Origin of the sequence: Streptomyces sp. NPDC048521 (assembly GCF_043199855.1) — a bacterium.
Taxonomy (GTDB): domain Bacteria; phylum Actinomycetota; class Actinomycetes; order Streptomycetales; family Streptomycetaceae; genus Streptomyces.
Map to the genome: position 1 here is coordinate 411834 of NZ_JBICWR010000004.1, position 57671 is coordinate 469504.

Annotated in this window: 51 protein-coding genes, 2 tRNA genes and 1 riboswitch (2 of these 54 cut by a window edge); of the genes, 42 read left to right on the forward strand and 11 right to left on the reverse strand. The window is 72.0% G+C overall.

The annotated features are described in order from the left end of the window. The 5 genes from ACGFRF_RS12840 to ACGFRF_RS12860 form a co-directional block, all read left to right on the forward strand. On the forward strand, positions 1-449 hold the 3' portion of the coding sequence (locus ACGFRF_RS12840) for an ABC transporter ATP-binding protein (protein WP_393739047.1). Its footprint begins 340 nt before the window's first position; only the last 449 of its 789 coding nucleotides appear in the window; its start codon lies beyond the left edge, outside the window; it ends in the stop codon at positions 447-449. Beyond that, positions 446-3028, forward strand: a complete 2583-nt coding sequence (locus tag ACGFRF_RS12845; RefSeq protein WP_393739049.1) for an ABC transporter permease — start codon at positions 446-448, stop codon at positions 3026-3028. The genes ACGFRF_RS12840 and ACGFRF_RS12845 overlap by 4 nt, the downstream gene beginning before the upstream one ends. 290 nt (positions 3029-3318) lie before the next feature. Further along, on the forward strand, positions 3319-6852 hold the full coding sequence (gene mfd / locus ACGFRF_RS12850; protein ID WP_393739051.1) for a transcription-repair coupling factor: 3534 nt from the start codon (positions 3319-3321) through the stop codon (positions 6850-6852). A 487-nt stretch (positions 6853-7339) separates the two neighbouring features. Beyond that, positions 7340-8056 (forward strand): HNH endonuclease family protein, encoded by a 717-nt coding sequence (locus ACGFRF_RS12855; RefSeq protein ID WP_393739053.1) that lies wholly within the window; start codon positions 7340-7342, stop codon positions 8054-8056. 56 nt (positions 8057-8112) lie between these two features. Next, entirely contained in the window at positions 8113-8856 is a 744-nt protein-coding gene (locus ACGFRF_RS12860; RefSeq protein WP_393739055.1) for an N-acetyltransferase, read from the forward strand. 63 nt (positions 8857-8919) lie between these two features. On the opposite strand, the gene ACGFRF_RS12865 is transcribed toward ACGFRF_RS12860, so the two are convergent. Together ACGFRF_RS12865 and ACGFRF_RS12870 are read right to left on the reverse strand one after the other, a co-directional pair. Then, positions 8920-9645, reverse strand: coding sequence for a hypothetical protein (locus tag ACGFRF_RS12865; RefSeq protein WP_393739057.1), 726 nt, complete (start codon positions 9643-9645; stop codon positions 8920-8922). 70 nt (positions 9646-9715) lie between these two features. Next, positions 9716-10402: a hypothetical protein gene (locus ACGFRF_RS12870; RefSeq protein ID WP_393739059.1), complete on the reverse strand. Its 687-nt coding sequence runs from the start codon at positions 10400-10402 to the stop codon at positions 9716-9718. A gap of 188 nt (positions 10403-10590) precedes the next feature. On the opposite strand from ACGFRF_RS12870, the gene ACGFRF_RS12875 reads away from it, so the two are divergent. The 15 genes from ACGFRF_RS12875 to ACGFRF_RS12945 all read left to right on the forward strand — a co-directional run bounded on the left by ACGFRF_RS12875 (position 10591) and on the right by ACGFRF_RS12945 (position 29202). Further along, positions 10591-13029: an N-6 DNA methylase gene (locus ACGFRF_RS12875; RefSeq protein WP_393739061.1), complete on the forward strand. Its 2439-nt coding sequence runs from the start codon at positions 10591-10593 to the stop codon at positions 13027-13029. Between the two features lie 237 nt (positions 13030-13266). Continuing rightward, entirely contained in the window at positions 13267-13917 is a 651-nt protein-coding gene (locus ACGFRF_RS12880; RefSeq protein ID WP_393739063.1) for a hypothetical protein, read from the forward strand. Positions 13918-13955: 38 nt separating this feature from the next. Then, positions 13956-15449: a protein kinase gene (locus tag ACGFRF_RS12885; protein ID WP_393739367.1), complete on the forward strand. Its 1494-nt coding sequence runs from the start codon at positions 13956-13958 to the stop codon at positions 15447-15449. A 69-nt stretch (positions 15450-15518) separates the two neighbouring features. Then, positions 15519-16346: a glycoside hydrolase domain-containing protein gene (locus ACGFRF_RS12890; protein WP_393739065.1), complete on the forward strand. Its 828-nt coding sequence runs from the start codon at positions 15519-15521 to the stop codon at positions 16344-16346. Between the two features lie 145 nt (positions 16347-16491). Then, positions 16492-17142: a SurA N-terminal domain-containing protein gene (locus ACGFRF_RS12895; RefSeq protein ID WP_393739066.1), complete on the forward strand. Its 651-nt coding sequence runs from the start codon at positions 16492-16494 to the stop codon at positions 17140-17142. Positions 17143-17366: 224 nt separating this feature from the next. Beyond that, positions 17367-18362: a nucleoside triphosphate pyrophosphohydrolase gene (locus ACGFRF_RS12900; protein ID WP_393739068.1), complete on the forward strand. Its 996-nt coding sequence runs from the start codon at positions 17367-17369 to the stop codon at positions 18360-18362. Positions 18363-18452: 90 nt separating this feature from the next. Next, positions 18453-19757 (forward strand): cytochrome P450, encoded by a 1305-nt coding sequence (locus ACGFRF_RS12905; protein WP_393739070.1) that lies wholly within the window; start codon positions 18453-18455, stop codon positions 19755-19757. A 143-nt stretch (positions 19758-19900) separates the two neighbouring features. After that, entirely contained in the window at positions 19901-20959 is a 1059-nt protein-coding gene (locus ACGFRF_RS12910; protein WP_393739072.1) for a transglycosylase family protein, read from the forward strand. Positions 20960-21141: 182 nt separating this feature from the next. Next, positions 21142-21314: riboswitch (cyclic di-AMP (ydaO/yuaA leader) on the forward strand. A 4-nt stretch (positions 21315-21318) separates the two neighbouring features. Then, a complete protein-coding gene (locus tag ACGFRF_RS12915; protein WP_393739074.1) occupies positions 21319-22029 on the forward strand; it encodes a transglycosylase family protein in 711 nt (236 codons plus the stop codon). A gap of 338 nt (positions 22030-22367) precedes the next feature. Next, entirely contained in the window at positions 22368-23654 is a 1287-nt protein-coding gene (eno, locus tag ACGFRF_RS12920) for a phosphopyruvate hydratase (protein ID WP_356337560.1), read from the forward strand. A gap of 186 nt (positions 23655-23840) precedes the next feature. Beyond that, complete coding sequence (locus ACGFRF_RS12925; RefSeq protein WP_393739076.1) at positions 23841-24311, forward strand: septum formation initiator family protein; 471 nt, start codon at positions 23841-23843, stop codon at positions 24309-24311. 48 nt (positions 24312-24359) lie between these two features. Then, positions 24360-24902 carry a DUF501 domain-containing protein gene (locus ACGFRF_RS12930; RefSeq protein WP_393739078.1) on the forward strand — a complete coding sequence of 181 codons (543 nt, stop codon included), beginning with the start codon at positions 24360-24362 and terminating at the stop codon, positions 24900-24902. Further along, the gene (locus tag ACGFRF_RS12935) at positions 24899-25840 is read left to right on the forward strand and encodes an exopolyphosphatase (protein ID WP_393739080.1); all 942 of its coding nucleotides are present in this window, start codon (positions 24899-24901) and stop codon (positions 25838-25840) included. The genes ACGFRF_RS12930 and ACGFRF_RS12935 overlap by 4 nt, the downstream gene beginning before the upstream one ends. A gap of 469 nt (positions 25841-26309) precedes the next feature. Beyond that, positions 26310-27689: an NAD(P)/FAD-dependent oxidoreductase gene (locus ACGFRF_RS12940; RefSeq protein WP_393739082.1), complete on the forward strand. Its 1380-nt coding sequence runs from the start codon at positions 26310-26312 to the stop codon at positions 27687-27689. Positions 27690-27909: 220 nt separating this feature from the next. Further along, positions 27910-29202 (forward strand): class I SAM-dependent methyltransferase, encoded by a 1293-nt coding sequence (locus tag ACGFRF_RS12945; protein WP_393739084.1) that lies wholly within the window; start codon positions 27910-27912, stop codon positions 29200-29202. Positions 29203-29255: 53 nt separating this feature from the next. On the opposite strand, the gene ACGFRF_RS12950 is transcribed toward ACGFRF_RS12945, so the two are convergent. Continuing rightward, a complete protein-coding gene (locus ACGFRF_RS12950; RefSeq protein ID WP_393739086.1) occupies positions 29256-31781 on the reverse strand; it encodes an ABC transporter permease in 2526 nt (841 codons plus the stop codon). Beyond that, positions 31781-32551, reverse strand: a complete 771-nt coding sequence (locus ACGFRF_RS12955) for an ABC transporter ATP-binding protein (protein WP_393739088.1) — start codon at positions 32549-32551, stop codon at positions 31781-31783. Before ACGFRF_RS12955 ends, ACGFRF_RS12950 begins: the two co-directional genes overlap by 1 nt. Positions 32552-32942: 391 nt before the next feature. Here ACGFRF_RS12955 and ACGFRF_RS12960 point away from each other — a divergent pair. From ACGFRF_RS12960 to ACGFRF_RS12970, 3 genes are all read left to right on the forward strand, one after another. Then, positions 32943-33029 (forward strand) — tRNA-Leu (locus tag ACGFRF_RS12960). Positions 33030-33280: 251 nt separating this feature from the next. Continuing rightward, positions 33281-34456 (forward strand): 4-hydroxybenzoate 3-monooxygenase, encoded by a 1176-nt coding sequence (locus tag ACGFRF_RS12965; protein ID WP_393739090.1) that lies wholly within the window; start codon positions 33281-33283, stop codon positions 34454-34456. A gap of 168 nt (positions 34457-34624) precedes the next feature. Beyond that, positions 34625-35485, forward strand: coding sequence for a Bax inhibitor-1/YccA family protein (locus ACGFRF_RS12970; protein WP_393739092.1), 861 nt, complete (start codon positions 34625-34627; stop codon positions 35483-35485). Between the two features lie 56 nt (positions 35486-35541). Here ACGFRF_RS12970 and ACGFRF_RS12975 read toward each other — a convergent pair whose 3' ends face one another. Beyond that, positions 35542-35772 carry a DUF4287 domain-containing protein gene (locus ACGFRF_RS12975; RefSeq protein ID WP_393739093.1) on the reverse strand — a complete coding sequence of 77 codons (231 nt, stop codon included), beginning with the start codon at positions 35770-35772 and terminating at the stop codon, positions 35542-35544. 129 nt (positions 35773-35901) lie between these two features. Here ACGFRF_RS12975 and ACGFRF_RS12980 point away from each other — a divergent pair, with 129 nt between their 5' ends. Further along, positions 35902-36183, forward strand: coding sequence for a hypothetical protein (locus ACGFRF_RS12980; protein WP_393739369.1), 282 nt, complete (start codon positions 35902-35904; stop codon positions 36181-36183). 1 nt (position 36184) lies between these two features. Here the strand turns inward: ACGFRF_RS12980 and ACGFRF_RS12985 are convergent, their stop codons facing one another. From ACGFRF_RS12985 to ACGFRF_RS12995, 3 genes are all read right to left on the reverse strand, one after another. After that, entirely contained in the window at positions 36185-36955 is a 771-nt protein-coding gene (locus tag ACGFRF_RS12985) for a hypothetical protein (protein WP_393739095.1), read from the reverse strand. Between the two features lie 273 nt (positions 36956-37228). Further along, entirely contained in the window at positions 37229-38446 is a 1218-nt protein-coding gene (locus tag ACGFRF_RS12990; protein ID WP_393739096.1) for an acetyl-CoA C-acetyltransferase, read from the reverse strand. A 302-nt stretch (positions 38447-38748) separates the two neighbouring features. Then, on the reverse strand, positions 38749-39768 hold the full coding sequence (locus ACGFRF_RS12995; RefSeq protein ID WP_393739098.1) for an SGNH/GDSL hydrolase family protein: 1020 nt from the start codon (positions 39766-39768) through the stop codon (positions 38749-38751). Between the two features lie 158 nt (positions 39769-39926). On the opposite strand from ACGFRF_RS12995, the gene ACGFRF_RS13000 reads away from it, so the two are divergent. Then, positions 39927-41318 carry a cystathionine beta-synthase gene (locus tag ACGFRF_RS13000; protein WP_393739100.1) on the forward strand — a complete coding sequence of 464 codons (1392 nt, stop codon included), beginning with the start codon at positions 39927-39929 and terminating at the stop codon, positions 41316-41318. A gap of 378 nt (positions 41319-41696) precedes the next feature. Here ACGFRF_RS13000 and ACGFRF_RS13005 read toward each other — a convergent pair whose 3' ends face one another. Continuing rightward, positions 41697-42476 (reverse strand): SDR family NAD(P)-dependent oxidoreductase, encoded by a 780-nt coding sequence (locus ACGFRF_RS13005; protein ID WP_393739102.1) that lies wholly within the window; start codon positions 42474-42476, stop codon positions 41697-41699. A gap of 61 nt (positions 42477-42537) precedes the next feature. On the opposite strand from ACGFRF_RS13005, the gene ACGFRF_RS13010 reads away from it, so the two are divergent. The 6 genes from ACGFRF_RS13010 (at position 42538) to ACGFRF_RS13035 (ending at position 48017) form a co-directional block, all read left to right on the forward strand. Beyond that, the gene (locus ACGFRF_RS13010; RefSeq protein WP_393739104.1) at positions 42538-42909 is read left to right on the forward strand and encodes a holo-ACP synthase; all 372 of its coding nucleotides are present in this window, start codon (positions 42538-42540) and stop codon (positions 42907-42909) included. Positions 42910-42954: 45 nt separating this feature from the next. After that, a complete protein-coding gene (locus tag ACGFRF_RS13015) occupies positions 42955-44385 on the forward strand; it encodes an NAD(P)H-hydrate dehydratase (RefSeq protein WP_393739106.1) in 1431 nt (476 codons plus the stop codon). A gap of 302 nt (positions 44386-44687) precedes the next feature. Further along, a complete protein-coding gene (alr, locus tag ACGFRF_RS13020; protein WP_393739108.1) occupies positions 44688-45854 on the forward strand; it encodes an alanine racemase in 1167 nt (388 codons plus the stop codon). Between the two features lie 123 nt (positions 45855-45977). Continuing rightward, positions 45978-47237: an alpha/beta fold hydrolase gene (locus ACGFRF_RS13025; RefSeq protein WP_393739110.1), complete on the forward strand. Its 1260-nt coding sequence runs from the start codon at positions 45978-45980 to the stop codon at positions 47235-47237. Continuing rightward, positions 47203-47715, forward strand: a complete 513-nt coding sequence (tsaE, locus tag ACGFRF_RS13030) for a tRNA (adenosine(37)-N6)-threonylcarbamoyltransferase complex ATPase subunit type 1 TsaE (protein ID WP_393739112.1) — start codon at positions 47203-47205, stop codon at positions 47713-47715. The genes ACGFRF_RS13025 and tsaE overlap by 35 nt, the downstream gene beginning before the upstream one ends. 128 nt (positions 47716-47843) lie before the next feature. Then, a complete protein-coding gene (locus ACGFRF_RS13035; protein ID WP_393739114.1) occupies positions 47844-48017 on the forward strand; it encodes a hypothetical protein in 174 nt (57 codons plus the stop codon). Here the strand turns inward: ACGFRF_RS13035 and ACGFRF_RS13040 are convergent. Continuing rightward, positions 48014-48574 carry a hypothetical protein gene (locus ACGFRF_RS13040; protein WP_393739116.1) on the reverse strand — a complete coding sequence of 187 codons (561 nt, stop codon included), beginning with the start codon at positions 48572-48574 and terminating at the stop codon, positions 48014-48016. The two genes, ACGFRF_RS13035 and ACGFRF_RS13040, sit on opposite strands and share 4 nt — an antisense overlap. A 113-nt stretch (positions 48575-48687) precedes the next feature. Between ACGFRF_RS13040 and tsaB the strand changes: the two genes are divergently transcribed. The 8 genes from tsaB (at position 48688) to ACGFRF_RS13080 (ending at position 54184) form a co-directional block, all read left to right on the forward strand. Continuing rightward, complete coding sequence (gene tsaB, locus ACGFRF_RS13045) at positions 48688-49344, forward strand: tRNA (adenosine(37)-N6)-threonylcarbamoyltransferase complex dimerization subunit type 1 TsaB (RefSeq protein WP_393739118.1); 657 nt, start codon at positions 48688-48690, stop codon at positions 49342-49344. A gap of 29 nt (positions 49345-49373) precedes the next feature. After that, positions 49374-49844, forward strand: coding sequence for a ribosomal protein S18-alanine N-acetyltransferase (gene rimI, locus ACGFRF_RS13050; protein WP_393739371.1), 471 nt, complete (start codon positions 49374-49376; stop codon positions 49842-49844). Next, positions 49837-50922 (forward strand): tRNA (adenosine(37)-N6)-threonylcarbamoyltransferase complex transferase subunit TsaD, encoded by a 1086-nt coding sequence (gene tsaD, locus ACGFRF_RS13055; protein ID WP_393739120.1) that lies wholly within the window; start codon positions 49837-49839, stop codon positions 50920-50922. The genes rimI and tsaD overlap by 8 nt, the downstream gene beginning before the upstream one ends. Beyond that, positions 50919-51176 (forward strand): hypothetical protein, encoded by a 258-nt coding sequence (locus ACGFRF_RS13060; RefSeq protein WP_393739122.1) that lies wholly within the window; start codon positions 50919-50921, stop codon positions 51174-51176. Before tsaD ends, ACGFRF_RS13060 begins: the two co-directional genes overlap by 4 nt. A 133-nt stretch (positions 51177-51309) precedes the next feature. Further along, positions 51310-51382: transfer RNA gene (locus tag ACGFRF_RS13065), tRNA-Gly, on the forward strand. A 149-nt stretch (positions 51383-51531) separates the two neighbouring features. Beyond that, complete coding sequence (locus ACGFRF_RS13070) at positions 51532-52563, forward strand: LacI family DNA-binding transcriptional regulator (RefSeq protein ID WP_393739124.1); 1032 nt, start codon at positions 51532-51534, stop codon at positions 52561-52563. 117 nt (positions 52564-52680) lie between these two features. Further along, a complete protein-coding gene (locus ACGFRF_RS13075) occupies positions 52681-53736 on the forward strand; it encodes an LCP family protein (protein ID WP_393739126.1) in 1056 nt (351 codons plus the stop codon). Positions 53737-53866: 130 nt separating this feature from the next. Beyond that, the gene (locus ACGFRF_RS13080) at positions 53867-54184 is read left to right on the forward strand and encodes a YciI family protein (RefSeq protein WP_393739128.1); all 318 of its coding nucleotides are present in this window, start codon (positions 53867-53869) and stop codon (positions 54182-54184) included. Between the two features lie 73 nt (positions 54185-54257). Here ACGFRF_RS13080 and ACGFRF_RS13085 read toward each other — a convergent pair whose 3' ends face one another. Next, the gene (locus tag ACGFRF_RS13085) at positions 54258-55424 is read right to left on the reverse strand and encodes a methyltransferase domain-containing protein (protein WP_393739130.1); all 1167 of its coding nucleotides are present in this window, start codon (positions 55422-55424) and stop codon (positions 54258-54260) included. Between the two features lie 90 nt (positions 55425-55514). Between ACGFRF_RS13085 and ACGFRF_RS13090 the strand changes: the two genes are divergently transcribed. The 3 genes from ACGFRF_RS13090 to groES form a co-directional block, all read left to right on the forward strand. Beyond that, complete coding sequence (locus ACGFRF_RS13090; RefSeq protein WP_393739132.1) at positions 55515-56444, forward strand: polysaccharide deacetylase family protein; 930 nt, start codon at positions 55515-55517, stop codon at positions 56442-56444. Continuing rightward, the gene (locus tag ACGFRF_RS13095) at positions 56441-57259 is read left to right on the forward strand and encodes a polysaccharide deacetylase family protein (protein ID WP_393739134.1); all 819 of its coding nucleotides are present in this window, start codon (positions 56441-56443) and stop codon (positions 57257-57259) included. The genes ACGFRF_RS13090 and ACGFRF_RS13095 overlap by 4 nt, the downstream gene beginning before the upstream one ends. Before the next feature lie 320 nt (positions 57260-57579). Beyond that, on the forward strand, positions 57580-57671 hold the beginning of the coding sequence (gene groES, locus ACGFRF_RS13100) for a co-chaperone GroES (RefSeq protein WP_039652762.1). It continues 217 nt past the right edge of the window; the window shows 92 of its 309 coding nt (coding positions 1-92); the start codon lies at positions 57580-57582; its stop codon lies off the right edge, out of view.

The following is a 57671-nucleotide window of genomic DNA, read 5'->3' on the forward strand; positions in this document are numbered from 1 at the left end:
TGCCGACGCTGAACGCGATCGAGAACATCACGCTGCCCATGGACATCGCCGGCCGCAAGCCGGACCGGGCCTGGCTGGACCGGGTCGTGGAGACCGTCGGGCTCGCCGGACGGCTCAAGCACCGGCCGACCCAGCTCTCCGGCGGCCAGCAGCAGCGCGTCGCCGTGGCCCGCGCACTCGCCGCCCGCCCGGAGATCATCTTCGGGGACGAGCCGACCGGAAACCTCGACTCGCGCGCCGGAGCCGAGGTGCTGGGCTTCCTGCGCCGCTCGGTGGACGAACTCGGCCAGACCATCGTGATGGTCACCCACGACCCCGTGGCCGCCTCCTACGCCGACCGTGTGCTCTACCTCGCCGACGGCCGGATCGTCGACGAGATGCACCAGCCGACGGCCGAGCAGGTCCTGGACCGCATGAAGGACTTCGACGCCCGGGGGCGCACGTCATGACCGTCCTGAAGACCTCGATGCGCAACTTCTTCGCGCACAAGGGCCGCATGGCGCTTTCGGCGGTCGCGGTGCTGCTGTCGGTGGCGTTCGTGTGCGGCACCCTGGTGTTCACCGACACGATGAACACCACCTTCGACAAGCTGTTCCAGGCGACCGCCTCGGACGTGACGGTCAGCGCCGAGGGCTCCTCCGACACCGGCCAGACCACCTCCCGCACCGGCAAGCCACCGGTCGTGCCGGCCTCCGTCCTCGGTGAGGTCCGCGCGGCCCGGGGCGTGAAGTCGGCCGAGGGCACGGTGTTCTCCACCTCGGTGACCGTCGTCGACGCCGACCGGGACAAGCTGTCGCCGAGCAGTGGTGCGCCCACCATCGTCGGCAGCTGGAACGGCAACGACGCCCGCACCATGGAGATCACCTCCGGTACCGCGCCCAAGGGCCCGGACCAGGTGATGGTCGACGCCGACACCGCCGACAAGCACGGCCTGAAGCTGGGCGACGAGATCGGCATGATCTCCGTCGTGGGTACGCACCACGCGCGCGTGTCCGGCGTCGCCGCCTTCAAGGTCACCAACCCCGGCGCGGCGATCTTCTACCTGGACACGAAGACCGCCCAGCGGACCCTGGTCGGGCGCACCGGCGTCTACACCAACGTCAACGTCACCGCCGCCCAGGGCGTGACCGACGCGCAGCTGAAGAAGAACGTCACCACCGCCCTCGGGCACGACTACAAGGTGCAGACCGCCAAAGAGGTCGCCGACGCCAACCAGAAGGAAGTCCAGAGCTTCCTGAACGTCATGAAGTACGCGATGCTCGGCTTCGCCGGGATCGCCTTCCTGGTCGGCATCTTCCTGATCATCAACACCTTCTCCATGCTGGTCGCCCAGCGCACCCGCGAGATCGGCCTGCTGCGCGCCATCGGCTCGTCCCGCAAGCAGGTCAACCGGTCCGTGCTGGTCGAGGCGCTGCTGCTCGGCGTGCTCGGCTCCGTGCTCGGCGTGGGCGCAGGCGTCGGCATCGCGATCGGTCTGATGAAGCTCATGGGCCAGATGGGCATGCACCTGTCCACCGACGACCTGACCGTCTCCTGGACCACCCCCGCGCTCGGTCTGCTGCTCGGCGTGGTCGTCACCGTCCTCGCCGCCTACCTGCCCGCCCGGCGCGCAGGCAAGGTCTCCCCGATGGCCGCTCTGCGCGACGCGGGCGCCCCGGCCGACGCCAAGGCCGGTGCCGTCCGGGCCGTCCTCGGCCTGCTCCTCACCGCCGGCGGCGGCTGGAGCCTGTACGTCGCCGCCACCGCCGACAAGGCCAAGACCGGCTCGGGCTGGCTGGGCGTGGGCGTGGTGCTCACCCTGATCGGCTTCGTGGTCATCGGCCCGCTGCTCGCCGGCGGACTGGTCCGCGTCCTCGGCGCGGTCATCCTGCGGATCTTCGGACCCGTGGGCCGGATGGCCGAGCGCAACGCGCTGCGCAACCCGCGCCGCACCGGCGCCACCGGCGCCGCCCTGATGATCGGCCTGGCCCTGGTGGCCTGCCTGTCGGTGGTCGGCTCCTCCATGGTGGCCTCCGCCACCGACCAGCTCGACAAGACGGTGGGCACGGACTTCATCATCCAGGGCGACCAGGAGTACGACCTGATCAAGCCGCAGATGGTGGAGAAGATCAAGGACACGCCGGGCCTGGAGCGGGTCACCGAGTACAAGCTCCTGGACGCGTCCCTGACCACGCCGGACGGCCGCGTCTCCAAGAAGGAGACCATCAACGCGGCCGACCCGACCTACGCGCAGGACCTGCACACCAAGACCGTCGCCGGCAACCTCGCCGACGCCTACAGGCCCGACTCGATGTCGGTGTTCGAGGGCTTCGCCAAGAAGCACGGCATCAGGCTCGGCTCCACGGTCGCGGTCGACTTCGAGGACGGCAGGACGGCGAAGCTGACGGTCCGCGCGATCACCAGCGACGACGTCGTGGTCGACAAGGGCGCGATGTACGCCTCCATCGCCACGGCCGCGAAGTACGTGCCGGCCGGGCGGATGCCCCTCGACCAGCTGGTGTTCGCCGCCGCCGAGGACGGGCAGGAGGCCGCCGCCTACAAGGCGCTGAAGTCGGCGCTGCGCGACGACCCGTCCCTGACCGTGCGCGACCAGACCGACTACAAGCAGGCGCTGAAGGACCAGATCGGCCAGCTGCTGAACATGATCTACGGCCTGCTCGCCCTCGCGATCATCGTCGCGGTCCTCGGTGTGGTGAACACCCTGGCGCTGTCGGTGGTCGAGCGGACCCGGGAGATCGGTCTCATGCGGGCCATCGGCCTCTCCCGCCGCCAGCTGCGCCGCATGATCCGCCTGGAGTCCGTGGTGATCGCCGTCTTCGGCGCCCTGCTGGGCCTCGGCCTCGGCATGGGCTGGGGCGCGACCGCCCAGAAGCTCCTCGCGCTGGAAGGCCTGAACGTCCTGGACATCCCCTGGCCGACGATCATCGCGGTCTTCATCGGCTCGGCCTTCGTGGGCCTGTTCGCCGCGCTGATCCCCGCGTTCCGGGCAGGCCGGATGAACGTACTGAACGCCATCGCGACGGACTAGCCAGCCGCACATTCCGGCCACCGCATACGGGGGTTGCGGGGGAGAGCCCGGTGCCGGGGAGTCCAGAGGGACTCTCCGGCACCGGGCTCTCTGCGCTCGCCCCGTCGACGACCCGAGCCGGCCGGCGCAGGCAGCGGCCGGGGTGCGGGTGCGGGGGAGCCCCGTGGGCGGCCGACCGGAGTTGTCCACAGCCCCCGACGCCCACGGCGGCAGCGTCGTAGGCTGGACACCCCCGGCTGCCCCCCGCACCGGGCTGCTTGCGTTGCCCACCCCTGGACGGAAAAGCCCACATGAGCCTGCACGGTCTGCTCGACGCCGTCGTCAAGGACCCCGCCCTCGCGGAAGCGATCACGGCGGCCGCGGACGGCAACCGCATGCACGTCGACCTCGTCGGCCCCCCGGCGGCCCGCCCCTTCGCGGTCGCCGCCCTGGCCCGCGAGGCCGGCCGCCCGGTGCTCGCGGTGACGGCGACCGGCCGCGAGGCCGAGGACCTCGCGGCGGCCCTGCGCTCCCTGCTGCCCGCGCACGGCGTCGTGGAGTACCCCTCCTGGGAGACCCTCCCGCACGAGCGGCTCAGCCCCCGCAGCGACACCGTCGGCCGCCGCCTCGCCGTCCTGCGGCGCCTCGCCCACCCCCGCCCCGACGACCCCGAGACCGGCCCGGTCTCCGTCGTCGTCGCGCCCGTGCGCTCCGTGCTCCAGCCCCAGGTCAAGGGACTGGGCGACCTGGAGCCTGTGTCCCTGCGGACGGGTCAGAGCGCCGATCTGAACGAGGTCGTGGAAGCCCTCGCGGCCGCCGCCTACGCGCGCGTGGAACTGGTCGAGAAGCGCGGCGAGTTCGCCGTGCGCGGCGGCATCCTGGACGTGTTCCCGCCCACCGAGGAACACCCGCTGCGCATCGAGTTCTGGGGCGACGACGTCGAGGAGATCCGCTACTTCAAGGTCGCCGACCAGCGCTCCCTCGAAGTCGCCGAACACGGTCTGTGGGCGCCGCCGTGCCGCGAGCTGCTGCTCACCGACGACGTGCGCGCACGCGCGCGTGCCCTCGCCGAGGACCACCCCGAGCTGGGCGAACTCCTCGGCAAGATCGCCGAGGGCATCGCCGTGGAGGGCATGGAGTCCCTGGCGCCGGTCCTCGTGGACGACATGGAGCTGCTGCTCGACGTGCTGCCCAAGGGCGCCATGACCGTCGTCTGCGACCCGGAGCGGGTCCGCACCCGCGCCGCCGACCTCGTCACCACGAGCCAGGAGTTCCTCCAGGCATCCTGGGCGGCCACGGCGGGCGGCGGCGAGGCCCCCATCGACGTGGGCGCGGCCTCGCTGTGGTCCATCGCCGACGTCCGCGACCACGCGCGCGAGCTGGACATGATGTGGTGGTCGGTGTCCCCGTTCGCCGCCGACGAGACCCTGGACGCCGACACCCTCAAGCTCGGCATGCACGCGCCCGAGACCTACCGCGGCGACACCGCCCGGGCCCTCGCCGACACCAAGGGCTGGCTGGCCGACGGCTGGCGCGCGGTGTTCGTCACCGAGGGCCACGGCCCGGCCGCCCGCACGGTGGAGGTGCTCGGCGGCGAGGGCATCGCGGCCCGCCTGGACGGCGACCTCGGCGAACTGAGCCCCTCCGTGGTGCACGTCTCCTGCGGCTCGATCGAGTACGGCTTCGTGGACCCGGCGCTCAAGCTCGCCGTCCTCACCGAGACCGACCTGTCCGGCCAGCGCACCGCCGGCCGCGACGGCGCCCGTATGCCGGCCCGCCGCCGCAAGACCATCGACCCCCTCAGCCTGGAGGCGGGCGACTACATCGTCCACGAGCAGCACGGCGTCGGCCGCTACATCGAGATGGTGCAGCGCACCGTGCAGGGCGCCACGCGCGAGTACCTGGTCGTGGAGTACGCGCCCGCCAAACGCGGCCAGCCCGGCGACCGGCTCTATATCCCGACCGACCAGCTGGAGCAGATCACCAAGTACGTCGGAGGCGAGGCACCCACCCTGCACCGGCTCGGCGGCGCCGACTGGACCAAGACCAAGGCCCGCGCGAAGAAGGCCGTCAAGGAGATCGCCGCCGACCTGATCAAGCTCTACAGCGCGCGCATGGCCGCCCCCGGCCACGCCTTCGGCTCCGACACGCCCTGGCAGCGCGAGCTGGAGGACGCCTTCCCGTACGCCGAGACCCCCGACCAGCTCACCACCATCGCCGAGGTCAAGGAGGACATGGAGAAGTCCGTCCCCATGGACCGCCTGATCTGCGGCGACGTCGGCTACGGCAAGACCGAGATCGCCGTACGGGCCGCCTTCAAGGCCGTACAGGACGGCAAGCAGGTCGCCGTCCTCGTCCCGACGACCCTGCTGGTGCAGCAGCACTTCGGGACGTTCTCCGAGCGGTACGGGCAGTTCCCGGTGAACGTGAAGGCGCTCTCCCGGTTCCAGACGGACACCGAGGCCAAATCCGTCCTGGAGGGCCTGAAGGACGGCGCGGTGGACGTCGTCATCGGCACCCACCGCCTGTTCTCCTCCGAGACCAAGTTCAAGGACCTGGGCCTGGTCATCGTCGACGAGGAGCAGCGCTTCGGCGTCGAGCACAAGGAGCAGCTGAAGAAGCTCCGCGCCAACGTCGACGTGCTCACCATGTCCGCGACCCCGATCCCGCGCACCCTGGAGATGGCGGTCACCGGCATCCGCGAGATGTCCACGATCACCACGCCCCCGGAGGAGCGGCACCCGGTGCTCACCTTCGTCGGGCCGTACGAGGAGAGGCAGATCGGCGCCGCCATCCGCCGCGAACTGCTGCGCGAGGGCCAGGTCTTCTACATCCACAACCGCGTCGAGTCCATCGACCGCGCGGCGGCCCGGCTGCGCGAGATCGTCCCCGAGGCGCGCATCGCCACCGCCCACGGCCAGATGTCCGAGGCGGCCCTGGAACAGGTCGTGGTCGACTTCTGGGAGAAGAGGTTCGACGTGCTGGTGTCGACCACGATCGTGGAGTCCGGCATCGACATCTCCAACGCGAACACGCTGATCGTGGAGCGCGGCGACACCTTCGGCCTGTCCCAGCTGCACCAGCTGCGCGGCCGCGTCGGCCGAGGCAGGGAGCGCGGCTACGCCTACTTCCTCTACCCCCCGGAGAAGCCGCTCACCGAGACCGCGCACGAGCGCCTGGCGACCATCGCCCAGCACACGGAGATGGGCGCCGGCATGTACGTGGCGATGAAGGACCTGGAGATCCGCGGCGCCGGAAACCTGCTCGGCGGCGAGCAGTCCGGCCACATCGCGGGCGTCGGCTTCGACCTGTACGTCCGCATGGTCGGCGAGGCGGTCGCGGACTACCGGCGCCAGCTGGAGACCGGCGAGATCGAGGAGGAGCCGCCGCTCGAGGTCAAGATCGAACTGCCCGTCGACGCGCACGTCCCGCACGACTACGCGCCCGGCGAGCGGCTGCGCCTGCAGGCCTACCGGGCCATCGCCTCCGCCAACACCGAGGAGGACATCAAGGCCGTCCGCGAGGAACTCACCGACCGCTACGGCAAGCTGCCCGAACCGGTGGAGAACCTGCTGCTGGTGGCCGGGCTCCGGATGCTGGCGCGCGCGTGCGGCGTCGGCGAGATCGTGCTGCAGGGCACCAACATCCGCTTCGCACCGGTGGAGCTGCGCGAGTCGCAGGAACTGCGGCTCAAGCGGCTGTACCCGGGCACGGTCATCAAGCCGGCCGCGCACCAGGTGCTGGTCCCGCGCCCGAAGACCGCGAAGGTCGGCGGCAAGCCGCTGGTCGGCCGCGAACTGCTGGGCTGGGTGGGAGAGTTCCTCGCCTCGATCCTGGGGTCGTAGGAAGTCCGGTACGGGACGGGGCGCGCGTTCGGATCGGTGAACCGGCTCGGACAGCCGGGGCGCCACCGCGCCCGCCCCGCGCCCTGCGCCACCGCGAGCAGGTGGGCCCTACGAGCAGGTTGCCCTAGAGCAGGCGGGCTACAGAGCAGGCGGCGCTGCGGGCAGGCGGGGCTGATCATCTTCGAACGCGGCTGCCGGCGGCTGCCGCGGCACGGTCGCCCAGCGCATCGTTCCACCAGGACCGTCGCCGGCCCCCCGCGGACTGCTGCCCCCGTACCCCACCCTCGGCACAGGCGAGGTGTGAGCGGGCGCACGAACCCGCCGACCGTGCTCCCCCCGTACAGCACCGAGTGACTCAAGTCGGCCCGTCTTGCCCCTTTATCACCCCTTCGGGTCCCATCTGGTGGGAACGGAAGGGCGGTTACCGTGGGACGGAACGATCCGCCCGCACCCGAGGGCGGACCTGGGCGAGCAAGGGGGACGCATCGTGACGCGTCTGAGGGGCGGGGCGGTCGCCGCCGTGGCCGTGCTGGTCGCCGTGGCCGGCTGCCGGTCCGAGCAGGCCGGCGGAGCCGCCGGACCGGAGGACACCGGGAACGGGGGCGCGGCCCTCGCCGCCGCCGACTCACTGACCGTCAAGGGACGTGCGCCCAAGACCGGTTACTCCCGCGCCCGGTTCGGTACGGCCTGGGCGGACACCGACTCCAACTCCTGCGACACCCGCGACGACATACTCAAACGCGATCTGCGGCAGGTGAAGTTCACCGGCGGCACCTGCAAGGTCTCCTCCGGCCGCCTCGACCCGGACCCGTACTCCGGCAAGGACATCACCTACCGGCGCGGGCGCAGCCAGGTCGACATCGACCATGTCGTCGCCCTCTCGGACGCCTGGCAGAAGGGCGCCAAGTACTGGGACCCCGGCAAACGCATAGCCCTGGCCAACGACCCCCTCAACCTCATCGCCGTCGACGCGCGCACCAACCGCGGCAAGGGAGACGGCGACGCGGCCACCTGGCTCCCGCCCCGTACGTCCTACCGCTGCACCTATGTCGCCGCGCAGGTGGCGGTGAAGAAGAAGTACGGCCTGTGGGTCACCGCCGCCGAGAAGGCCGCCATGAAGAAGGTCCTCGCCACCTGCCCGGACCAGAAACTCCCCTCGGGCGGCAACCCGACCAAGGCACCGGAGCGCTTCCGGGCCCACTGACCCGACACGCGCAATCCACTACCCGAGCGCGGTGCCCGCCGCCTACCGTGACCCGCATGGACGTCAAGGTGAGCAGCGTCGCCGAACGGCCCGACCGGCTGCCGGCGGTACTGCAGATGGCCGACACCTGGCCCGAGTTCGTGACCAACGACCCCGTGGGCACCGCCCACTACGGCCGCATCCCCACCGAACTGCCGCACTACGCGCTGTTCGCCGAGGACGGCAACGGCGAGATCGTCGCCCACGCCTTCAGCGTGCCCTTCGCCCTCGACGTCGACGGCCGGCGCACCCTGCCCACGCGCGGCTGGGACCAGGTCCTGCTCTGGGCCTTCGCCGATCTGCGCCGCGGCACCCGCCCGGACACAGTCAGCGCGATCTCCGTCACCATTGCCCCGCACGCCCAGGGCAACGGCCTGTCCGCCGTCCTGCTCACGGCGATGCGGGACAACGCCCGCGCCCGCGGCTTCCGGGAGGTCGTCGCCCCCGTCCGCCCCAACGCCAAGCACCGCGAACCGCACACCCCGATCACCGAGTACGCCCACCGGGTGCGCCCCGACGGACTGCCCGAGGACCCGTGGCTGCGCGTCCACGCCCGGGCCGGCGCCACCATCGACTCGATCGCCCCGGCCTCCATGACCGTGGGTGCCTCGCTGGAGGAGTGGCGCCGCTGGACCGGGCTGCCCTTCGACACCGCCGGCGACATAGAGGTGCCCGGCGCGCTGGTCCCGGTCCACTGCGAACCGGAGCGCGGGTACGCCGTCTACGTCGAGCCCAACGTATGGATGCGCCACCCGCTGTGACCTGACGCGGGCCGGGCCCGGCGTCAGGTCACAGCGATCAGGCGGAGCCGGCCGCCTCGCGTCTCACGCGGCCGACTTGCCCTTCAGGGACTTCAGGACCCGCGTCGTCACCTTCTTCGCGGTCGCGGCACCGTCGTCACTGCCGGCCGTGGAGAGCACGGTGACCACGGTGTTGCCGGAACGGGCCGCGATCAGCGTGGTGCCGTTCTCCCAGGCGCCGCTCGTCAGCGTCATCGTGAACGCCTCGTCGCCGAGCCCGGCCGTGGACCGGCCCGTGACCTTCACCCTGGCGTGCGCGTCCGTGTCCGTGAAGGTGGCGCACTCGGTGGCGACGGACTGCAGCTGCTTCATCACCGTCTTCGCAGTGGTCCCCCGGAACGCGTCGATCTCCTGGGCCACTTCCTCGGTGTTGTCCTGGTTCGCGTAGTCGTCCTGCGCGAAGGACACGCCCCCCTCGAAACCGGTCACCTGGATCCAGGCCGTGCCCTCCAGCCTGGTGCAGTCCGGCTTCGCGGTCTTCCTGCCGGACGGGGAGAGGAACTTGTCCCCGCTGTCCGAGGAGCCGTCGGCCTGGTGGGTGAACCCGGCCGGGAAGGCCGACGCGGGTGCCAGCACCTGCTTGAGCTGCGTACCGGTGAGCAGGCCGGCGTCGGGGTTCTTCGCCTTGGCCGGCTTGGCGCTCGCGCCGCTGTGGGAGGAGCCATCGGAGGACCCGGTGGAGCAGGCGGACAGGGCCAGGGGAAGTGCCGCCACGGCGAGCAGGGTGGCGACACGGGACGAGAGACGCATGACAGTCCTTCAGACAGTTCGTTGAAACAGGGAAGTATGTACGGCGAGCCGTACGGCGCCCGGCACCGGGTCAGGCCTTCTTCCAGTCACCGCAGCCGGTCGTCTTGAAGTAGGCGTCCGTCGGGCTGATGGTGACGACCGCGCTGCCGGTCACGTTGTTGTTGGCGATGATCGAGTTCAGGCCGTGCGCGGCGTCCTTGGTGCGCTCCCAGTAGCAGGAGTCGTCGGCGTTCCCGGTGGACCTGTAGGTGCCCGGCGCGATGTCCGTGCCGACCTTGAACATGCCCCCGTCGCCGTCCATGGAGGAGGCGGGCGTGCCCTTCGCCTTCGGGTCGACGGCCTCCCAGTCCTCGCAGCCGCTGGACTTGAACAGTTTGTCGGTGGCCTTGATGGTCACGTAACTGGTGCCGCTGACGTTGTCATTGGCCAGCAGCGAGTCCATCTCGCCCTTGGCGTCCTTGGCGCGCTCCCAGTAGCACATGTCGTCGGTGTTGCCGGTCGTGCGGTACGTACCCGGCTTCACGTCGGAGCCGACCTGGTACTCGCCGTCGCCGGCGAAGGCGGCCTTCTTCTTCTCGGCCGCCTGCGCGTCCCCCGAGTCCTTGCCACCGGACTTGTGCTCGGCGGAAGCCGAGGAGTCCTTGCCGCCGCCCTTCGAGCCGCCGTCCTTGTCATCGCTGCCGGCGTTCGCGGACACGGCACCGATGACGACGATCCCCACGACGGCGCCGAGCGCGACCTTGGCCTTCATACCCATGGCGAATCCCCTCCCAAAGCGGCGGCCGCCCCCTCCGGTGGCCGCTCGTTCGCTGGGTCAATAAGAGCAGAGCCTGTGAACCGAGTCAACACGGTTCACAAGCAATGCTGTGTACACGGCCGTGAATGAAGGGCTCTTGTGTGCGCCGGTATGCTCGGTGCACACACGGGACGAGGGGAGCGGGGCCGGTGCAGGACAACGCGACAGAGGTGACCGCGGCCGGTATCGCGCGGCTCGCCGGAGTGGGCCGAGCCGCCGTCAGCAACTGGCGCCGCAGGCACGCCGACTTCCCCAAGCCGGTCGGCGGCACCGAGACCAGTCCGTCCTTCGCGCTCGCCGAGGTGGAGGCGTGGCTCCGCAAGCAGGGCAAACTCGCCGAGGTCCCGCTGCGCGAACGCGTCTGGCAGCAGCTCGCCGGCCATCCCGAGGGCCCGCTGACGGCCCTGGTGCACGCCGGGTGCGCGCTGCTGCTGATCCACGAACGCCCCACCGTCTGGCTCGACGTGAGCGCCGGCTCCGACGCGCGACTCGCCGCGATGCTCCCCGGCGCGCTGGAGCAGGTGCTGATCCCGCGCTTCGGCGGGGCGCCCGGCCGCGCGGTTCACGGCGGCCGGTCCGCGGACACCGCGGCGGCTGTGAACGCCCCGCACGACGCACAGGGTGTGAACAGTGCGCCGCACACCTCCGCTGTGAACGCGGCACCAGCAGCCCCGGGTGTGAACCCGTCACCGACGCCGGACCCTGTGAACGCACCACCGGCGTCGCACGCTGTGAACACGCCACCAGCCGTTCACAGCACACCCGACGCTCACAACCCATCTGCGGCCCACGACGCGCCGACCACCCACGGCGCTCACGCCGCCCACGCCGACCACAGCGCGCAAGCCGACCACAGCGCGCAAGCCGACCACCGCGCTCCCGCCGGTGCTGTCACCGGACACCGCACCCCCAGCACGCCAAGCACCGCCCACACCCCAGGCACCCCCCACCCCCCAACCACCTCCACCCTGCGGACCCCCACCGGCCCCCAACTCCTCCCTTCCGCCCCCCTCCTGCGCGGCGCCGCCGAGCTGGCCGCCGAGGCGGGGGCGCGGCAGGTGTTCGAATTCCTGCTGGGCCGGCACCTGGACGCCAACCCCCGCCAGTACACGCTCACCCCGGCCGAACTCGCCGGTCTCATGGCCGACCTCGCCGGCCCCGCCCGCAGCGTGCTGGACCCGGCCTGCGGTACCGGCGCCCTGTTGCGCGCCGTCGACGTCCGCCCCGGCCAGGAGCTGTACGCCCAGGACAGCGCCTCCGACCTCGCCGCGCTCGCCGCACTGCGGCTGGCGCTGCATTCCCGGGCCACTGTGCGCGGTGCCGTCGGCGACACCCTGCGCGCCGACGCCTACCCGGAGCTGCGCGCGGACGCGGTCCTGTGCCACCCGCCGTTCAACGAGCGCAACTGGGGCCACGACGAACTGGCCTACGACCCCCGCTGGGAGTACGGCTTCCCGGCGCGCACCGAGTCCGAACTGGCCTGGGTGCAGCACGCGCTGGCCCGGCTGGCCGACGGCGGGACCGCCGTGCTGCTCATGCCGCCGGCCGCCGCCTCGCGCCGCTCCGGGCGCCGTATCCGCGCCGACCTCCTGCGCCGGGGCGCGCTGCGGGCCGTGGTCGCGCTGCCGGTCGGGGCGGCGCCGCCGTACAACATCCCGCTGCACGTGTGGGTGCTGCGCCGGCCCGACCGGACCCCGGCGTCTCCCGAGGTGCTGCTCGTGGACACCGGGAGGTTCGCCGGGGAGGGACGGGGCGGCCCGGACTGGGAGGCGGTACGGGACGCCGTCCTGGACGCCTGGCGTGCCTTCACGCGCGTGGGGCGGCTGGACGAGCGGCCGGGGCTCGCCCGTTCCGTGCCGGTCATCGAACTCCTCGACGACGACGTGGACCTGGCTCCCGCCCGCCATCTGCCGCCGGCGGCGATGGCCGACGGCGCGGAGCAGCTCACGGCGGTGCGCGAGCGCCTCGGCGCGACCCTGCGTCTGACGGCCGACCTCACTCCGCCCCCCGCCGACCCCGCACCGCCCGCGCGCTGGCCGCTGACCACCGTCGGCGAACTCGCGCGCGGAGGCGCACTGGTGATGCGCACCGGCGGGAACGGCGGACACGTGCGCGTGCCCGTGCTCACCGACCACGACGTCCTCGCCGGGACGGCGCCCTCGGGCACGCTTCCCGAGAGCGAGGAGGAGGCCGTACTGACCGAGCCGGGCGACGTCGTCGTACCGGTGCTCGGCGGTGGCTCGGTGGCGCGTGTGATCGACGAGACGACGGGGGGCGCCGCCCTGGGGCGCAACCTCGTGCTCCTGCGCCCCGATCGCACGGCGCTCGACCCCTGGTTCCTCGCCGGATTCCTGCGCGGCACCGCCAACAACCGGCAGGCCAGCAGCTACGCCTCCACCGCGACCCGCCTGGACGTGCGCCGTCTGCAGTTGCCCCGGCTCCCGTTGGAGGAACAACGGCGCTACGGCGCGCGCTTCCGCGCACTCGACGAGTTCGAGCGGGCCCTGCGTCACGCGAGCCGGCTCGGGGAGCAACTCGTGCGCGGGATGTACGACGGGCTGACCGACGGGACGGTGGCGCCGGACTGAGGGCGGGGTGCGGCGTGGGAGGGGCGGGCGTGTGAGCGGCGTGCGCCGGGGTGAGCCGGGGCCCGCGTCCGGCCCGCTCCCGCCGGCACCCGCGCGGTCGTGCGAAGTGATCGGTACGACAACGGTTGGGCGCAACCCGGGACCGCTTGTCCGTGTCGGCCTATACGCTCGAACTCCGACATCGAACCCGTCGCTCGCACGTCCGTCCCCATCGGCATCACCGGTTCAGGAGCAGTCATGTACGGCCACGGCGCGCCGCCGCCCACCCGCAGCGCGAGTACCGTCATCACCCAGCGGGTGCTGTTCACCGCCGCCGGTTTCCTCTCGTGCGGCCTGCTCGCCTGCGTGCCGCTGTTCCGTGTGGCCTTCCTGCGCGGGCGGTGGTTCGACTGGACGGCGGCCTGGGTGAGCCTGCCGCTGTCCATCGTGTGCTTCGCCGTGGTCGGCTCGGTGGAGGACAGCGACCACAGGGGCGACGTCGCCCTCGCCGTGGTCCTGCTGCTGGGTGCCGTCGCCGGCGCGTACTTCCTGGTCACGGACATACGGCTGCACAATCAGCGGCAGGAGTACGCCGGTTACGCGCCCTCCGGAGCGTCGACCGTGCCGGGCACCCCGTACGGCTATCCGCAGCCCGCGTCCCCGTACGCGGTCACGCCGCCCGCGCCGCAGCCCTTCATGCCCCAGCCGCCGTCGCACCAGCACCAGACACCGGTGCCCGGGACACCTCCGCCCCAGCACCCCGTACCGCTGCAGCACCCCGTACCGCCGCAGCACCCCGTACCGCCGCAGCGCCCCGCGCCCGCCCGTATCGACCAGGTCCGCGCCGAACTCGACGAGCTCAGCGACTACCTGCGCCGGCAGGACGGCAGCCAAGAGGGCGGCAGGTGACCGTGGCGACGGGACGTGTCGTCGCCGGCCGGTACGAACTGTCCACGCTCATCGGGCAGGGCGGCATGGGCCAGGTCTGGACGGCCTACGACGGGCGGCTCGACCGGCGCGTGGCGGTGAAGCTGCTGCGCCCCGACAAGGTGGCCGGCCAGGAGGCCGACGAGCTGCGCCGCCGGTTCGTGCGTGAGTGCCGGGTGACCGCGCAGGTGGACCACCCCGGTCTGGTCACGGTGCACGACGCGGGCAGCGAGGGCGAGGAGCTGTTCCTCGTCATGCAGTACGTGGACGGCGCGGACCTCTCCGACCACCTCGCCGAGCACGCCCCGTACCCGTGGCAGTGGGCGGTCGCGGTGGCCGCGCAACTGTGCGCCGTGCTGAGCGCCGTGCACGCCGTGCCGATCGTCCACCGCGACCTCAAGCCGCGGAACGTGATGGTGAAGCAGGACGGCACGGTCACCGTCCTCGACCTGGGCGTGGCCTCCGTCATGGACACCGACACCACGCGCCTCACCCACACCGGCTCCCCGATAGGCTCGCCCGCCTACATGGCGCCCGAGCAGGCGATGGGCGGCGCCGTCGGCCCGTACACCGACCTGTACGCGCTGGGCGTGCTGCTGCACGAACTGCTCAGCGGGGACGTGCCGTTCGCGGGTTCCACGGCGCTCGGGGTGCTGCACCGGCACCTGTACGAGCCCCCGCTGCCCGTGCGCCGCATCCGCCCCGAGGTCCCCGAGGCGCTCGAGACCCTCGTGCTGCGGCTGCTCGCCAAGGACCCGCAGCACCGTCCGGCGTCCGCGCAGGAGGTGTACGAGGACCTGGCACTGCTCCTGCCCGCGCGCGGGATGCCCACCGGGGCGCCTTTGGACCCCACGCGCCCCTTCCTGCGCCCGCACGCCCCCTGGCCGGATCGCGCGCGGACGCCCGCGCCCCAGCCCGCCCCCGTCGCGCCCGCACCGCCGGTGGCCGACAAGCCCGACGTCGCCGCGGCCGTGGACGAGGTCAAGCGCCTGCTGGGTGAGGGCCGCATCACCCAGGCCGTCGACATCCTCGGCACGATCCTGCCCGCCGCCGCCGAACAGCACGGCGAGCACTCCCCGGTGGTGCGCACCCTGCGCAAGCAGTACGCGGCCACGCTCATGGACGACGGCCAGTACCGGCGCGCGCTGCCCGAACTGCGCCGTCTCGCCGACGAACGCGCCGCCGAGGCCGGCCAGGCCGACCCACAGTCCCTGCGCTTCCGCTACGAGGCCGCGCACTGTCTGGAGCAGCTGGGCGAGCCGGCGGCCGCGCTCGCCGAGTACCGCGCGCTGCTGCCGTACTACGAGAACCAGTACGTCTCCGGCGACCCGCAGCTCGCGCACGAGGTCCGCAGGCGCATCGGCCACCTGCTGCTCGCCCTCGGCGACCGGCCGGCCGCGCACGACACGCTCGCCCGGCTGGTGATGGACGTGGAGCGGCTGCACGGTCCCGGCCACCCGATGGCCGTGGAGATCCGGCGCACCCTGCAATGGCTGGGGCAGGTGCGGGGCTAGATTGTGCTGTCGCCCGGAGATCGTGATGAACTCCCGGCGCACGACATCGACACATCAGGGGTGGGGTTCATGGCCGGCCATCGGCATTCCAAGAAGCGCAGATACATCACGTGGGGGGTGGCCGGCGCGGCCGTCGTCGCCGGGGCGGGCATCGCCGCGCAGACCTCCATGGCCGCCACCGGCTGGCCGCCGCAGAAGACCTTCACGGGCCGCGCGTTCGACACCTGCACCGCGCCCTCCCTGTCGGCGATGAAAGCCTGGCACACCGGCTTCTACGGCGCCGCCGCCGTCTACGTGGGCGGCAAGAACCGCGGCTGCGCCCAGCCCAACCTCACCGCCTCCTGGGTGAAGTCGGTCAGCTCCCTCGGCTGGAAGCTCATCCCGATCTACGTGGGCGCCCAGCCGCCCTGCCAGTCCGGCTCGAGCCCGGAGAAGCTGACCGCCTCCACCGCCGCCTCCCTGGGGGCGAAGGACGCCGCCGACGCCGTGGCCAAGGCGTCCGCGCTGGGGATGAAGGCGGGCAGCCCGATCTACCTGGACATGGAGGCGTACGACATCACGAACAAGGCGTGCAACGACGCCGTGCTGACGTACGTACGCGCCTTCGACAAGGGCCTGCGCGCCAAGACGTACCGGGCCGGGTACTACGGCTTCAGCAGCTCCAGCGCCAAGGCCATCGCCACCGCCAAGGACAAGACGGACCTGCCGGGCAACCTCTGGTACGCGCGGTGGGACAAGCAGAACACCACCACCGCGGACTGGCCGTGGGGCGCCACGCAGTTCACCGGCCACAGCCGCGGCCACCAGTACATGGTCAACAGCAAGGAGACGCACGGCGGCGTCACGCTCACCGTCGACCGTGACGCCTGGGACGCCCCGGTGGCCATCACCGGCTGACCCGGAACGCCGTCCGGCGGGCGCGGCGGTGCCCGAAGCGCGCGCGAATCGTTGGTCGAATGGGTTGGCCGCAGCCTGCCCACTGCCTACCATCGATCATCGCAAGACTTTGTGCACCGCCGCACAATCTCCCTTGGAGGTTTCCTTGCACCGCCGCCGTCGCACCGCGCTCGTCCTCACCGCCGCGATCGCCGCCGCGGCACCCGCCCTCACCGCCTGCGGAAACGATGCGCATCCGGGCGCGGCGGCCGTCGTCGGAGGACAGCGGATCACCGTCTCCCAGCTGGAGAGCCGGGTCAACGAGGTCCGCAAGGCCCAGCGGGCCGCGGTGTCGGACGAGACCCAGTACCAGCAGGTCGTCGCCTCCACCGGCAGCCTCACCCGTGACACCCTGCACAACATGGTCCTCGACCGGGTGCTGCACCGTGCCGCGCGGGACGAGGGCATCTCGGTCACCCGCAAGGAGATCCAGCAGATGCGCGGGGACCTGGAGCGGCAGGCCGGCGGCGCCAAGGGGCTGGAGACGGCCTGGCTGCAGAAGTACGGCATCGCCCCCGCACACCTCGACGACAACCTCCGCCTCCAGCTGGAGGCGCAGAAGCTCGCGGCCAAGCTCGGCACCGACACCACCCAGCCCGCCTTCTGGAAGGCCCTGTCCAAGGCCTCCGAGGAACTCGACGTCGACCTCAACCCGCGCTACGGCACCTGGGACGTGCAGAAGAGCAGCCGGGTGGACGCCAGGACGCCGTGGGTGCGCGAGGTCACGGCAGCGGGCGACCAGCCGCTGACGGCGTAGCCACCACGCCTGGACCACCGGGTGCCGGAACGGTACGGCAGCGGGAGCGGTTCGCCGGCCCGGGCGGTATGCCGGCAACCGGTTTGCCGGCCGGGAGGTACGGCAGCCGGAACGGCGCGGCGGGGAGCGGAACGACGGGATCCTTCGGTCATACGATCACACGAACCCCTCGGCCCTGTGGACAACAAAATCCGCTGTCTGCCGCCGTGGGTTACGTTCGGATCGTGAACGCATCCAGCCCCGAAGCCGCCGACCCCGGCCGCATCGTCCTGCTCACCACCAGCCACCGCGTCGCCCCCGGCCTGCTGTCCTGGCCCGCCTGGCAGGCCTTGCGCGCAGCCGACGCCGTGCTGTGCGCGGACGGCGCGCACCCGCAGCTGCCGTATCTGCGGGAGGCCGGTACAGCCGTTCAGGAGGCGTCCCCCACCGCGCAGGAACTGGTCGACGCCTGCGCCGGCGGGCGGACGGTGGTGGTCGTGGCGACGGGCGAGGGCGAGCCGGCGCTCACCGACGGCCTGGCCCGGCTGGCCGGTTCCGGCCGGGTCTCCATGCCGGATCTGGAGCTGTTGCCCGCCTCCTACGACCTGCCCGGCGCCCGCCTCCTGGACCTCGTCCAGGTCATGGACCGCATCCGCGCCGAATGCCCGTGGTCCTCCCGGCAGACCCACCAGGGTCTGGCCAAGTACGGCATCGAGGAGGCGTACGAACTGGTCGAGGCGATCGAGGCCGGCGACCGCGAGGAACTGCGCGAGGAACTGGGCGACGTCCTCCTCCAGGTCGTCTTCCACTCCCGCATCGCCGAGGAGGACCCGGACACGCCGTTCTCCATCGACGACGTGGCCGGCGGCATCGTCGCCAAGCTCATCCACCGCCACCCGCACGTGTTCGGCGACGAGGAGGCCGAGACCCCGGAGGACGTCAAGGCGCACTGGCTGCGCACCAAGGCCGAGGAGAAGCGGCGCACCTCGGTCACGGAGGGCGTCCCCCTCGGCCAGCCCGGCCTCGCCCTCGCCGCCAAGCTCGCGTCCCGCGCCCGCACGGCGGACCTGGACGTGCCGTTGCCGCAGGGGGAGGGCGTCGGCTACGAACTGCTCGCCCTGGCGGTACGCGCCGAGGCGGCCGGCATCGATCCGGAAGCGGCTCTGCGGGCGGCGGCCCGGGTGTACCGGGACGCGATACGGGCGACGGAGGGAACGGCACCGGAGCGGGGGAAGGGCTAGCACGGCCCACCGCGGCCCGCCCACCGCGGCCCGCGGCCGCCGGCCATGCCCGCCAAGGTCCGGCCGGGTGCGGCCGGATACCGTCGAGGGGTGACCGACCAGCCCCACCGCCCGACCGCCCCGGACTCCGCGCCCGACCTCTTCACCTGGGAGTTCGCAGCCGACCCCTACCCCGCCTACGCCTGGCTGCGCGAGCACGCGCCCGTGCACCGGACGCGGTTGCCCAGCGGGGTGGAGGCCTGGCTGGTCACTCGGTACGCCGATGCCAAACAGGCCCTGGCCGACCAGCGGCTGAGCAAGAACCCGGCCCATCACGACGAGCCCGCGCACGCCAAGGGCAAGACCGGCATCCCCGGCGAGCGCAAGGCCGAGCTGATGACGCATCTGCTGAACATCGACCCGCCGGACCACACCCGGCTGCGCAGGCTCGTCAGCAAGGCGTTCACCCCCCGTCGCGTCGCCGAGTTCGCGCCGCGCGTGCAGGAGCTGACCGACCACCTCATCGACCGGTTCGCGCGAGGAGGCTCCGCCGACCTCATCCACGAGTTCGCCTTCCCGCTGCCCATCTACGCCATCTGCGACATGCTCGGCGTCCCCCGCGAGGACCAGGACGACTTCCGCGACTGGGCGGGCATGATGATCCGGCACGGCGGAGGGCCCCGGGGCGGGGTAGCCCGGTCGGTGAAGAAGATGCGCGGCTACCTGGCCGAACTGATCCACAAGAAGCGCGAGGCACTGCCCGCCGAGCCCACGCCCGGCGAGGACCTCATCTCCGCCCTCATCCGCGCCTCCGACCACGGTGAACACCTCACCGAGAACGAGGCCGCCGCCATGGCCTTCATCCTGCTGTTCGCCGGCTTCGAGACGACCGTCAACCTCATCGGCAACGGCACCTACGCCCTGCTCACCCACCCCGAGCAGCGCCACCGGCTGCAGGAGTCCCTGGCGAGGGGGGACACGGGCCTGCTGGCGACCGGCGTGGAGGAACTGCTCCGTTTCGACGGGCCGGTGGAGCTGGCCACCTGGCGGTTCGCCACCGAACCGCTCACCATCGGCGGGCAGGACATCACGCCGGGCGACCCGGTGCTCGTCGTGCTCGCCGCCGCCGACCGGGACCCGGAGCGGTTCGCCGACCCGGACGTGCTGGACCTCGCCCGCCGCGACAACCAGCACCTCGGCTACGGCCACGGCATCCACTACTGCCTCGGCGCGCCGCTCGCCCGGCTGGAGGGACAGACCGCGCTCGCCACCCTGCTCACCCGCCTGCCCGACCTGCGGCTCGCCGTGGACCCGGCGGAGCTGCGCCGGCGCGGCGGACTCATCATGCGCGGCCTGCGCACCCTGCCCGTGGAGTTCACTCCGGTACCCGACGGGGTCGTGAAACCGCAAACATGACAGGCGCTCAACTCTGTGATCTTCACGTGATCTGCGCGGCATGAACTTGTGACAAGTGATCGTCTGCCGATACGTTCACCCATCAGCGCGGCGACAGGCTCCATCCGCCGCGCCGGTCCTGCTGTCGCACGAAAGGCTTCCGCATGCTCTCCGGGAACGGTCGTCACCGTCGCCCCCGTCAGGCTCCGGCCCTCCTCGTCGCGGCCGGAGTGACCGGCTCGGCCATCGCCATCCCCCTGCTCGGCGCCGCGAGCGCCAACGCGGCCGACGGCACCACGTGGGACAAGGTGGCCGAGTGCGAGAGCGGCGGTTCCTGGAGCGCGAACACCGGCAACGGGTACTACGGCGGCCTGCAGATCTCGCAGGACGACTGGGACGAGTACGGCGGCGGTCAGTACGCCGACAGCGCCGACCAGGCCAGCCGTTCGCAGCAGATCGCCGTCGCCGAGAAGATCCTCGCCGACCGGGGCACCACCCCGTGGGCCACCTGCGCCCTGCTGTCGGGCCTGACGTCGAACTCCGGCTCCCTGGACGTCGACACGGGGGTCGGCGGCTCCGGTGACACCGGCGGTTCGAGCGACTCGCCCGGATCGGCCGACAACTCCGACTCGTCCGGTCTGCCGGATTCGTCGTCGTCCTCCGGCCCCGGTTCCCCCTCCCCCTCCGGTTCTCATCCCGGCTCGGGCTCCTCCACCGGTTCGGCCGGTACGCCGTCCTCCGGTGCGAGCAAGGGCGCGGACGCCACCACGGACCCCGGTGCGGACGCCGGCTCCACCGGAACCAAAGCCCCCAAGTCCGACAAGTCCGCCTCGCCCGACACCGGAAACCCGCAGGGAAGCGGCAGCGCGCCCACCGTTACCCCTAGCGTGCCCAACCAGGACAATCCCCAGCAGAGCGCCGGTTCCTGGAGCCTGGTCGACACCGGCGCCCTCACCGGCGGCGGACGCCACCGGGGGGACAGTGCGGACGAAGGCGTGACAAACGGTCAGAACGCCGCGTCGTCCGGCCGCCACGCCTCCCGTGAATCGGGCACCTACACCGTGCGCGAGGGCGACTCGCTCGCCTCCATCGCCGACTCCCTTGAGGTCGACGGCGGATGGCGCGCGCTCTACGCCCAGAACAAGAAGGCCATCGGCGCCGACCCGAGCAGCATCACCGCCGGTCAGACCCTGGACGTCGGTGCCGAAACGGGCGGCGAGTAGCGGGAGTTGGCGCCCCGATTCGCGGCTGATGTCCGATTTGGCGAAAGTGTGGGATGAGTCTCAGAAGCCCTGATCGTCTTTGAAATTGCGCCGATCGCCTGTCTACGGTCGGGACCGCTCGTCACCACGAGCCCCGGCAGCCGCAACGCCGAATCCTGCCAGCGGTTGCCCGGGAACAGTCGTCGCGTCAAGCGCCGTAGGCAGGAGCGGGGGACCCAAGGTAAGCGCCGGAACCAGCAGTTGAGCTGGCACCGGCTAGGGGTGGAGCCGCACCTCGCGCAAGCGGGAGTGCGGCCGGGCAACTCAACCGGCCCGAACCCGACAGCTCACCTCGCAGGCGTCGGTGAGGGGATCGATCCATGCTGTTTTCCGGCAAGGGCAAGCACCGTCGTCCGTCCAAGGCCACCCGCGCCATCGCTCTCGCCGGTGTCACCGGCGCCGCCGTCGCCGCCCCGCTGATGGCGGCCGGCAACGCCTCCGCCGCCACCGCCTCCCAGTGGGACGCGGTCGCCCAGTGCGAGTCCGGCGGCAACTGGTCCATCAACACCGGCAACGGCTACTACGGCGGTCTGCAGTTCTCCGCCTCCACCTGGGCCGCGTACGGCGGCACGCAGTACGCCGGCACCGCCGACAAGGCCTCCAAGGCGCAGCAGATCGCCGTCGCCGAGAAGGTCCTCGCCGCCCAGGGCAAGGGCGCCTGGCCGGTCTGCGGCACGGGCCTGTCGAGCACCCCCTACAACGGCTCCGCCCCGACGACCCCCTCGTCGAGCGGCAGCACCACCACCCGCTCCACCGACCAGCAGGCCGCCTCCCGCTCCGCCGAGCGTCCGGCCGCCTCGCGCTCCGCCGAGCGTCCGGCCGCGTCCGCGAGCAAGACCGTCACCACCCCGACCGGCAAGAAGGTCAAGAAGGGCGACGGCGAGTACAAGGTCGCCACCGGCGACACCCTCAGCTCCATCGCCGAGAAGCAGGGCGTCAAGGGCGGCTGGGAAAAGCTGTTCCAGCTGAACAAGGACATCGTCGAGGACGCCGACCTCATCTTCCCGGGCCAGCAGCTGCACCTCAAGTGACGCCTGGCGCCCACGCGAACCACAGCGCCCTCACCTCCCCGGCCCGCACACGAAAGGCCTCGTGAGGGCCACCCCCCGTCCCCACGGGCTCCCCGCCCCGGTGCGTGTTCCCCCGTACGCACCGGGGCGGGGTTCTGTCGTTTCCCGGCTGTTCGGCGGGACCTCATCCGCACGCCCCTTTGTTCCGCGGGTGAACAATGGGTACCGTCTGCGTGTCCCTCCCTGTCCACGGGACGGTCGGTCGCTGGCCGACGCCCCGCGGACGGTTAGGCTCTAGTCGCAAGGCACAGCCGTAAGGCAGCCAGCCCCGCACTTCCAGCGTCACATCCAAGAAGGAGATGCTCGTGCCGTCCATCGACGTCGTCGTAGCCCGGGAAATCCTGGACTCCCGAGGCAACCCCACGGTCGAGGTCGAGGTCGGCCTCGACGACGGCAGCACGGGTCGTGCCGCCGTCCCGTCCGGCGCCTCCACCGGCGCCTTCGAGGCCATCGAGCTGCGCGACGGTGACCCCAACCGCTACCAGGGCAAGGGCGTCGAGAAGGCCGTCCTCGCCGTCATCGAGCAGATCGGCCCGGAGCTGGTCGGCTACGACGCCACCGAGCAGCGCCTGATCGACCAGGCGATGTTCGACCTGGACGCCACCGACAACAAGGGCTCCCTCGGCGCCAACGCCATCCTCGGCGTCTCCCTGGCCGTCGCCCACGCCGCCTCCGAGGCGTCCGACCTGCCGCTCTTCCGCTACCTGGGCGGCCCGAACGCGCACCTGCTGCCGGTGCCGATGATGAACATCCTGAACGGCGGCTCGCACGCCGACTCCAACGTGGACATCCAGGAGTTCATGATCGCCCCGATCGGCGCGGAGTCGTTCTCCGAGGCGCTGCGCTGGGGCACCGAGGTCTACCACACGCTGAAGAAGGTCCTGAAGAGCAAGGGCCTGTCCACCGGCCTCGGCGACGAGGGCGGCTTCGCGCCGAACCTCGGCTCCAACCGCGAGGCCCTCGACCTCATCCTCGAGGCCGTCAAGGAAGCCGGCTACGCCCCCGGCGAGCAGATCGCCCTCGCGCTCGACGTGGCCGCCTCCGAGTTCTACAAGGACGGCAAGTACCTCTTCGAGGGCAAGGAGCGCTCCGCCGCCGAGATGACGGAGTACTACGAGGAGCTGGTGGCGGCCTACCCGCTCGTCTCCATCGAGGACCCGCTGTTCGAGGACGACTGGGCCGGCTGGAAGGTCATCACCGACAAGCTCGGCGACAAGGTCCAGCTCGTCGGCGACGACCTGTTCGTCACCAACCCCGAGCGTCTCGCCCGCGGCATCGAGGAGGGCGCCGCCAACGCCCTGCTGGTCAAGGTCAACCAGATCGGCTCGCTGACCGAGACCCTGGACGCCGTGGAGCTGGCCCAGCGCAACGGCTTCAAGTGCATGATGTCCCACCGCTCCGGCGAGACCGAGGACGTCACCATCGCCGACCTGGCCGTCGCCACCAACTGCGGCCAGATCAAGACCGGCGCCCCGGCCCGCTCCGAGCGCGTCGCCAAGTACAACCAGCTGCTGCGCATCGAGGAGATCCTCGACGACGCCGCGGTGTACGCCGGCCGCAGCGCCTTCCCGCGCTTCAAGGGCTGAGCCAACCCGGGCCAAGTCCTAGCCAGTCGTACGTACGTCCCCGTACCCGGTCCCGTACCGTGTCCGGGGACGTACGCGCGTGTGAACGGGAGGCGGGAAGATGGCCGTGCTGTGCTGTCCCGGGGCACCCCCCGGCCCTCCGGACGACGCGCAGGTGACCGGAGCAATGCTGCGAGGTGAGATGTCGTGACCGGTCGTGACCGGTTCTCCACCGCGACCAGGCTGCGGCTGCTCGGCGAGCAGACGGCGGCCCGGGTCTACCGCTCCCAGACCAAGCGGCAGGCCCGCCGCTCCCGGCTCACCGGCCGCGCGGCGCTGCTCGCGCTGGTGCTGTGCACGATGATCATCGCGCTCGCCTATCCCATGCGGCAGTACGTCTCCCAGCGCGCCGAGATCGCCGACCTCCAGCGGCAGCAGGAGCAGGCCCGCCGACGCGTCGAACAGCTGCGGGACCTCAAGGCGCGCTGGCAGGACGACGCCTACGCCGAGCAGCAGATCCGGCGTCGGCTGCACTATGTGATGCCCGGCGAGACCGGGTACGTCGTCATCGACCCGGGCGCGGCCAAGCAGTCCCGTGCCGACTCCGGGGCCGCCCACCGGCCCTGGTACGCGAACGTCTGGGACGGGGTCGACAAGTCCGACGCCTCCGACCAGTGAGCCGGCCTGCGGGCCGGTGACCGACAGAAAGCCACCCGGAAAGCAGTCATGCAAACGCCTCCGCCGCCCACTCCGCGCACCGAGCCCACCGACGCGGACGTCGAGGCCTTCAAGCAGCAGCTCGGCCGTCCGCCGCGGGGCCTGCGGGCCATCGCGCACCGCTGCCCGTGCGGGCAGCCCGATGTCGTGGAGACGGCACCCCGGCTGCCCGACGGCACGCCCTTCCCGACGACGTACTACCTGACGTGCCCGCGCGCCGCCTCGGCGATCGGCACGCTGGAGGCGAACGGCGTCATGAAGGAGATGACGGAGCGGCTGCAGACCGACCCGGAACTGGCCGCCGCCTACCGGGCCGCGCACGAGGACTACATCCGGCGCCGGGACGAGATCGAGGTCCTGGAGGGCTTCCCGAGCGCGGGCGGCATGCCGGACCGGGTGAAGTGCCTGCACGTCCTGGTGGCCCACTCGCTGGCCGCCGGCCCGGGTGTGAACCCGCTCGGCGACGAGGCGATCGCGATGCTGCCGCAGTGGTGGAGCAAGGGCCCGTGCGTGACGGTTGCGTCGGACGACACCGAGGAGGGCGAGCAGTGACCCGTGTCGCCGCTGTCGACTGCGGTACGAACTCCATCCGTCTGCTGGTCGCGGACGCGAACCCGGAGACGGGTGAACTCGTCGAGCTGGACCGGCGGATGACGATCGTCCGGCTCGGCCAGGGTGTCGACCGCACCGGCCGGCTCGCCCCCGAGGCGCTGGAGCGGACCTTCGCGGCCTGCCGCGAGTACGCCGAGATCATCAAGGAGCACGGCGCCGACAAGCTCCGCTTCGTCGCCACCTCCGCCTCCCGGGACGCCGAGAACCGGGACGACTTCGTGCGGGGCGTGCTCGACATCCTCGGCGTCGAGCCGGAGGTCATCACCGGTGACCGCGAGGCCGAGTTCTCCTTCACGGGGGCGACCGAGGAACTCAAGGGCCGTGACGACCTCGCCAAGCCCTACCTGGTCGTGGACATCGGCGGCGGTTCCACCGAGTTCGTCGTCGGCGAGGACCACGTACGGGCGGCGCGCTCCGTGGACGTCGGCTGTGTACGGATGACGGAACGGCACCTGGTGCACGACGGCGAGGTGAGCGACCCGCCCACCGAGGAGCAGATCGCCGCCATGAGGGCCGACATCGAGGCCGCCCTGGACCTCGCCGAGCAGACGGTCCCGCTGCGCGAGGCGCACACCCTGGTCGGCCTCGCCGGTTCGGTCACCACCGTGTCCGCGATCGCCCAGGAGCTGCCCGAGTACGACTCCGCGCGGATCCACCACTCGCGCATCTCCCGCGACCGGGTCCGCGAGATCACCGAGTGGCTGCTGCGTTCCACGCACGCCGAGCGCGCCGCGGTGCCGTCCATGCACCCGGGCCGGGTCGACGTCATCGGCGCAGGCGCCCTCGTCCTGCTCGCGATCATGGAGCGGATCGGCGCCGAGGAGGTCGTGGTGAGCGAGCACGACATCCTCGACGGCATCGCGTGGTCGGTGGCCTGACCGCCTTCCGCACCGACGTCTCAGGGGTCGTTTCCGGCCTCCTTCCTACTGGTCGGTAGCCTCCGGTGAGCAGCTCGGATAACGTGTGAGCGGCCCATCCGGGGGCTCCGATGACACGCCGTCGGAAAAGTTCGTGAAGTTCTTCACAAGGAATTGGGTCGTGGCGGGGGGTCGAATGGCCCTCACGGGGCCGTCAGGGGCCCCGACGGCCCTCCGGGCGTGAATCCGAGGGCGGCGCGCGGGTGCTTCCGAAGGGTGCCTCAGGGGCCCGGACGGGGGTGCCTCACAAGGGGCCGAACGGCCCGGAGAGGCAGCTCACGCGGCATTGACAACGGGGTGAACCGGCTACCGGTTCCCCCTCGCCCGCATGACCTGCGTCACGCGGGTCGCGGAGTTTAACACAGGCCCCGTCGGAGCTTGTGAAGGGGCGCACGAGCAGCCCCCCCGAGGCGGGTGGATACTCGATGGCATGAGCACCACGGAGCGTCCCAGGATCCTCGTAGTAGGCGGTGGGTACGTAGGCCTGTACGCAGCTCGGCGCATTCTCAAGAAGATGCGCTACGGCGAGGCGACCGTCACGGTCGTCGACCCCCGGTCGTACATGACCTACCAGCCCTTCCTCCCCGAAGCCGCCGCCGGCAGCATCTCCCCTCGCCACGTCGTCGTCCCGCTGCGACGCGTGCTGCCGAAGGCGGAGGTCCTCACCGGTCGGGTCACCACCATCGACCAGGACCGCAAGGTCGCCACGATCGCCCCGCTGGTGGGCGAGGCGTACGAGCTGCCCTTCGACTACCTGGTCATCGCGATGGGCGCGGTCTCCCGCACCTTCCCGATCCCCGGCCTCGCCGAGCAGGGCATCGGCATGAAGGGCATCGAGGAGTCCATCGGCCTGCGCAACCACGTCCTGGAGCAGCTGGACAAGGCCGACTCCACGACCGACGAGGAGATCCGCCGCAAGGCGCTCACCTTCGTCTTCATCGGCGGTGGCTTCGCGGGTGCGGAGACCATCGGCGAGGTCGAGGACATGGCCCGGGACGCGGCCAAGTACTACAAGAACGTGTCCCGCGAGGACATGCGGTTCATCCTCGTCGACGCCGCCGACAAGATCCTTCCCGAGGTCGGCCCCAAGCTCGGCCAGTACGGCAAGGAGCACCTGGAGAGCCGGGGCGTGGAGATCTACCTCTCCACCTCGATGGACTCCTGCGTCGACGGCCACGTGGTGCTGAAGAACGGCCTGGAGGTCGACTCCAACACCATCGTGTGGACGGCCGGCGTCAAGCCGAACCCGGCGCTCTCCCGCTTCGGTCTGCCGCTCGGCCCGCGCGGTCACGTCGACTGCGAGCCCACGCTCCAGGTCAAGGGCACGGACTACATCTGGGCCGCCGGCGACAACGCCCAGGTGCCGGACGTCGCCGCCCGCAAGGCCGGCGTGGAGAACGCCTGGTGCCCGCCGAACGCCCAGCACGCGCTGCGCCAGGCGCGCGTCCTCGGCGACAACGTGATCTCCGGTATGCGGGGCTTCCCGCAGAAGGAGTACGAGCACGCCAACAAGGGTGCGGTGGCCGGTCTCGGCCTGCACAAGGGCGTGGCGATGATCGTCATGGGCAAGATGAAGATCAAGCTCAAGGGCCGCCTCGCCTGGTACATGCACCGTGGCTACCACGGTCTGGCGATGCCGACCTGGAACCGCAAGATCCGTGTCTTCGCCGACTGGACGCTCGGCATGTTCCTCAAGCGCGAGGTCGTCTCCCTGGGCGCCATGGAGAACCCGCGCGAGGAGTTCTACGAGGCCGCCAAGCCGGCCCCGGTCGCCGCGGCGAAGACCGAGGAGAAGGCCAAGGCCTCCTGACGCCTCGACAGCGGCCACCGGCCCGCGGTCGGTGAACCACCCGAAGGACCTCCCGCCATCCGTGGTGCGGGAGGTTCTTCGGCGTTGCAGGGAGGCCGAAGTGCTTGCCGTCTACAGCCGTTTTGCTCAGTTGTAACTCCTTTGCGGGACTGCGCCGAGCGCCTCACGGTGTTTACGTGGTGAACGGACATCCGGGATCGTCGTCTTGGAGGTGTGCGCCATGGCCGACGCCGCGTCGCGGCTGAGGAGTCTTGCCGAGCAGGTGCTGGGAGTGCCGCTCCCCGTACGGGTACGGGCGTGGGACGGGTCCCAGGCCGGACCGCCGGACGCACCGGCGCTCGTGATCCACAACCGGCGCGCCCTGCGCCGCATGCTGTTCAAACCGGGGGAACTGGGTCTCGCCCGCGCCTGGGTGGCAGGCGACCTGGACATCGAGGGCGACCTGTACACCACGCTGGACCTGATGGCAGGCCTGGTGTGGGAGCGCGGTGAGGACGCCCGCACCCTGGTACAGGCGGTGCGCGATCCGGAGGTACGCGCCGCCGTCCGCGACCTGCTCAAGCTCGCCGGACCCCCCGTCCCGCCCGCCCCGCCGCGCGAGGAGATCCGCAGACCCCGCCGGCGTCTGCACACCCGGCGCACCGACAAGCGGGCCATCAGCCACCACTACGACGTCGGCAACGACTTCTACGAGATCGTCCTCGGCCCTTCCATGGTGTACTCCTGCGCCTACTGGGAGGACGGCGGCACCCTGGAGTCGGCCCAGCGCGACAAGCTCGAACTCGTCTGCCGCAAGCTCGGCCTGACGGCCGGCCGGCGGCTGCTGGACGTCGGCTGCGGCTGGGGCTCCATGGCCATCCACGCGGCCCGCGAGCACGGCGTCAGCGTCGTCGGGATCACCCTCTCCCAGGAACAGGCCGTCTACGCCCGTAAGCGCGTCGCCGACGAGGGCCTGACCGACCGGGTGGAGATCCGCGTCCAGGACTACCGGGACGTCGTGGACGGCCCCTTCGACGCGATCTCCTCCATCGGCATGGCCGAACACGTCGGCGCCGAACGCTACCTGGAGTACGCCAACCAGCTGTACGCCCTCCTCAAGCCCGGCGGGCGGCTGCTCAACCACCAGATCGCCCGCCGTCCCCACCGGGACGAATCGGCGTACGAGGTGGACCCGTTCATCGACTCCTACGTCTTCCCCGACGGCGAACTCGCCCCCATCGGCACCACCGTCACCCAACTGGAGCGTGCCGGCTTCGAGGTGCGGGACGTGGAGGCCATCCGGGAGCACTACGCCCGCACCCTGCGCCAGTGGGTCGCCAACCTGGAGGCCGACTGGGACCGCGCGGTCCAGCTCACCGGTTTCGGCCGCGCCCGCGTCTGGCGCCTGTACATGGCCGCCTCCGCGCTCGCCTTCGAACGCAACCGCATCGGTGTCAACCAGGTCCTGGCGATCCGCACCCCGGAGTCCGGGGCGTCCGGCCTGCCGCTGCGCACCCGCGTCTGGAACGGCTGACACGCACCGGGCCCCGCTCCGCGATGAGTGGAGCGGGGCCCGGTGTCGTACCGCTACTCGGCCTTGATCGCCGCCAGCATGTTCAGCCGGGAGGCGCGCCGGGCCGGCCAGAGGGCGGCCAGCACGCCGACCACGCCCGCCAGCAGCAGGAAGACCGCCATCCGGCCCCAGGGCAGGACCAGTTCGTACGTCGGCATCTTGGTGCCCAGCAGCTCACCGGCCGCCCAGCCGAAGAACACGCCCAGGCCGATCCCGAGCACACCGCCGAACAGCGAGATCACCAGGGACTCCAGGCGCACCATCCGCTTGACCGCCTTGCGGTCCAGGCCGATCGCGCGGAGCATGCCGATCTCCTGGGAGCGCTCGAAGACCGACATCGCCAGGGTGTTGATGACCCCGAGCACCGCGACGATCACCGCCATGCCGAGCAGGCCGTAGACCATGTTCAGTATCAGAGTGAACATCTTCGCGATCTCGTTGGAGATGTCCCGCTTGTCCTGGACCTTGATGGCCGGGTTGGAGCCGAGGGCCTTCTCCAGCGTGTCCTTGGCCGCGCCGGAGGCGCCGTCCGCCGTCTTGACCATGACCTGCATGTCGGACGGGTCGGTCAGGTGGGGGGTGAGGACCTTGTTGTCGAGCATGATCCCGTTGATCATGTCGTTGCCCTCGTAGATGCCGGCGACCGTCAGCTTCCGCGCCGCGCCGTCCTCGAAGTGCACGGTGAACTCGGAACCGGTCTTCCAGCCGTACTCCTTGGCCCGGTCCTCGTCCACGACGGCCCGCGTGCCGCCCACCGTGAAGGAGCCGTCGTCCACCTTCAGGTCCGTCAGCTTGCCGATCGCGGCGCCGTCGACGCCGGTCAGGTACTCGGTCTTGCCGTCGATCCGGGACTCACCGTTGCGCAGCGGGCTGCTGGCGGTGACGCCGTCGGTGGCGGCCACCCTCTCGGCCACGTCCGGGGAGAGCGGACCGCGGTTGGCCATCGAGACGACGTAGTCCGCGCGGATCGCCGAGCCGGCCATCTTGTCGATCGACGTCTGCAGGCTGCCCGCCATCACCGTCATGCCGGTGATCAGGGTCAGGCCGATCATCAGCGCGGAGGCGGTGGCCGCCGTACGGCGCGGGTTGCGCACCGAGTTCTGCCGGGCCAGCTTGCCGGAGACGCCGAACACGCGCAGCACCGGGGCGGCGGCCGCGATCAGCGGGCGGGACAGCAGCGGGGTCAGGATGAACACGCCGATGATCAGCAGGACGGCACCCAGCCCCATCGGGCCCTGGGCGTCGGACTTCATGGTCGTGGCCGCGAGGATCACCGCGACACCGGCCGCCGAGAACAGCGCGCCGAGCGTGTTGCGCAGCACCAGCGACTTGGTGGTGGCCTGGGCGTGCACGCTGCTCATCGCCGCCACCGGCGGGATCTTCGCCGCCCGGCGGCCGGGCAGCCAGGCGGCCAGCATGGTGATGAGGATGCCGACCGCGAGGGCGGCCGCCACGGTGCCCGGGCTGATCACCAGGGGCCCGTCCGGCACGCTCGCGCCGAAGGAGCCCAGCAGGGAGCGCAGGCCCGCGCCGATGCCGATACCGGCGGCCAGACCGGTCACACCGGCGACCGCGCCGACCGCGAACGCCTCGATGAGCACCGAGCGGGTGACCTGGCGGCGGGAGGCGCCGACCGCCCGCATGAGGGCCAGTTCCCTGGTGCGCTGGGCGACCAGCATGGTGAAGGTGTTGGCGATGATGAAGGTGCCGACGAACAGGGCGATGCCGGCGAACACCAGCAGGGTCTGCCGCAGGCCGCTCATCGAGGCGGAGATGGCCTGCGCCTGGTCGTCGGCGAGCTGCTTGCCGGTGGTCGTCTCCACCAGGCGGGACGGCAGGGCCTTGTCCAGCGCGGCCTTGAGCGCCGACTGGCTGGTTCCGGTGGCGGCCCGCACGTCGATCTCGTCGTACGTGCCCTTCTTGCCGAACAGCTGCTGCGCGGTCGGCGTGTCGAACAGGGCGAGGCTGCCGCCCGCGGCCACGTTGCCGTCGTCGGTGGTGAAGACGCCGGCGACGGTCGGGGTGAGGACCGGGCCGTCGACGGACAGGCGCACGGTGTCGCCGACCTGGTAGCCGGCGCGCTCGGCGGTCCGGGAGTCGAGCAGCACCTCGTCCTTGCCGTGCGGGGCGTGACCGCTGACCAGCGGGTACCGGGCGTCCTTGGTGCCCCAGTAGTTGCCGCCCGCGGACTGCCAGTCGCCGCCGACGAGTTCGCCGTCCTTGTCGGCGACGGCGGTGAAGCCGGTGACGACGCCGGTCGCGGAGGCGGCGCCCGGGACCTTCGCGGCCTTGTCGAGCAGCGCCCGGGTCAGCTCGGGAGTCCTGCCGACCTTGTTGCCCTCGGAGTCCTGGTACGTGGGCCGTACGGCGACGTCGACCCGGTCGAAGCCCTTGGCGGAACTCTTCTGGTAGGCGTCGGAGATGGTGCTGGTGAAGACGAGCGTCCCGGAGACGAAGGCCACGCCGAGCATGACGGCGAGCACGGTCATCAGGAGCCGGGCCTTGTGCGCGAGGACGTTGCGCAGGGCGGTGCGGAACATCAGCTGGTACGGCCCTTCGCGTCGAACCGCTTCATCAGGTCGAGGACGGAGTCGGCCGTCGGGGCGTGGATCTCGTCCACGATCCGCCCGTCGGCCAGGAAGACGACGCGGTCGGCGTATGCCGCCGCCACCGGGTCGTGGGTCACCATGACCACCGTCTGGCCCAGCTCGCGCACGGAGTTGCGCAGGAAGCCCAGCACCTCGGCACCGGAGCGCGAGTCGAGGTTGCCGGTCGGCTCGTCACCGAAGATGATCTCGGGCTTGGAGGCGAGGGCGCGGGCGACGGCCACGCGCTGCTGCTGGCCGCCGGAGAGCTGGGAGGGCCGGTGGCTCAGCCGCCCGGACAGCCCGACCATCTGGATGACCCGGTCCAGCCACGCCTTGTCCGGCTTCCGCCCGGCGATGTCCATGGGCAGGGTGATGTTCTCCAGCGCGGTCAGCGTCGGCAGCAGGTTGAAGGCCTGGAAGATGAAGCCGATCTTGTCCCTGCGCAACGTGGTGAGCTGCTTGTCCTTCAGGGACCCCAGCTCGGTGTCGCCGATGCGGACGGACCCGGAGGAGAAGGTGTCGAGGCCGGCCACGCAGTGCATCAGCGTGGACTTGCCGGAGCCGGACGGGCCCATGATCGCGGTGAACTCGGCCTGCCGGAAGTCGACGGAGACCCGGTCCAGGGCGACCACCCGGGTCTCACCCTGCCCGTAGATCTTCGACAGCTCCGTGGCGCGTGCGGCCACGGCGGTGGTCCGGCCGGCGGTGGGTGTGGTGGTCACGGGAAGGTGCTCCTGTCGGGACGACGTGTGAACGTGGGGACCGATTCATCGTCCCTGCCGCGGGCGCCCGTGTAGTCAGTCGCTGTTCCGGTTCCCGAGGGCGACTCCGGTCGGACGGAGCGGGCCCGTGTCATACCTGGGGAGGACGGGCGACCCTGACGCCGACGGTGGCCAGAACAGGTGGAGCGCCCTCGTTCGGTAGGTGAAATTCCGTCATTTCGAGTGCGGTGGCACCCGCGTCACGTCACGCTGTCTGGCAAGTGCGGATGGCGTGTTCCGTGGGCTGATGCACCCTCAGACGTCAATAAAATAAGACAACATCGGTCCGCACGTCCGCTGTTCGGGGGATGCCTCCCGATAGGCTCGATCCTCGAAGCGGAGCCCATGGCCTGCCCGGATGGTGGAATGCAGACACGGCGAGCTTAAACCTCGCTGCCCCTTCGCGGGCGTGCCGGTTCAAGTCCGGCTCCGGGCACCACCCCACCCGCCGCAAGTGACGAGACGTGTGGGCGGCCGGCGTCCGTGCAGAGCGAGCGGACGCCCGCGACGAGTGCGGGCAGTGATCATCCGAGTGGGTGAAGGGCGTCGGGTACGTCGACCCGAACGCCGGCGAGCCCGACGAGAACCGCCACCACTTCGAGCCCGCGTGAATGCTGGGCTCGTTGACGCCCCCCTGTGAGTGAAATAAATTTCGCCACACGAACAAACAGGGATGGGAAGGGGCGACCGATGCGCACCACCGTCGGGATCATCGGAGCGGGGCCTGCCGGGCTGCTGCTCGCACGGCTGCTGCACCGCGCCGGCATCGAGTCGGTCGTCCTGGAGAGCCGAGACCGCGCCTACGTCGAACAGCGTCAGCGGGCCGGGATCCTGGAGCAGGGAACCGTCGACGTGCTGCGTGCCGCCGGAGCCGGGGAGCGGATGGACCGGGAGGGGCTGCGGCACGACGGCATCGAGCTGCGCTTCGACCGGCGCCGCCACCGCGTCGACTTCCCCGCGCTCACCGGCGGCCGCTCCGTGACCGTCTACGCCCAGACCGAGGTCTGCAAGGACCTCATCGCCCTCCAGTTCAAGGAGGGCGGGCCGCTGCTGTTCGAGGCGGAGGCGCTGGCGGTCGAGGGCGCCGAGGGGGAGCGGCCGCGCGTCCCGTTCCGCCACCAGGGCCGCGAGGACGTACTGGAGTGCGACTACGTCGTCGGCTGCGACGGCTTCTGGGGCGTGGCCCGCAAGGCCTTCCCGGCCGAGCTCTCCCGCGTGTTCGAGCGGTCGTACCCCTACGCCTGGCTCGGCATCCTCGCGGACGTGGCCCCCTCCCACGACGAACTGGTCTACGCCCGCCACGATCGCGGCTTCGCCCTCCTCTCCATGCGCTCCCCGTCCGTGTCCCGCCTCTACCTCCAGGTGCCCGCCGGGACGGACGCCGGGGAGTGGGGCGACGAGGAGATCTGGGACGAGCTGGAGCGCCGCTTCGAGACCGCCGACGACTGGACCCTGCACCGCGGCCCCATCACCCAGAAGTCGGTCACGCCCATGCGCTCCTTCGTGCACGAGCCGATGCGGCACGGCCGGCTCTTCCTCGCCGGGGACGCCGCCCACATCGTGCCGCCCACCGGCGCCAAGGGGCTGAATCTGGCCGTCGGCGACGTCGCCACCCTCGCCCGGGCCCTGGTCCACGAGAAGCGGACCGGCTCCCCTGAGCTGCTCGACGGCTACTCCGCGACCTGCCTGCGCCGGATCTGGCAGGCCGAGCGGTTCTCCTACGACATGACGACCCTGCTGCACCACGCCCCGGACGCCACCGCCTTCGACACCCGGCTGCAGCAGGCCCGGCTGGAACGCATCGTCTCCTCCCGCGCGGCCGAGACCGACCTGGCCGAGGCCTACACCGGCTTTCCTCTCGGCTAGGTACCGGATCCGTCAGGGAACGAGATCATCCGTGGCCGGGAATCACCTGTGCGCGTAGCGTGTTGCCCAGCACGGCGAGGGAAAGATCCTCCCCAGGTAGTACGGACGATCCTTTGCCAATCCATTACTCTTGAGCCAAGGCCACGAGGGTGGCCATGGAGGAGTGAAATGAGGAGCAGCAACCCGGTCTTCTCGCGACGGGGGTTCAGCCGCGACAACGGCTACGCCGGCTTCAACACCGCACCGCAGGCCGGGTACGCACAGGGCAACCCCTACGCGCAGAACCCGTACGCGCAGAACCCGTACGCCCAGCAGACCGCGCAGCACGGCGCCCCGCCCCAGGCCCCGGTCACCACCGACCGGATGACCATGGACGACGTCGTCGTCCGCTCGGCGATCACGCTCGGCACGGTCGCCGTCGGCGCCGTCCTCGCCTGGGCGCTGCTGCCGGTCTCGACGACCAGCTACGGCCTGGCGATCGGCTCGGCGCTGATCGCGTTCGTCCTGGCCATGGTCCAGAGCTTCAAGCGCACCCCCTCGCCCGCCCTGATCCTCGGGTACGCCGCCTTCGAGGGCGTCTTCCTCGGTGTCATCAGCGAGATGTACAACAGCCGGTGGAGCGGCGCGCCGTTCCAGGCGGTGCTCGGCACCATGGCCGTCTCGGCGGCGACCCTGCTCATCTACAAGGCAGGCTGGATCCGCGTCACCGCCCGCTACGCCCGCATCGGCATGGCCATCGCCATCGCCTTCGTGCTGGTCATGGCGGTGAACCTGCTGCTGGTCGCCTTCGGCGTCGCCGAGAACGGCGGTCTGCGCAGCTTCGGCCCGCTCGGCGCGGTCGTCGGCATCATCGCGATCCTGCTCGGCGCCTTCTTCCTGACCCTCGACTTCAAGCAGATCGAGGACGGCATCGCCTACGGCGCCCCGCGCAACGAGTCCTGGCTCGCCGCGTTCGGCCTCACCCTGACCCTGGTGTGGATCTACGTGGAGATGCTGCGGCTGGTGGCGATCTTCAGCAGCAACGACTAGCGCAGCCGCCGGTCACAGGCAGGGCCCCGGGCGATCCGCCCGGGGCCTCGTGCCGTTCAGAGCAGCTTGCGCGCTGCCCTCCTCAGGTCGTACTCGTGGACGAGCGCCTTCGCGTGGCCGTACGCCAGGTCGTACTCGTGCCGGAGCCAGCTGACCTTCTCCTCGAAGCGGAACAGGGCCGGGCCTTCTTCGACGGTGCGCAGCCAGTCGGAGACTTCACGACCGGTGCAGTGGGGGATGCGGGCGAGCATGTTGCGGTGGGTCTCCTCGGAGAGGACGTGGGACATCGGCGCCTCCGGACGCAAAGGGGATGTAAGCCGGTCCTTCAGGTCACCGTGCCTGAGCGTTCGCGTATTGGCAACAGTGCGGCGCGTTACGCTCGGCGCGTGCTTGATACGACGCCCTTGACCCGAGCAGTGGACCACTTCGCCGACCGGTTGCGGGCGGCACCGCAGAGCCGGCTGCAACGCGGCGCGGCGGCCGAGGCACTGGCGCTGGCCCGGGAGTTCGCCCGGTGGGTGCAGCGGGTCGAGGAGCCGGGGACCGAGCCCCGGGAGATGCCGGACGCGGGGATGTTCGCGGCGGCCGACCAGATCCTCGTCGCCGCGCACGACTTGGCGCTGGTGCTGCGCAGCGACGACGAGGTCGCCGAGGCGGTGCGGTGCGTGGAGGAGGCGCGGCGGCGCGCGGGGGTGTGAGTCAGAGAGACGCGATGACCCGGTCGGCCAGGACGTAGACCGTGTCCCCGCCGCACGCGAAGGTGAGGGTGTAGGCGCCGGAGATGCCCGAGCCGCCGAGCAGGTACGGCACCTCGCCCGCCGCCAGGGCCTGGGCCAGGCGCTCCGCCGTCTCCCGGTGACCCGGCGTCATGCACAGGGTGGTGCCGTCGGCGAAGACGTAGACGTCGAGGGTGCCGAGCGGGCCCGGCCGGACGTCGGCGAGTTCCACGCGTTCGGCGGCCAGCTGCTCCAGCGTGTTCACCGTGCGCTCGTGGTCGTGCACGGCCGGCGACTGCACCGGGACGAAGTCGGGGTGGGAGGGGTGGCGGCGACGGGCCGCGGCCAGTTCCGGGGACTCGTCGGCGTCGGCGGTCGGCTCGGACACCGGCTCCAGGCCCACGAAGTCGGCCTGCCGGGGCAGGAACAGGTCGGTGTCCGGCAGCCCGAGCACGGAGGGCGCGTCGGAGGCGTCGCGGGCCTCCTGCGCGGCCCAGAAGGCGCGCGCCTCGGCCAGCTCCCGCTCCCGCTCCTCCGCCAGCGCCTCGGCCACGGCCGCGCGTATCTGCTCGGTGTCCGAGCCGCTACGGGCGCTCGGCAGCAGCGCGCGCATCGCGGCGGCGTTGCTCTCGGCGAGCTGCGTGTGCAGCTCCGCGATCTGGCGGCGCAGCTGCAGGACGGTGCGCAGGACGGCGACGCCCACGGCGCCGGTGGCGGCCGTGGTGAGCAGCAAGGCGATCGGCATGGCGCTCACTGACGTACTCCCGGTTCAAAGTCGACCCCCGACTTCCTACATCAGCTTGAAGGGCGGACTAACCAGCTGTCAGTGCGTAACGTCACGAATCGGGCAGGACTTTGGTCGCGGGGTTTCGGGCAGAACGGCACTGACCTGCGTAGATGTCTCCGGTGAGGGAGATAGGTCACATCCTGGGGGAGATTGGATCACAGAAAGGCCCGGAACCCAGGGGCTTCCCGGGTTCCGGGTCTCTTTCTGGCGTACCGTGCCCGGCCCGCTACCGACGGTGGATCAGCTGAGGCGCTCGATGACCATCGCCATGCCCTGGCCGCCGCCGACGCACATGGTCTCCAGACCGAACTGCTTGTCGTGCCACTGCAGGGAGTTGATGAGCGTGCCGGTGATCCGGGCGCCCGTCATGCCGAAGGGGTGGCCGACGGCGATGGCGCCGCCGTTGACGTTCAGCTTGTCCAGGTCGATGCCCAGCTCCTGGTACGAGGGGATCACCTGGGCGGCGAAAGCCTCGTTGATCTCGACCAGGTCGATGTCGTCGATGGTGAGACCGGCGCGCTGCAGCGCCTGCTTGCTGGCCTCGACCGGGCCGAGACCCATGATCTCGGGGGACAGGCCCGAGACGCCGGTGGAGACGATGCGGGCGAGCGGGGTGAGGCCCAGCTCGCGGGCCTTGGTGTCGCTCATGATGACGACGGCGGCGGCGCCGTCGTTGAGCGGGCAGCAGTTGCCGGCGGTGACCAGCCCGTCCGGGCGGAAGACCGGCTTGAGGCCCTGGACGCCCTCCAGGGTGACGCCGGCGCGCGGGCCGTCGTCCTTGCTGACCACCGTGCCGTCGGGGAGGGTCACCGGGGTGATCTCGCGCTCCCAGAAGCCGTTCTTGATGGCCTCCTCGGCGAGGTTCTGCGAGCGGACGCCGAACTCGTCCATCTCCTGGCGGGTGACGCCTTTGGCGCGGGCCAGGTTCTCGGCGGTCTGGCCCATCGCGATGTACGGGTCGGGCAGCAGGCCGTCCTCGCGCGGGTCGTGCCAGGTGGAGCCCTCGGACGCGGCGGTGGCGGCGGTGCGGGCCTCGGCCTCGGCGAACAGCGGGTTGTGCGTGCCCGGCATGTCGGAGCTGCCGTGGGCGTAGCGGGAGACCATCTCGACACCGGCCGAGATGAAGACGTCACCCTCGCCGGCCTTGATGGCGTGCAGCGCCATGCGGGAGGTCTGCAGGGAGGAGGAGCAGTAGCGGGTGACCGTGCAGCCGGGCAGGTGGTCCATGCCCATCTGCACGGCGACGATCCGGCCGAGGTTGTGGCCCTGCTCGCCGCCGGGGAGGCCGCAGCCGAGCATCAGGTCGTCGATGTCCTTGGGGTCCAGCTCGGGGACCTTGGCGAGGGCGGCCTGGATGATCGTGGCCGTCAGGTCGTCGGGGCGCAGGTCCTTCAGGGAGCCCTTGACGGCGCGGCCGATGGGGGAGCGGGCGGTCGAGACGATGACGGCTTCGGGCATCACGGCTCCAGTGGACGGAGTTGTTCGGGCAGGGCCGGTTGGGAAGTTACCCGTACGTATGGTCTGGGTCACTGGTGTGGCGGTGTGACACTGACCGCAGTTTCTAAGCGCTTGCTTGGATCGCTGCCTCCTGTCCTCCCGCCTTCCCGCCCGGACACGGCAGGCCGGGAAGGCGCCGCGCGGGCTCGGGTGGGCGGGACGGGCGGGGTGACGGGCCGGGCAGGTCGTACAGGTGTTGCCTCGCTTTCGAGCCGCCGAGGCGGCTGGGTGGGTGGGTGAGCGGGGGCGGAGCCCCCAGGGGGTCACACCGACGGGGTCGCCGGCTCCGCCTCGGGTACCCGGCGCCGGCGGCGACGTTTCAGCAGCGCCCACGGCCCGCGAGGCCCCGTCGGCATCGCCGCCGTGACCTCCGTGCCGGCCTCCGACGCGGCCTCGGCCGCCGCGCGAGCGACCGGCAGGAAACCCTCGCGACGCGACACGTCCGGCCGTTCCTCCTCCGCCGGCCACAGGCCCAGTGCCGCGCACACCGTCGGCAGGACGGCCATCGCGGCCGTCGCGTACCCCTCCGCCGAGGGGTGGTAGTTGTCCGGCCCGAACAACTCCCGCGGATTCGCCTCGAACTCGGGGCCCAGCAGATCCCCCAGGGACACCGTCCGCCCGCCCTGCTCGACCACGCCGATGGTCTGGGCGGCCGCCAGCTGCCTCGACGCCCGCCGGGCCAGCCACCGCAGCGGCTGCTGCACCGGCTCGATGGTGCCGAGGTCGGGACACGTGCCGACCACCACCTCCGCGCCCGCCGTACGCAGCCGCCGTACCGCCGCCGACAGGTGCCGTACCGAGCGGGTGGGCGGCATCCGGTGGGTCACGTCGTTCGCGCCGACGATGATCACGCAGATGTCCGGGACGGGGAACGACGACGAGAGCACCAGCGCCACCTGGCGGTCCAGATCGTCGGACTGGGCCCCGGGCAGGGCGACGTTGCGCAGTTCCACCGGACGTTCCGCCACCGCCGCCAGCCCCGACGCCAGCAGCGCGCCCGGCGTCTGGCCCGCCCGGTGCACGCCCTGCCCCGCCGCCGTGGAGTCGCCGAGCATCGTCAGCCGCAGGGGCGGCTCACCGGGGACGTCATAAGCATGGCCGTACAGACCGTCGGCCACCGGCACCCGGCCACCGCTGCCGTTGCCCACATGGCGCCGGGCCAGCCGCATCTCCGTCAGCAGCAGACCGACGGCCGCCGCACCCACCAGCCCGACCCCGCCACCGCCGTACGCCGCTCCGGCCGCGATGCGCCGGGCCACTCGCGCCCTCGACATGCTCGTCATGCGTCGCCGCCACCTCCTCGTAGCCGTATCCACTCCTTGCCCCGTACCGACCGTGCGCCAATCTCGACGGGGAGTGAACGACCGTCTCCCGTCACCCGGGGGCCTTAGGCTGGCGGAACCACTACGACCACTGTTTTTGCAAGCAACCGGAGACAACGGTGCACTTCCACGACTCGATGATCAGCCTCGTCGGCAACACCCCGCTGGTGAGGCTCAACAACGTGACCAAGGGCATCCAGGCGACCGTCCTGGCCAAGGTGGAGTACTTCAACCCGGGCGGCTCCGTGAAGGACCGCATCGCCCTGCGCATGATCGAGGCCGCCGAGCAGAGCGGGGAGCTGAAGCCGGGCGGCACGATCGTCGAGCCGACCAGTGGGAACACCGGTGTGGGACTGGCCATCGTCGCTCAGCAGAAGGGGTACAAGTGCATCTTCGTGTGCCCCGACAAGGTGAGCACCGACAAGATCAACGTGCTGCGCGCGTACGGCGCCGAGGTCGTCGTCTGCCCGACCGCGGTGGACCCCGAGCACCCGGACTCGTACTACAACGTCTCCGACCGGCTCGTGCGGGAGACCCCCGGCGCCTGGAAGCCCGACCAGTACTCCAACCCCAACAACCCGCTCTCGCACTATCACTCGACCGGCCCCGAGCTGTGGGAGCAGACCGAGGGGAAGATCACCCACTTCGTGGCGGGCGTCGGCACCGGCGGCACCATCTCCGGCACCGGCCGCTACCTGAAGGACGCCAGCGACGGCAAGGTCAAGGTCATCGGCGCCGACCCCGAGGGCTCGGTGTACTCCGGTGGCTCCGGGCGGCCGTACCTGGTCGAGGGCGTCGGTGAGGACTTCTGGCCGACCGCCTACGACCGCACCGTCGCCGACGAGATCGTCCCGGTCTCCGACAAGGACTCCTTCCAGATGACCCGCCGCCTGGCCAAGGAGGAGGGCCTGCTGGTGGGCGGCTCCTGCGGTATGGCCGTCGTGGCCGCGCTGCGGGTCGCCGAGCGGCTCGGCCCCGACGACGTCGTGGTCGTCCTGCTCCCGGACAGCGGCCGCGGCTACCTCAGCAAGATCTTCAACGACGAGTGGATGGCCGACTACGGCTTCCTGGAGGACGAGGGCCCCAGCGCCCGCGTCGCCGACGTCCTGAGCGACAAGGCGGGCGGCTCCATCCCGTCCCTGGTGCACATGCACCCGGACGAGACCGTCGGCCAGGCCATCGAGGTGCTCCGCGAGTACGGCGTCTCGCAGATGCCCGTCGTCAAGCCGGGCGCCGGTCACCCGGACGTCATGGCCGCCGAGGTGGTCGGCTCGGTGGTGGAACGGGAGCTGCTGGACGCCCTGTTCAGCAAGCGCGCCTCCCTCGAGGACCCGCTGGAGAAGCACATGTGCGCTCCGCTGCCCCAGGTCGGCTCCGGTGAGCCGGTCGGTGACCTGATGTCGGTGCTGGGTTCGGCGGACGCGGCGATCGTGCTGGTCGAGGGCAAGCCGACCGGTGTGGTCAGCCGGCAGGACCTGCTGGCCTTCCTGGCCAAGGGCGGCAACAAGTAGCGAACGTCCGGTGAACTGCGCGTGACCCGGGCGAACTTACGGTGACCGTGGCCGATCGAGCCGATCCGGAAGTGGTACGAGGGTGTCACGTGCGCGCAGCACCCGCTTAACACGGGTCCGGCACATTGGTAGGTGTCGGCAGGGCGGGAGCGGCTCCCCGCCCCAGCCGGCGCCGAACGGCGCCAAGGACCTCCGGAGCGGCTCCCGGACCTCCATGGACGCCACGGACGCGCAAGCCCGGCCCTGACCCGGCCCGCGTCCCTCGCGGGGACCGCCGTCGTCCCGCCCCCCGGAAAACGGGGGTGCGGCGGTCCCCGCGCAATCCTCTTTCCGCCGAGGCCGATCGGCACATCGGCGGCGCGGTGCGGACGAGCCGGCTCAGTGGACCGAGAAACCGCCGTCGACGAAGATCGACTGCCCGGTGACGTACGCGGACGCCGGGCCGGCGAGGAACACCGCCGCGCCCTCGAAGTCCTCGGCGAGCCCGTTGCGTTTCACCATCGTCCGCGCCGCCAGCGCCGCCACCCGCTCGGGGTCGGACGACAGGCGTGCGTTCAGCGGCGTCATCACGAAGCCCGGCACGAGGGTGTTGCAGGTGACGCCGTGCGGCGACCACGCCTCGGCCTGGGAGCGGGCCAGTGACTCGAGCGCCCCCTTGGAGACGCCGTAGGCGCCGCTGTGCACGAACGCCCGGTGGGCCTGCTGGGAGGTGACGTGGATGATCCGGCCGAAACCGCGCTCGGCCATTCCCGGCCCGAACCGCTGCCCCAGCAGGAAGGGTGCCTCCAGGTTCACCGCCATGGTGGCGTCCCACACGTCCTCGCCCAGCTCGCTCATCGGCGGCCTGAGGTTGATCCCGGCGCAGTTGACGAGGATGTCGGGCTCCCCGAACACGCCGGCCGCCTCCTCGGCCGCCGCCCGCACCCCCTCACGGGTGCTCAGATCCCCGCTCACCCAGGCCGCCCGGCACCCGTCGGCCACCAACGCGTCGGCCGTCTGCTGCAGTTGCCCCTTGTTCCGGGCCACGATCACCACGCTCGCCCCGGCCCGCGCCAGCGCGCCGGCGATGGCCCGTCCGATGCCGGAACTGCCTCCGGTCACGAGGGCGACGCGGCCGTCCAGTGAGAACAGGTCCGTCAGATAGGCCTTTGATGTCATGTCCGGAGCGTAGACGGCGGCACGAGACGTCCCGCCGCCCGGCGCCCGTAGGCTGCGGTCCATGAGCATCATCGGAGTCGGGATCGACGTCGCCGAGATCGATCGGTTCCGGGCGTCGTTGGAGCGGACGCCGGGGCTGGCGGACCGCTTGTTCGTGGAGCGGGAGCTGCTGCTGCCCAGCGGGGAGCGGCGGGGTATCGCCTCGCTCGCGGTGCGGTTCGCCGCCAAGGAGGCGCTGGCGAAGGCGCTGGGGGCGCCGCCGGGACTGCACTGGACCGACGCCGAGGTGTACGTCGAGGACAGCGGGCAGCCCCGGTTGCGGGTGAAGGGCAGTGTGGCCGCGCGGGCGGCCGAGTTGGGAGTGCGGTCCTGGCACCTGTCCTTGAGCCATGACGCGGGGGTGGCCTCGGCCGTGGTGGTCGCCGAAGGCTGAGTGCCCGGGTGTGGGGGGCCGGGGTTCCGGGGCAGACTCGGTGCCATGCGTACTGCGTACAGCGTGGAGACGGTAAGGGCGGCCGAACGGGCGCTGATGGCACGGCTGCCGGAGGGCGCGCTGATGCAGCGGGCGGCCGCCGGGCTGGCCGCCACCTGCGCGGAGTTGCTCGGGCGGGTGTACGGCAGCCGGGTGGTGCTGCTCGTCGGCAGCGGGGACAACGGCGGCGACGCGCTGTACGCGGGCGCGCGGCTGGCGCGGCGGGGGGCGGGGGTCACGGCCGCACTGCTCTCGCCCGAGCGGGTCCATGCCGGGGGACTCGGTGCCCTGCGGCGGGCCGGCGGCTCCGTCGCCGCGGACGATGCCGCCGAGGAACTGATCCAGCGGGCCGATCTCGTCGTCGACGGGATCGTCGGGATCGGGGGCAAGGGCGGGCTGCGGCCCGCCGCCGAGCGGCTCTTGGCGGTGATGGAGCGGTCCCGGGCCGCCGTGGTGGCGGTGGACCTGCCCAGTGGGGTCGAGGCCGACAGCGGGCAGGTGCGCGGGGCCGCGGTCCGGGCGGACCTCACCGTCACCTTCGGTACGTACAAGCCCGGGTTGCTGGTCGATCCCGCGCGGGAGTACGCCGGGGTCGTACGGCTCGTCGACATCGGGCTGGAACTGCCTGCCGAGGGCGAGCTGGAGGCCTTGCAGCACGCGGATGTGGCGCGGCTGCTGCCGGTACCGGGCGCCGAGAGCGACAAGTACCGGCGGGGGGTCGTCGGGATCGCCGCCGGGTCGGCGCGGTATCCGGGCGCCGCCGTCCTCGCCGTTTCCGGGGCCCTGCGGGGCGGGGCGGGAGCCGTGCGGTACGTCGGGCCCGCCGCGGAGGCGGTCCTCGCCCGCTTCCCGGAGACGCTCGTGTCCGACGCGGGGCCCGCCAAGGCCGGCCGGGTGCAGGCCTGGGTGGTCGGGCCGGGGGCGGGGGACGACGCGGCGACCGTGGCCGAGGTGCTGGAGGCGGAGGTGCCCGTGCTGGTCGACGCGGACGGGCTGCGGCTGGCCGACCGGGATGCGGTGCGGGCGCGTACGGCGCCGACGCTGATGACGCCTCACGCGGGGGAGGCCGCCGCGCTGCTGGGGCTGCCCCGGGAGGAGGTCGAGGGGGCACGGCTGGCCGCGGCACGGGAGTTGGCGGCGGTGTACCGGGCGACCGTGCTGCTGAAGGGGTCCACGACGCTGGTGGCCGACTTTGGGGGCCGTGCCGTGCGGGTGAACGCCACGGGCACGTCATGGCTCGCCACGGCGGGGAGCGGGGACGTGCTGTCGGGGCTCGCGGGGTCGTTGCTGGCGGCGGGGCTGCCGGCGTGGGACGCGGGGAGCGTGGCGGCGTATCTGCACGGTCTCGCCGGGCGGTTCGCGGCACAGGGCGCGCCGGTGGGGGCGCACGACGTGGCGGATCGGATTCCGCAGGCATGGCGGGACGTACGCGGCTGAGCCCGCCGGGCGCCCGGTGCGGCAGCGGGCCGGGGCGGGTTCGCCCGCCCGGGCCGGCGGGGCCCGTTCGCGCCCACCGGTGCCGCCCCGGCGGCACGGCGGTCGGCGCCGCCCAGGGAGCCGACGCAGGCCAAGACGCTGCCGTGGACGGCGTGGCGGCCGGGCGCCTGCCGGGCTCGCCGACGCGCGCACCCGGTGGGGCCTGCTCGAGCAGGCCGACCGTGGCCACGTGCGGAGGCGGCGGCCGGGTATCTGACACGGCACCCGGGGTCCGTGCGGCCCTCTGAGAGACTGGGGGCGCCATGAGTGAGACTGCAACTGTGCCGACCGCCCCCCTGCGCGCCCGCGCCGAGATCGATCTGGGCGCCCTGCGCGCCAACGTGCGGGCGCTGCGTGCCCGTACGCCGGGTGCGGCCCTGATGGCCGTCGTCAAGTCCGACGGCTACGGCCACGGGGCGGTGCCGTGCGCCCGCGCGGCCCGCGCGGCGGGGGCCACCTGGCTCGGCACGGCCACGCCCGAGGAGGCCCTCGCGCTGCGCGCGGCCGGCCTGCCGGGGCGCGTCCTGTGCTGGCTGTGGGTGCCGGGCGGCCCCTGGCGGCAGGCGATCGAGGCCGACATCGACGTCTCCCTGAGCGGACTGTGGGCCCTGCGGGAGGCCGTCGAGGGTGCCCGCCAGGCGGGCCGGGCCGCGCGGGTGCAGCTCAAGGCCGACACCGGGCTCGGGCGGAACGGCTGCCAGCCCGCCGACTGGCCCGAGCTGGTCGCCGAGGCCCTGCGCGCCGAGGCCGCCGGGCTGGTCCGGATCACCGGACTGTGGTCCCACCTCGCCTGCGCCGACGAGCCCGGGCACCCCTCGATCGCCGCCCAACTCGACCGGTTCCGGGAGATGCTCGCCCACGCCGAGGGCCAGGGCGTGCGCCCCGAGGTGCGGCACATCGCCAACTCGCCCGCCACCCTCACCCTGCCCGAGACCCACTTCGACCTCGTCCGCACGGGCATCGCGATGTACGGCATCTCGCCCAGCCCGGAGCTGGGCACCCCGGCCGACTTCGGGCTGCGCCCGGTGATGACGCTGAGCGCCTCGCTGGCCCTGGTCAAGCACGCCCCGGGCGGGCACGGCATCAGCTACGGCCACCACTACGTCACCTCTGGCGAGACCACCCTCGGCCTGGTGCCGGTCGGCTACGCGGACGGCATTCCGCGGCACGCCTCCGGGACCGGTCCGGTGCTGGTCGACGGCAAGTGGCGGACGGTCGCCGGGCGGGTCGCCATGGATCAGTTCGTGGTCGACCTGGGCGGGGACGAGCCCCCGGTGGGCAGCGAGGCCGTGCTGTTCGGGCCCGGCGACCGCGGCGAGCCCACCGCCGAGGACTGGGCGCAGGCCTGCGGCACGATCGCGTACGAGATCGTCACGCGCATCGGAACCCGGGTTCCCCGCGTCTACGTGAACGGGGAAGAACTCGGGTAACCCGTCAGGGGCCGGCAGCGTCACCTGGGAAACAGCGGCACCCGAGCACCACTCCGGCATACTCCTGCATCATCCGTATTCACCCACACAGGCGAACTGCAGCACGGCGAAGAGGAGCGGTACGTGAGCGAGAGCAGCGCGGAGGTCGTGGCGGACGTCGTCGCCGCGGCGGCCGCCGCCTCCGCCGCGGAGGCGGCCGCGAGCTGGCGCCGGGCGACCGGTATCGCCGGCGCCGCGATAGGCGTGCTCGCCGCGGGCGCGGCGGCCGGCGTCGCCATCGAGCGGATGACGGTGGGGCGCGGGATGCGGCGTAGGGCCCGGCTGGCGCTGGACTCGGCCGGCCCCTACGGCACCCTGCGCGGCACTCCGGGCAAGGCGTACTCCGACGACGGCACCGAGCTGTACTACGAGGTCGACGAGACCGAGCCCGATCCGGGTCCGCACGTCTCCCCGCGCCGGCGCCGGCTCTTCGGACGCAAGGCGCCCGCCCCGGTCACCGTCGTCTTCTGCCACGGCTACTGCCTCAACCAGGACTGCTGGCACTTCCAGCGCGCCGCCCTGCGCGGGGTCGTGCGGACCGTGCACTGGGACCAGCGCAGCCACGGGCGGTCCGGGCGGGGCGTGGCCCAGACCCGTGACGGGGCGCCCCTCACCATCGACCAGCTCGGCCGCGATCTGAAGGCGGTCCTGGACGCCGCCGTACCGGACGGGCCCCTGGTGCTGGTCGGTCACTCCATGGGCGGGATGACCATGATGGCCCTCGCCGCCCAGTACCCCGAGCTGATCCGGGACCGGGTCGTCGCCACCGCCTTCGTGGGGACGTCGTCCGGGCGGCTCGGCGAGGTCAACTTCGGGCTCCCGGTGGCCGGTGTCAACGCGGTGCGCCGCATCCTCCCCGGTGTGCTGAAGGCGCTCGGGCAGCAGGCGGAGCTGGTGGAGAAGGGCCGCAGGGCCACCGCCGACCTGTTCGCCGGGATCATCAAGCGGTACTCGTTCGCGGGACGGGACGTCGACCCGGCCGTCGAGCGGTTCGCGGAGCGGATGATCGAGTCCACGCCGATCGACGTGGTCGCCGAGTTCTACCCGGCCTTCACCGACCACGACAAGACCGGGGCCCTGGCCTACTTCCGGGACATGCCCGTGCTCGTGCTGGCCGGAGTGCAGGACCTGGTCACGCCCAGCGAGCACAGCGAGGCCATCGCCGACCTGCTCCCGGACGCCGAGCTGGTGCTCGTGCCGGACGCCGGGCACCTGGTGATGCTGGAACACCCGGAAGTGGTCACCGACCGCCTCGCCGACCTGCTCACCCGCGCGGGTGCCGTGCCCGCAGGGGCTACCGTAAGTGGCTATGGAACGACCAGCAGCACCGCACCACCCCGCTGAGACCCGGCTGACGATCACCTCGCCCGAACAGATGCGGGAGCTGGGCCGCCGGCTGGCCAAGCTGTTGCGCGCGGGCGACCTGGTGATGCTCAGCGGGGAGCTCGGCGCGGGCAAGACCACACTGACCCGCGGGCTCGGCGAAGGGCTGGGCGTGCGCGGCGCGGTCACCTCGCCGACCTTCGTGATCGCCCGGGTGCACCCCTCCCTGGGCGACGGGCCGCCCCTGGTCCACGTGGACGCCTATCGGCTCGGCGGCGGCCTGGACGAGATGGAGGACCTGGACCTCGACGTCTCGCTGCCCGAGTCGGTGATCGTCGTGGAGTGGGGCGAGGGCAAGGTGGAGGAACTGACCGAGGACCGGCTCCAGGTCGTCATCCACCGGGCGGTCGGAGACACCACCGACGAGGTACGGCACGTGACGCTGACCGGGCTGGGGGAGCGCTGGGCGGACGCCGGCCTGGAGACCCTCACGGCCTGATCCGCCCCCTTTTCCCGACAAGCTGTCGGCACCGTGTTGCGCCGGACGTCCCGGGCGTGGTCACATGGTGTCCAGTCCGTAGTTAGGTGTACCTAACTACGCCCGCCCCCGCACCACAGGAGGCGTCCATGACCGCTCCCCGCCCCACGGACCAGCCGCGCCCGGCCGTGCTCGCCGGGATGTCCATGCGCGACCTGCTGGCGTCGTGCGCGGCCGCGGACGCCGTCTCCCGGCCACCGCGGGACCCGGAACCCCAGCAGCGGGCCCCCGAACCCGCCGGGGAGCGGCGCGCCGCCGCCTAACGGATCACGACCACCCGTACGCCGATCGTCGCGAACGTCCACATCACGTTCCCGTCCGCCCGCGTCTCCCGGATGCCGCCCGTCTTCACGCCCGGATCGGCCGGCGTGCGCGAGCCCTCGCCCACCGCCGCGCTGAAACCGATCGCCACCCCGTCCACGCTGGTGAACCGCACGACGTGCTCGATGGGGGTGCCGTCGGTGCCGGTGACCGCGTTCGAGCGGGACGACACCCAGTAGGTGCCCGGCAGCGGGTCGAGGGTGCCCGGGGTCACCTTGAAGGTGCGCTGCACCCGGTTGCGCGCGTCGACCAGCCAGACGCGGTCGTCGTCCACCGAGTACACGACCCGTTCACCCGTACCGGAGCCACTCGGCAGGGCGGCCGGGTTGCGCCGGTCGCGGGGCGCCTTGGAGGCGGCCGCCGAGGCGGACGCGTTCGCCGCGGGCTTGCCGCCCAGGGTCGCCGGAACGGTGGCCTGGGCCTGGTAGGCGAGGAATCCGACCGTTGCGACGGCCGCCGCGGTGAGGCCGGTCACGATCACCGAGCTGGTCCCTGCCACCTGCGCCCACCTCTGCCTCGTGCGATATGTCGTACTTCGTACAGACCGTAGCAGCCGGTGACCGCACGACCCGGACGGCCATGCGAGCGGCGCGGGCGCCGTAGGCTGTTCGCGTGCTCTTGCTCGCTCTGGATACCGCAACACCCGCCGTCACCGTCGCGCTGCACGACGGCACGGACGTCATCGCCTCGTCGAGCCAGGTGGACGCGCGCCGGCACGGTGAGCTGCTGCTGCCGGCCGTCGACCGGGTTCTCGCCGAGGCCGGGCTCACGCTGGAGGCGGTCACCGGGATCGTCGTCGGCATCGGCCCCGGCCCCTACACCGGCCTCAGGGTCGGCCTGATGACCGCCGACACCTTCGGCCTCGCGCTCGGCGTCCCGGTGCACGGCGTATGCACCCTGGACGGCCTCGCCTACGCCGCCGACATCGAGGAGGGCCCCTTCGTCGTGGCGACCGACGCCCGGCGCAAGGAGGTCTACTGGGCGACGTACGCCGACTCGCGCACCCGGCTGACCGACCCGGCCGTGGACCGGCCGGCCGACATCGCCGAGCGGGTCGCGGGGCTCCCGGCGGTCGGCGCCGGCGCGCTGCTCTACCCGGACACGTTCCCGAGCGCCCATGAGCCCGAGCACGTGTCCGCCGCCGCCCTCGCCTCGCTCGCCGCCGAGAAGCTGGCCGCGGGCGCGGAGCTGCCGGCCCCCCGGCCGCTGTACCTGCGCCGCCCGGACGCCCAGGTCCCCAAGAACTACAAGGTGGTCACCCCCAAGTGACTCAGCCGGCACCCCCCCGACTGCGCGAGATGCGCTGGTGGGACATCGACCCGGTCCTGGAGCTGGAGAAGGACCTGTTCCCCGAGGACGCCTGGTCCCGGGGCATGTTCTGGTCCGAACTGGCCCACTCCCGGGGCGCCGAGGCCACCCGGCGCTATCTCGTGGCCGAGTCCGGCGGCCGCATCGTCGGCTACGCCGGCCTCGTCGCCTCCGGTGAGCAGGCCGACGTCCAGACCATCGCCGTCGCCCGGGACCAGCAGGGCACCGGCCTCGGCGGGCGCCTGCTCGCCGAACTGCTGCGTGCGGCGACCGCGTTCGAGTGCCACGAGGTGCTGCTCGAGTGCCGGGTCGACAACGTCCGCGCCCAGAAGCTCTACGAGCGCTTCGGCTTCGAGCCCATCGGCTTCCGGCGCGGCTACTACCAGCCGGGCAACGTGGACGCCCTGGTCATGCGCCTGACCGACCCTTCTTCAGTTCAAGGAACCGAGATCAATGGCTGACGAACCTCTCGTCCTCGGCATCGAGACCTCCTGCGACGAGACCGGCGTCGGCATCGTCCGCGGCACCACCCTGCTGGCGGACGCCGTCGCCTCCAGCGTCGACGAGCACGCCCGCTTCGGCGGCGTCGTACCGGAGGTCGCGTCGCGCGCGCACCTGGAGGCGATGGTCCCGACCATCGACCGCGCGCTGAAGGAGGCGGGCGTCTGTGCGAAGGACCTCGACGGCATCGCGGTCACCGCGGGGCCCGGCCTCGCGGGCGCCCTCCTCGTCGGCGTCTCGGCGGCGAAGGCGTACGCCTACGCCCTGGGCAAGCCCCTGTACGGCGTCAACCACCTCGCCTCCCACATCTGCGTGGACCAGCTGGAGCACGGCCCGCTGCCCGAGCCGACGATGGCCCTGCTGGTGTCGGGCGGCCACTCCTCCCTGCTGCTGTCCTCGGACATCACCTCCGACGTCCGCCCGATGGGCTCGACCATCGACGACGCGGCCGGCGAGGCCTTCGACAAGATCGCCCGCGTGCTGAACCTGGGCTTCCCCGGCGGCCCGGTCATCGACCGGTACGCGAAGGAGGGCGACCCGGAGGCGATCGCCTTCCCGCGCGGCCTGACCGGCCCGCGCGACCCCGCCTACGACTTCTCCTTCTCCGGCCTGAAGACGGCCGTCGCCCGCTGGATCGAGGCCAGGCGCGCGGCGGGCGAGGAGGTCCCGGTCCGCGATGTGGCCGCCTCCTTCCAGGAGGCCGTCGTCGACGTCCTGACCCGCAAGGCCGTCCGCGCCTGCAAGGACGAGGGCGTCGACCACCTGATGATCGGCGGCGGTGTCGCCGCCAACTCCCGGCTGCGCGCCCTCGCCCAGGAACGCTGCGAGGCGGCCGGGATCCGGCTGCGCGTCCCGCGCCCCAAGCTGTGCACGGACAACGGCGCGATGGTCGCCGCGCTCGGCGCCGAGATGGTCGCCCGCGACCGCGCCGCCTCCAGCTGGGACCTGTCGGCCGACTCCTCCCTGCCGGTCACCGACCCGCACGTCCCGGGCCACGACCACGTGCACGAGGTCAGCAAGGAGAACCTCTACTCGTGACGGTCGCGCTGATGTGGGAGGCGCGGGCCGCCGAGGGCCGGGGTGAGGAGCTGCTCGCCTGGGTGCGGGGGCAGCGCCTCGGCCGGGATCCGGTGCGGCGGGAGACCTTCCGTGCGCCGCAGGACCGGGTGCTGGTGATCACCTGGTGGGAGGCGCCGTACGACGCCTCGCTGCCCGAACTGCCCGATCCCCCCGGGGACGTGGTGACGCGTCCCGTGCACCGGTGGCGGTTCGAGTCGGTGGCGGACGGCTAGCGTTCGGGTCGGTGCCCGGGGCGCACGCCCCGCACCGGTGAGCAGTCCCATGAGAGAGGCGAGTTGGGAGAACGGCGCCGGCTGCGCTATGATCATCACACGCGAACGGCCGGAAACCCGGTCCGGACGCAGTGCGTTGGTGGTCCAAGGAAAGACGCCCCGCTTCCTGCGGGGAGATGCAGGTGCAAGGCCTGCCCGGCGCTCCATCCAGCCCCGCCCCCGGTTGTCCGGGGGCGGGGTTTTGCTGCGTTGCGAGCGTTTTTCCGAAAGTTTCGGAAAGTGTGTCGAATGTTCCGGAGTCCCGCGGTGCGACAGGGCCTTCGTCCTGAGGTCCCGCAGGGATACGATCGCGGGCATGAAGCCTTCGAAGCCCACAGAAACGCAGACGGCGACCCTCGCCGAAATCGCCCGTGAGGCCGGGGTGTCCGCTCCGACTGTTTCGAAGGTGCTCAACGGTCGCGCCGACGTAGCCCCCGCCACCCGCGCCCGCGTCGAGGAGCTGTTGCGCGCCTACGGGTACCGGCGCCGGCGCGCCGAGGCCTCCCGCTCCCCGCTGATCGACCTGGTCTTCCACGAACTGGAGAGCGCCTGGGCGATGGAGGTCATCCGGGGCGTGGAGAACGTCGCCCGGGACGCCGGACTGAGCGTCGTGCTGTCGGAGTCGGCCGGGCGGCTCACCCCCGGGCGGACCTGGGCCGACCAGGTCGCCGCCCGCCGCCCGCACGGGGTGGTGCTCGTGCTGTCCGGGCTCGACGAGTCCCAGCGGGCGCTGCTGACCAGCCGGTCCATCCCGTTCGTGGTGATGGACCCGGCCGGCGACCCCGGACCCGACGTGCCCTCCATCGGCGCCACCAACTGGCAGGGCGGACTCGCCGCCACCCGTCACCTGGTGGAACTCGGCCACACCCGGATCGGCGCGATCAGCGGCCCGTCCCGGATGATGTGCAGCCGGGCCCGGGTCGACGGCTACCGGGCGGCCCTGGAGACGGCCGGGCTGCCGGTCGACCCCTCGCTCCTGGTGACCGGCGACTTCCACCATGACGCCGGCTACCGCCTGGGCCTGGAGCTGCTGCGCCGCCCCGACCGGCCGACCGCGGTCTTCGCGGGCAACGACCTGCAGGCGCTCGGCCTGTACGAGGCGGCCCGTGAGCTGGGGCTGCGCATCCCGGACGACCTCAGCGTGGTCGGCTTCGACGATCTGCCGGTGGCCCGCTGGGTCGGCCCGCCGCTGACGACCGTGCGGCAGCCGCTGACCGAGATGGCCGAGGCCGCGGCCCGGCTGGTGCTGGAGCTGGGGCGCGCGGAGGAGGAGCGGGCGGCCACGCGGGTGGAGCTGGCGACCAGCCTGGTGGTGCGGTCGAGCACGGCGGCGCCCACGGCGAGGTGACGCCGCTGGCCGGGAGATGACCGCCGACGGTGACGTCAGGATGAGAACTCCACAAGAAAACCGGCGCTCACGGCTTCTGCTAACAGTCCCCTAATAATTCGGACGTACGTTCCTGCCGTGACGCGACACGAGGAGCAAGGCGGCACGGGCCGAGCGGTGGGCCGGCGGGCGAGAGCGCTGCGGATCGCCGGCCTCACCCTGGCGGGGGCCCTGGTGCTGGGCGCGGCCGCGGCGGGCTGGGCGTACTGGCACCTGAACAACAACATCACCGGCGTCGACATCAACAGCGCGCTCGGCGACGACCGGCCCGCCCGGGCGGTGATCGCCCCGCCCGTGACCGCCTCGGCCGCCGCCTCCCCGCTGCCGACCGGCTCCCTGAACATCCTGGTCCTCGGCTCGGACTCGCGCAGCGGCAAGGCCAACCAGGCGCTCGGCGGCGGCGACAGTTCCGGCGCCCGCTCCGACACCGCGATGGTGATGCACATCGACGCGGGCCGTACCGAGGCCACCGTCGTCAGCATCCCGCGCGACACCCTCGTCACCCGGCCGTCCTGCCCGCTCCCCTCCGGCGGTTCCACGGCGATGGCGTACCAGACCATGTTCAACAGCGCCTACTCGGTGGGCGGTCCGGTGTGTGCGGTGAAGACCGTCGAGTCGGTCACGAACGTCCGCATGGACCACTACATCGAGATCGACTTCTCCGGCTTCGCCCGGCTGGTGGACGCGCTCGGCGGCGTCGACGTCACCACCGAGCAGGACATCGACGACGACAAGAGCCATCTGCACCTCGCGGCGGGGGACCACCACCTCGACGGCACCCAGGCCCTGGCCCTCGCCCGCACCCGCCACGGCATAGGCGACGGCAGCGACCTGGGCCGGATAGGTCTGCAGCAGACGCTGGTCAAAGCGCTGCTGGAGCGGATCGCCGCCACCGACCTGCTCACCGCCCCGGCCAGGCTGTACCAGGTCGCCGACGCGGTCACCGCGAGCCTCACCACCGACACCGGCCTCGACTCCCTGAAGGAGCTGATGAACCTCGGCCAGAGCCTGAAGGGCCTCACGGCCGACCGGGTGAGGACGGTGACGATGCCGGTCGTCCCCGCCCCCTTCGATCCCAACCGGGTGGTCGCGAAGGAGCCGGCGGCGAGCACCCTGTGGGCGTCCCTGCGGTAGGGCCCGAGAACACCGGGCCGAAAAAAATCTTCAGGTGATCTGCGCGAGCGTGTCGATCCGGGTGTCTCCCGTTCGACGCAGGGGTGAGCGGCGGGGAACGGTCCCGCCGCCACGGACCGAAGGAGTCACCATGCCGCGCTACCTGTCGCTCGTGCGCATCGACGAGACCTCCGCGCCCGCCGAGGGCCCCAGCGAGGACCTGATGCAGCGCATGGGCGAGCTGATCGAGGAGATGACCAAGGCCGGTGTGCTGCTCGACACCGCCGGGCTCACCCCGTCCGCCCAGGGCACCCGGGCCACCTGGGAGGGCGGCCGGATCTCCGTCACCGACGGGCCGTTCACCGAGTCCAAGGAGGTCATCGGCGGCTACGCGCTCATGCAGTGCAAGGACAAGGCCGAGGCCCTGGAGTGGACCAAGCGGTTCCTCCAGCCGCGCTCGCCGGCCTGAGGACACCGACGAACAGACTGCCCACCGTGGCGATCCGGTTCGCGGTGTCCTTGTCCCGGGACGCGCGCGGGCATCACCTCAACGGGTGGCCGATCAGCATCGTCGGCGCCCCCGCCACCCGGGTGAGGAACACGGTCGCCGCGTTCGGTCCCTGCGGCCTGACCTTCCGGCGCAGTTCCTCCGGTTCGACCGCGGAGCCGCGCTTCTTCACGGTCAGCGTGCCGACCTCCCGTTCCCGCAGCAGCGCCTTCAGCTTCTTGACGTTGAACGGGAGCCGGTCGGTGATCTCGTAGGCGGAGGCGTACGGCGTGGGCCGGGGTTCGTCGGCGGTGACGTACGCGATCGTCGCGTCGACGAGCCCGCCGCCGACCTCCTCGGCCACCTCCGCGACCAGGTGCGCGCGGATCACGGCACCGTCGGGTTCGTACAAGTACCGTCCCACCGGCCGCACCTGGGGATCGGGCAGTCCCCGGCCGAGCAGCGTGCGCGGGCCGGGCAGCAGCGTGGCCCGTACGGCGCCCGGCGCCCCGGTGCCGAACCACAGCACCGCCTCCTTCACGTCCCCGCCGTCGGAGATCCACTCGGCCTCGGCCTCCGCGGGCACCGCCTCGTGCGGGATGCCCGGTGCGATCTTCAGGGCCGCGCGGGGTGCCGTACGCGCCGCGCCGACCGCCCAGGACAGGGGCGGCGAGTAGGCCTCGGGATCGAAGATGCGGCCGCGCCCGCCCCGCCGGGCCGGGTCCACGAACACCGCGTCGTACCCGGCGGTGTCCACCTCCGTGACGTCGGCCTCGCGCACCTCGATCAGGCCGGCCAGCCCCAGCGCCTCGGCGTTCGCCCGCGCCACCGCCGCCGTCAGCGGGTCCCGGTCCACGGCCAGCACCCGGATCCCGGCCCGCGCCAGCGCGATCGCGTCCCCGCCGATCCCGCAGCACAGGTCGGCGACCGAGGTCACGCCCAGGTCCCGCAGCCGCCGCGCCCGGTACGCGGCCACGCTCGACCGCGTCGACTGCTCGACCCCGTTCGGCGTGAAGAACATCCGCCCGGCGTCCTCGGCCCCGAACTTCGCCGCCGCCCGCTGCCGCAGCCGGGCCTGGCCGAGCGCGGCCGACACGAGCTCGGCAGGGTGGTCGCGGCGCAGCCGGGTGGCCACGGCCAGCTCCTGCGCGGGCTCGGTGTCGCGCACCTGGTCGAGGAGGGCGCGGCCTTCGGGGGTGAGGAGGAGGGCGAGGTCGTTCACCGGGTCATTGTGGGCCAGTCGGTGGATGGTGCGCCTCCGGCGGCGGTGTCGGCCCGGGTTGCGGGCCGGGTCCTGGGAGGATCCGGCACCATGCGAGCAGTAGTACAAAATGACAAAAACCGGACTCAGGCTCGGACGCGGTCCCGTTCCCGGTCCCTGGCCCGCGGCTGCGGAGCCGCCGTACTGGCCTCCGTCGCCCTCCTCTCCGGCTGCGCCGGACCGGACTCCGGCCGGTCCGCGCCCGGCCAGGGCGGCCCCGCCCAGGCCCGGGACCACGGGGGCGGCCAGGCCGCCGAACACGCCCGCCTGGTCGCCGCCGCCCGGCGCTGGGGGCTCGAACAGGTCCCGCTGACGCCTCCGCCACCGCCCGCGGTGAAGCCGAAGATCACCGCCCGCGCCGGCTTCGAGGTGGACCACCAGGACGACTGGGACCTGCCACCGGTCTTCACCACGGTCCCCACCCGGCAGAAGGTCGTCTTCCTCACGATCGACGACGGCGCGGAGAAGGACCCGAAGTTCCTCGCCATGATGCGGGACCTGAAGATCCCCTACACCGCCTTCCTCAGCAACTACCTGGTCAAGGACGACTACGCCTACTTCCGGAAGATGCAGTCCCACGGCAACACCCTCAACAACCACACGCTGCACCATCCCTACCTGCCGGGCCTGACCTACGAGGAGCAGAAGGACGAGATCTGCGGCATGCAGTCCGTCATGAAGAGTCAGTTCGGCAAGGCGCCCACCGTCTTCCGCCCGCCGTACGGCAACTACAACCAGGACACCCTGGTCGCCGCGAAGGCCTGCGGCATCAAGTACGCGCCGATCTGGAACGAGGAGGTCTTCGTCGACCACTGGGAGTACCGCGAGGACGACCGGCGGCTGCGCCGCGGCGACATCGTCCTCACCCACTTCCGCGGCCGGGACGACTGGGACGGCACGATGGTCGACGACATGCGCCGCTTCCTGAACAAGGTCACGCGCGAGGGCTACGCCGTGGCCCGCCTGGAGGACTACCTGTGAGGCGGGCGCGGGGCCTGGCCGCGGCACTCGCCGCGGCCCTCCTCCTCGCGGGCTGCGCGCAATCCGTCGACCCCATCGAACGCCTCGGCAAGAAGGCGGCCGAAGGGGTACGCCCGCACGGCCCCGCCCCCGACCGTTCCTACCGCCACTGGGGCCTGTCCGCGCCCCTGGCCCGCCCGCCCCGGCCCACCACCCGGCCCCTCGCCCTCGGTCCCCGCACCGGGGGCCGCACCCTGCCCCGCGTCGTGGACCACGTCCCCACCCGCGACCCGGTCGTCTTCCTCACCTACGACGACGGCGCCGAGAAGGACCCCCGCTTCGTCGACATGGTCCGCGAACTCCGCCTGCCCGTCAGCCTGTTCCTCACCGACAGCGTCGCCGGCCCCGGCTACGGCCACTTCGCCCGTCTGCGCGGGCTCGGCGCCGGCATCCAGAACCACACCGTCGACCACCGCGCGCTCGCCGGACAGCCGTACGCCGCCCAGCGTGCCGAGATCTGCGGCCAGCAGCACCGGCTCCGGGCCCGCCTCGGCGTCCGCCCCCGCCTCTTCCGCCCGCCCTACGGCGCGTACGACACCACCACCGTGCGCGCGGCGGCCGACTGCGGCATCTCCACGGTCGTCCTGTGGCGCGCCGCGATGACCCCGGCGGACCTCGTCTTCACCCGGGGCGAGCACCGCCTGCGCCCCGGCGACATCGTCCTGGTCGGCCCGGACGAGTCCACGGGTCCGACCCTGCGGGAACGCACGACGCGGGTCCTGCGGCGGGTGCAGCAGCGGGGGCTGACGGTGGGGCGCCTCGAGGACTACCTGTAGAAGACCCGGCTCGTACGGCGTCCGAGGACGCGACACGCCAGGGCCGGCCGCGGGGTCCGGAGGGCGGCAGCACCCGGTGGAGGCGGGCGGACACCGGTCACGGACACGCTCGACGCACCCCGAACCCGGCCGACGCGCCGCACGGCATTGGCACTCCGCTTGACCGAGTGCTAATCGCGGTCATAGTCTCGGCTCTGGCACTCCCCACTGGAGAGTGCCAACAAAGCGACGGGCAGGTCCGGCACCCGCGACGACGGATCGACCTGGTCGCCACCTCAGACAGTTAACCCCGTGAGATCTCCGAAGGGGGAGGTCGGATCGTGACGACCGCCAGCTCCAAGGTTGCCATCAAGCCGCTCGAGGACCGCATCGTGGTCCAGCCGCTGGACGCCGAGCAGACCACGGCCTCTGG

Excerpts from the sequence above, each read along its gene's own strand:
- ACGFRF_RS12845 (WP_393739049.1), top strand. The coding sequence starts at position 446 with ATGACCGTCCTGAAGACCTCGATGCGCAACTTCTTCGCGCACAAGGGC.
- mfd (WP_393739051.1), top strand. The coding sequence starts at position 3,319 with ATGAGCCTGCACGGTCTGCTCGACGCCGTCGTCAAGGACCCCGCCCTC.
- ACGFRF_RS12860 (WP_393739055.1), top strand. The coding sequence starts at position 8,113 with ATGGACGTCAAGGTGAGCAGCGTCGCCGAACGGCCCGACCGGCTGCCG.
- ACGFRF_RS12865 (WP_393739057.1), bottom strand. The coding sequence starts at position 9,645 with ATGCGTCTCTCGTCCCGTGTCGCCACCCTGCTCGCCGTGGCGGCACTT.
- ACGFRF_RS12870 (WP_393739059.1), bottom strand. The coding sequence starts at position 10,402 with ATGGGTATGAAGGCCAAGGTCGCGCTCGGCGCCGTCGTGGGGATCGTC.
- ACGFRF_RS12880 (WP_393739063.1), top strand. The coding sequence starts at position 13,267 with ATGTACGGCCACGGCGCGCCGCCGCCCACCCGCAGCGCGAGTACCGTC.
- ACGFRF_RS12890 (WP_393739065.1), top strand. The coding sequence starts at position 15,519 with ATGGCCGGCCATCGGCATTCCAAGAAGCGCAGATACATCACGTGGGGG.
- ACGFRF_RS12910 (WP_393739072.1), top strand. The coding sequence starts at position 19,901 with ATGCTCTCCGGGAACGGTCGTCACCGTCGCCCCCGTCAGGCTCCGGCC.
- ACGFRF_RS12915 (WP_393739074.1), top strand. The coding sequence starts at position 21,319 with ATGCTGTTTTCCGGCAAGGGCAAGCACCGTCGTCCGTCCAAGGCCACC.
- eno (WP_356337560.1), top strand. The coding sequence starts at position 22,368 with ATGCTCGTGCCGTCCATCGACGTCGTCGTAGCCCGGGAAATCCTGGAC.
- ACGFRF_RS12930 (WP_393739078.1), top strand. The coding sequence starts at position 24,360 with ATGCAAACGCCTCCGCCGCCCACTCCGCGCACCGAGCCCACCGACGCG.
- ACGFRF_RS12940 (WP_393739082.1), top strand. The coding sequence starts at position 26,310 with ATGAGCACCACGGAGCGTCCCAGGATCCTCGTAGTAGGCGGTGGGTAC.
- ACGFRF_RS12945 (WP_393739084.1), top strand. The coding sequence starts at position 27,910 with ATGGCCGACGCCGCGTCGCGGCTGAGGAGTCTTGCCGAGCAGGTGCTG.
- ACGFRF_RS12950 (WP_393739086.1), bottom strand. The coding sequence starts at position 31,781 with ATGTTCCGCACCGCCCTGCGCAACGTCCTCGCGCACAAGGCCCGGCTC.
- ACGFRF_RS12965 (WP_393739090.1), top strand. The coding sequence starts at position 33,281 with ATGCGCACCACCGTCGGGATCATCGGAGCGGGGCCTGCCGGGCTGCTG.
- ACGFRF_RS12970 (WP_393739092.1), top strand. The coding sequence starts at position 34,625 with ATGAGGAGCAGCAACCCGGTCTTCTCGCGACGGGGGTTCAGCCGCGAC.
- ACGFRF_RS12975 (WP_393739093.1), bottom strand. The coding sequence starts at position 35,772 with ATGTCCCACGTCCTCTCCGAGGAGACCCACCGCAACATGCTCGCCCGC.
- ACGFRF_RS12990 (WP_393739096.1), bottom strand. The coding sequence starts at position 38,446 with ATGCCCGAAGCCGTCATCGTCTCGACCGCCCGCTCCCCCATCGGCCGC.
- ACGFRF_RS12995 (WP_393739098.1), bottom strand. The coding sequence starts at position 39,768 with ATGACGAGCATGTCGAGGGCGCGAGTGGCCCGGCGCATCGCGGCCGGA.
- ACGFRF_RS13005 (WP_393739102.1), bottom strand. The coding sequence starts at position 42,476 with ATGACATCAAAGGCCTATCTGACGGACCTGTTCTCACTGGACGGCCGC.
- ACGFRF_RS13010 (WP_393739104.1), top strand. The coding sequence starts at position 42,538 with ATGAGCATCATCGGAGTCGGGATCGACGTCGCCGAGATCGATCGGTTC.
- ACGFRF_RS13015 (WP_393739106.1), top strand. The coding sequence starts at position 42,955 with ATGCGTACTGCGTACAGCGTGGAGACGGTAAGGGCGGCCGAACGGGCG.
- alr (WP_393739108.1), top strand. The coding sequence starts at position 44,688 with ATGAGTGAGACTGCAACTGTGCCGACCGCCCCCCTGCGCGCCCGCGCC.
- tsaE (WP_393739112.1), top strand. The coding sequence starts at position 47,203 with ATGGAACGACCAGCAGCACCGCACCACCCCGCTGAGACCCGGCTGACG.
- ACGFRF_RS13035 (WP_393739114.1), top strand. The coding sequence starts at position 47,844 with ATGACCGCTCCCCGCCCCACGGACCAGCCGCGCCCGGCCGTGCTCGCC.
- rimI (WP_393739371.1), top strand. The coding sequence starts at position 49,374 with ATGCGCTGGTGGGACATCGACCCGGTCCTGGAGCTGGAGAAGGACCTG.
- tsaD (WP_393739120.1), top strand. The coding sequence starts at position 49,837 with ATGGCTGACGAACCTCTCGTCCTCGGCATCGAGACCTCCTGCGACGAG.
- ACGFRF_RS13070 (WP_393739124.1), top strand. The coding sequence starts at position 51,532 with ATGAAGCCTTCGAAGCCCACAGAAACGCAGACGGCGACCCTCGCCGAA.
- ACGFRF_RS13080 (WP_393739128.1), top strand. The coding sequence starts at position 53,867 with ATGCCGCGCTACCTGTCGCTCGTGCGCATCGACGAGACCTCCGCGCCC.
- ACGFRF_RS13090 (WP_393739132.1), top strand. The coding sequence starts at position 55,515 with ATGCGAGCAGTAGTACAAAATGACAAAAACCGGACTCAGGCTCGGACG.